Annotated in this window: 51 protein-coding genes (2 of these 51 running past the window's edge); 30 read left to right on the top strand and 21 right to left on the bottom strand. The window is 72.1% G+C overall.

Translation table 11 applies throughout. From position 1 onward, the window contains the following. The 3 genes in view from cphA to WMF33_RS40100 are tightly spaced (each overlapping or abutting the next) and all read left to right on the top strand, a layout consistent with a single transcriptional unit that may run on beyond the window. Positions 1-1,050, top strand: partial view of a cyanophycin synthetase gene (cphA, locus tag WMF33_RS40110; RefSeq protein WP_437333546.1) — the 3' portion only. 1,635 nt of this gene lie to the left of the window's left edge; only the last 1,050 of its 2,685 coding nucleotides appear in the window; its start codon lies off the left edge, out of view; its stop codon occupies positions 1,048-1,050. Beyond that, positions 1,050-2,204 carry a beta-aspartyl-peptidase gene (iadA, locus tag WMF33_RS40105; protein ID WP_437333545.1) on the top strand — a complete coding sequence of 385 codons (1,155 nt, stop codon included), beginning with the start codon at positions 1,050-1,052 and terminating at the stop codon, positions 2,202-2,204. Before cphA ends, iadA begins: the two co-directional genes overlap by 1 nt. Further along, positions 2,179-3,036: a cyanophycinase gene (locus WMF33_RS40100; RefSeq protein ID WP_437333544.1), complete on the top strand. Its 858-nt coding sequence runs from the start codon at positions 2,179-2,181 to the stop codon at positions 3,034-3,036. Before iadA ends, WMF33_RS40100 begins: the two co-directional genes overlap by 26 nt. A gap of 82 nt (positions 3,037-3,118) precedes the next feature. Here the strand turns inward: WMF33_RS40100 and WMF33_RS40095 are convergent, their stop codons facing one another. Further along, entirely contained in the window at positions 3,119-5,080 is a 1,962-nt protein-coding gene (locus tag WMF33_RS40095; RefSeq protein ID WP_437333543.1) for a hypothetical protein, read from the bottom strand. Between the two features lie 581 nt (positions 5,081-5,661). Between WMF33_RS40095 and WMF33_RS40090 the strand changes: the two genes are divergently transcribed. Further along, positions 5,662-6,498 (top strand): LamG domain-containing protein, encoded by an 837-nt coding sequence (locus WMF33_RS40090; protein ID WP_437333542.1) that lies wholly within the window; start codon positions 5,662-5,664, stop codon positions 6,496-6,498. A gap of 244 nt (positions 6,499-6,742) precedes the next feature. Here the strand turns inward: WMF33_RS40090 and WMF33_RS40085 are convergent, their stop codons facing one another. Beyond that, positions 6,743-7,144, bottom strand: coding sequence for a hypothetical protein (locus tag WMF33_RS40085; RefSeq protein ID WP_437333541.1), 402 nt, complete (start codon positions 7,142-7,144; stop codon positions 6,743-6,745). Positions 7,145-8,215: 1,071 nt separating this feature from the next. Here WMF33_RS40085 and WMF33_RS40080 point away from each other — a divergent pair. The 3 genes from WMF33_RS40080 (at position 8,216) to WMF33_RS40070 (ending at position 14,285) form a co-directional block, all read left to right on the top strand. Beyond that, positions 8,216-12,217, top strand: a complete 4,002-nt coding sequence (locus WMF33_RS40080) for a protein kinase domain-containing protein (RefSeq protein WP_437333540.1) — start codon at positions 8,216-8,218, stop codon at positions 12,215-12,217. Positions 12,218-12,508: 291 nt separating this feature from the next. Beyond that, positions 12,509-13,309, top strand: a complete 801-nt coding sequence (locus WMF33_RS40075) for a hypothetical protein (RefSeq protein ID WP_437333539.1) — start codon at positions 12,509-12,511, stop codon at positions 13,307-13,309. Between the two features lie 73 nt (positions 13,310-13,382). Beyond that, positions 13,383-14,285, top strand: a complete 903-nt coding sequence (locus WMF33_RS40070) for a LysR family transcriptional regulator (RefSeq protein ID WP_437333538.1) — start codon at positions 13,383-13,385, stop codon at positions 14,283-14,285. Here the strand turns inward: WMF33_RS40070 and WMF33_RS40065 are convergent. The 3 genes from WMF33_RS40065 to WMF33_RS40055 all read right to left on the bottom strand — a co-directional run bounded on the left by WMF33_RS40065 (position 14,266) and on the right by WMF33_RS40055 (position 16,393). Next, positions 14,266-14,583: a putative quinol monooxygenase gene (locus tag WMF33_RS40065; protein WP_437333537.1), complete on the bottom strand. Its 318-nt coding sequence runs from the start codon at positions 14,581-14,583 to the stop codon at positions 14,266-14,268. The two genes, WMF33_RS40070 and WMF33_RS40065, sit on opposite strands and share 20 nt — an antisense overlap. A 101-nt stretch (positions 14,584-14,684) precedes the next feature. Further along, a complete protein-coding gene (locus WMF33_RS40060; protein ID WP_437333536.1) occupies positions 14,685-15,227 on the bottom strand; it encodes an RNA polymerase sigma factor in 543 nt (180 codons plus the stop codon). Between the two features lie 71 nt (positions 15,228-15,298). Continuing rightward, positions 15,299-16,393, bottom strand: coding sequence for an RNA polymerase sigma factor (locus tag WMF33_RS40055; protein WP_437333535.1), 1,095 nt, complete (start codon positions 16,391-16,393; stop codon positions 15,299-15,301). A gap of 222 nt (positions 16,394-16,615) precedes the next feature. On the opposite strand from WMF33_RS40055, the gene WMF33_RS40050 reads away from it, so the two are divergent. From WMF33_RS40050 to WMF33_RS40040, 3 genes are all read left to right on the top strand, one after another. Next, complete coding sequence (locus WMF33_RS40050) at positions 16,616-17,728, top strand: PEGA domain-containing protein (RefSeq protein ID WP_437333534.1); 1,113 nt, start codon at positions 16,616-16,618, stop codon at positions 17,726-17,728. A gap of 17 nt (positions 17,729-17,745) precedes the next feature. Beyond that, entirely contained in the window at positions 17,746-19,392 is a 1,647-nt protein-coding gene (locus tag WMF33_RS40045; RefSeq protein ID WP_437333533.1) for a hypothetical protein, read from the top strand. Positions 19,393-19,486: 94 nt separating this feature from the next. After that, positions 19,487-19,609 (top strand): hypothetical protein, encoded by a 123-nt coding sequence (locus WMF33_RS40040; RefSeq protein ID WP_437333532.1) that lies wholly within the window; start codon positions 19,487-19,489, stop codon positions 19,607-19,609. A gap of 55 nt (positions 19,610-19,664) precedes the next feature. Here the strand turns inward: WMF33_RS40040 and WMF33_RS40035 are convergent, their stop codons facing one another. Then, positions 19,665-20,444, bottom strand: coding sequence for an aminoglycoside adenylyltransferase family protein (locus WMF33_RS40035; protein ID WP_437333531.1), 780 nt, complete (start codon positions 20,442-20,444; stop codon positions 19,665-19,667). Between the two features lie 295 nt (positions 20,445-20,739). Then, on the bottom strand, positions 20,740-21,300 hold the full coding sequence (locus WMF33_RS40030) for a hypothetical protein (protein WP_437333530.1): 561 nt from the start codon (positions 21,298-21,300) through the stop codon (positions 20,740-20,742). A 311-nt stretch (positions 21,301-21,611) separates the two neighbouring features. Here WMF33_RS40030 and WMF33_RS40025 point away from each other — a divergent pair, with 311 nt between their 5' ends. From WMF33_RS40025 to WMF33_RS40015, 3 genes are all read left to right on the top strand, one after another. After that, a complete protein-coding gene (locus tag WMF33_RS40025) occupies positions 21,612-22,148 on the top strand; it encodes a hypothetical protein (RefSeq protein ID WP_437333529.1) in 537 nt (178 codons plus the stop codon). Positions 22,149-22,175: 27 nt separating this feature from the next. Then, positions 22,176-22,619 carry a hypothetical protein gene (locus WMF33_RS40020; protein WP_437333528.1) on the top strand — a complete coding sequence of 148 codons (444 nt, stop codon included), beginning with the start codon at positions 22,176-22,178 and terminating at the stop codon, positions 22,617-22,619. 363 nt (positions 22,620-22,982) lie between these two features. Next, positions 22,983-23,474 (top strand): hypothetical protein, encoded by a 492-nt coding sequence (locus tag WMF33_RS40015; RefSeq protein ID WP_437333527.1) that lies wholly within the window; start codon positions 22,983-22,985, stop codon positions 23,472-23,474. Positions 23,475-23,766: 292 nt separating this feature from the next. On the opposite strand, the gene WMF33_RS40010 is transcribed toward WMF33_RS40015, so the two are convergent. Continuing rightward, the gene (locus WMF33_RS40010) at positions 23,767-23,970 is read right to left on the bottom strand and encodes a hypothetical protein (RefSeq protein ID WP_437333526.1); all 204 of its coding nucleotides are present in this window, start codon (positions 23,968-23,970) and stop codon (positions 23,767-23,769) included. Between the two features lie 461 nt (positions 23,971-24,431). Between WMF33_RS40010 and WMF33_RS40005 the strand changes: the two genes are divergently transcribed. Then, positions 24,432-25,229: a hypothetical protein gene (locus WMF33_RS40005; RefSeq protein ID WP_437333525.1), complete on the top strand. Its 798-nt coding sequence runs from the start codon at positions 24,432-24,434 to the stop codon at positions 25,227-25,229. 247 nt (positions 25,230-25,476) lie between these two features. Further along, on the top strand, positions 25,477-25,929 hold the full coding sequence (locus WMF33_RS40000) for a hypothetical protein (protein ID WP_437333524.1): 453 nt from the start codon (positions 25,477-25,479) through the stop codon (positions 25,927-25,929). 131 nt (positions 25,930-26,060) lie between these two features. On the opposite strand, the gene WMF33_RS39995 is transcribed toward WMF33_RS40000, so the two are convergent. Next, a complete protein-coding gene (locus WMF33_RS39995) occupies positions 26,061-26,183 on the bottom strand; it encodes a hypothetical protein (RefSeq protein WP_437333523.1) in 123 nt (40 codons plus the stop codon). On the opposite strand from WMF33_RS39995, the gene WMF33_RS39990 reads away from it, so the two are divergent. Then, a complete protein-coding gene (locus tag WMF33_RS39990) occupies positions 26,175-26,435 on the top strand; it encodes a hypothetical protein (protein WP_437333522.1) in 261 nt (86 codons plus the stop codon). The genes WMF33_RS39995 and WMF33_RS39990 overlap by 9 nt on opposite strands. Before the next feature lie 222 nt (positions 26,436-26,657). Then, positions 26,658-27,377 (top strand): hypothetical protein, encoded by a 720-nt coding sequence (locus tag WMF33_RS39985; RefSeq protein ID WP_437333521.1) that lies wholly within the window; start codon positions 26,658-26,660, stop codon positions 27,375-27,377. 28 nt (positions 27,378-27,405) lie between these two features. Here WMF33_RS39985 and WMF33_RS39980 read toward each other — a convergent pair whose 3' ends face one another. Continuing rightward, positions 27,406-28,359, bottom strand: a complete 954-nt coding sequence (locus WMF33_RS39980; RefSeq protein WP_437333520.1) for an MBL fold metallo-hydrolase — start codon at positions 28,357-28,359, stop codon at positions 27,406-27,408. Continuing rightward, positions 28,356-29,540 (bottom strand): thiolase family protein, encoded by a 1,185-nt coding sequence (locus WMF33_RS39975; protein WP_437333519.1) that lies wholly within the window; start codon positions 29,538-29,540, stop codon positions 28,356-28,358. The genes WMF33_RS39980 and WMF33_RS39975 overlap by 4 nt, the downstream gene beginning before the upstream one ends. A 576-nt stretch (positions 29,541-30,116) precedes the next feature. Between WMF33_RS39975 and WMF33_RS39970 the strand changes: the two genes are divergently transcribed. Continuing rightward, complete coding sequence (locus tag WMF33_RS39970; protein WP_437333518.1) at positions 30,117-30,689, top strand: peroxiredoxin; 573 nt, start codon at positions 30,117-30,119, stop codon at positions 30,687-30,689. 391 nt (positions 30,690-31,080) lie between these two features. Beyond that, on the top strand, positions 31,081-33,189 hold the full coding sequence (locus WMF33_RS39965) for a glycosyl hydrolase (RefSeq protein ID WP_437333517.1): 2,109 nt from the start codon (positions 31,081-31,083) through the stop codon (positions 33,187-33,189). 39 nt (positions 33,190-33,228) lie between these two features. Here WMF33_RS39965 and WMF33_RS39960 read toward each other — a convergent pair whose 3' ends face one another. The 5 genes from WMF33_RS39960 to WMF33_RS39940 all read right to left on the bottom strand — a co-directional run bounded on the left by WMF33_RS39960 (position 33,229) and on the right by WMF33_RS39940 (position 40,602). Then, positions 33,229-34,974 (bottom strand): class II glutamine amidotransferase, encoded by a 1,746-nt coding sequence (locus WMF33_RS39960; protein ID WP_437333516.1) that lies wholly within the window; start codon positions 34,972-34,974, stop codon positions 33,229-33,231. A 21-nt stretch (positions 34,975-34,995) separates the two neighbouring features. Then, a complete protein-coding gene (locus WMF33_RS39955) occupies positions 34,996-36,030 on the bottom strand; it encodes an alpha-E domain-containing protein (RefSeq protein WP_437333515.1) in 1,035 nt (344 codons plus the stop codon). Then, positions 36,027-37,715, bottom strand: a complete 1,689-nt coding sequence (locus WMF33_RS39950) for a circularly permuted type 2 ATP-grasp protein (protein WP_437333514.1) — start codon at positions 37,713-37,715, stop codon at positions 36,027-36,029. The genes WMF33_RS39955 and WMF33_RS39950 overlap by 4 nt, the downstream gene beginning before the upstream one ends. A gap of 56 nt (positions 37,716-37,771) precedes the next feature. Beyond that, a complete protein-coding gene (locus WMF33_RS39945) occupies positions 37,772-38,239 on the bottom strand; it encodes a response regulator (RefSeq protein ID WP_437333513.1) in 468 nt (155 codons plus the stop codon). A 464-nt stretch (positions 38,240-38,703) separates the two neighbouring features. After that, the gene (locus WMF33_RS39940; RefSeq protein ID WP_437333512.1) at positions 38,704-40,602 is read right to left on the bottom strand and encodes a chloride channel protein; all 1,899 of its coding nucleotides are present in this window, start codon (positions 40,600-40,602) and stop codon (positions 38,704-38,706) included. 224 nt (positions 40,603-40,826) lie between these two features. On the opposite strand from WMF33_RS39940, the gene WMF33_RS39935 reads away from it, so the two are divergent. After that, positions 40,827-41,195, top strand: a complete 369-nt coding sequence (locus WMF33_RS39935) for a hypothetical protein (protein WP_061629806.1) — start codon at positions 40,827-40,829, stop codon at positions 41,193-41,195. 105 nt (positions 41,196-41,300) lie between these two features. Then, the gene (locus tag WMF33_RS39930) at positions 41,301-41,687 is read left to right on the top strand and encodes a hypothetical protein (RefSeq protein WP_437333511.1); all 387 of its coding nucleotides are present in this window, start codon (positions 41,301-41,303) and stop codon (positions 41,685-41,687) included. 185 nt (positions 41,688-41,872) lie between these two features. Here the strand turns inward: WMF33_RS39930 and WMF33_RS39925 are convergent, their stop codons facing one another. After that, on the bottom strand, positions 41,873-42,577 hold the full coding sequence (locus tag WMF33_RS39925) for a hypothetical protein (RefSeq protein WP_437333510.1): 705 nt from the start codon (positions 42,575-42,577) through the stop codon (positions 41,873-41,875). A 539-nt stretch (positions 42,578-43,116) separates the two neighbouring features. On the opposite strand from WMF33_RS39925, the gene glgC reads away from it, so the two are divergent. From glgC to WMF33_RS39880, 9 genes are all read left to right on the top strand, one after another. Next, positions 43,117-44,385, top strand: a complete 1,269-nt coding sequence (gene glgC, locus WMF33_RS39920) for a glucose-1-phosphate adenylyltransferase (protein ID WP_061621780.1) — start codon at positions 43,117-43,119, stop codon at positions 44,383-44,385. A gap of 234 nt (positions 44,386-44,619) precedes the next feature. Further along, positions 44,620-45,315 carry a metallophosphoesterase gene (locus WMF33_RS39915; protein ID WP_437333509.1) on the top strand — a complete coding sequence of 232 codons (696 nt, stop codon included), beginning with the start codon at positions 44,620-44,622 and terminating at the stop codon, positions 45,313-45,315. 291 nt (positions 45,316-45,606) lie between these two features. Then, positions 45,607-46,560: a 50S ribosomal protein L11 methyltransferase gene (locus WMF33_RS39910; protein WP_437333508.1), complete on the top strand. Its 954-nt coding sequence runs from the start codon at positions 45,607-45,609 to the stop codon at positions 46,558-46,560. After that, positions 46,557-47,315, top strand: a complete 759-nt coding sequence (locus WMF33_RS39905) for an RsmE family RNA methyltransferase (RefSeq protein ID WP_020740143.1) — start codon at positions 46,557-46,559, stop codon at positions 47,313-47,315. Before WMF33_RS39910 ends, WMF33_RS39905 begins: the two co-directional genes overlap by 4 nt. Next, a complete protein-coding gene (locus WMF33_RS39900) occupies positions 47,315-48,310 on the top strand; it encodes a hypothetical protein (protein ID WP_437333507.1) in 996 nt (331 codons plus the stop codon). The genes WMF33_RS39905 and WMF33_RS39900 overlap by 1 nt, the downstream gene beginning before the upstream one ends. Positions 48,311-48,425: 115 nt before the next feature. Then, entirely contained in the window at positions 48,426-49,070 is a 645-nt protein-coding gene (locus WMF33_RS39895; RefSeq protein WP_437333506.1) for an RNA polymerase sigma factor, read from the top strand. Next, entirely contained in the window at positions 49,063-50,376 is a 1,314-nt protein-coding gene (locus tag WMF33_RS39890; RefSeq protein ID WP_437333505.1) for a FecR domain-containing protein, read from the top strand. The genes WMF33_RS39895 and WMF33_RS39890 overlap by 8 nt, the downstream gene beginning before the upstream one ends. After that, positions 50,373-51,590 carry a hypothetical protein gene (locus WMF33_RS39885; protein WP_437333504.1) on the top strand — a complete coding sequence of 406 codons (1,218 nt, stop codon included), beginning with the start codon at positions 50,373-50,375 and terminating at the stop codon, positions 51,588-51,590. The genes WMF33_RS39890 and WMF33_RS39885 overlap by 4 nt, the downstream gene beginning before the upstream one ends. 135 nt (positions 51,591-51,725) lie before the next feature. Next, a complete protein-coding gene (locus WMF33_RS39880; protein WP_437333503.1) occupies positions 51,726-52,232 on the top strand; it encodes a hypothetical protein in 507 nt (168 codons plus the stop codon). A 126-nt stretch (positions 52,233-52,358) separates the two neighbouring features. Here WMF33_RS39880 and WMF33_RS39875 read toward each other — a convergent pair whose 3' ends face one another. The 4 genes from WMF33_RS39875 to WMF33_RS39860 all read right to left on the bottom strand — a co-directional run. Next, positions 52,359-53,285: a hypothetical protein gene (locus WMF33_RS39875; RefSeq protein WP_437333502.1), complete on the bottom strand. Its 927-nt coding sequence runs from the start codon at positions 53,283-53,285 to the stop codon at positions 52,359-52,361. Between the two features lie 113 nt (positions 53,286-53,398). After that, positions 53,399-53,932, bottom strand: a complete 534-nt coding sequence (locus WMF33_RS39870; protein WP_437333501.1) for a hypothetical protein — start codon at positions 53,930-53,932, stop codon at positions 53,399-53,401. After that, positions 53,929-54,741, bottom strand: a complete 813-nt coding sequence (locus tag WMF33_RS39865) for a hypothetical protein (RefSeq protein ID WP_437333500.1) — start codon at positions 54,739-54,741, stop codon at positions 53,929-53,931. The genes WMF33_RS39870 and WMF33_RS39865 overlap by 4 nt, the downstream gene beginning before the upstream one ends. Then, positions 54,738-56,659, bottom strand: partial view of a TonB family protein gene (locus WMF33_RS39860; protein ID WP_437333499.1) — the 3' portion only. 694 nt of this gene lie beyond the right edge of the window; only the last 1,922 of its 2,616 coding nucleotides appear in the window; its start codon lies off the right edge, out of view; it ends in the stop codon at positions 54,738-54,740. Before WMF33_RS39860 ends, WMF33_RS39865 begins: the two co-directional genes overlap by 4 nt.

The following is a 56,659-nucleotide window of genomic DNA, read 5'->3' as shown; positions in this document are numbered from 1 at the left end:
GTGCTCGAGACGGCCCGCGGCGGCATCGTCCGGCGGGGGCTCGGCTATGACTGGTCCGACGTCGCGATCATGACCAACCTCTCGCCGGATCACCTGGGCCAGGACGGCATCGAGAGCGTCGATGATCTCCTCTGGATCAAGATGGTCGTCGCCGAGCGGGTGCGCGAGGGCGGGACCCTGGTGCTCAACGCGGAGGACCCGCTGCTCGCCGCCGTCCCGCAGCACCGCCGCATGACGAAGCTGTCGCGCGCCGTCGTGTTCTTCGCGCTCGATCCGTCGAACGCCGTCCTGCGCGCCCACGTCGCCCAGGGCGGGACGGGCTACACGCTGAAGAACGGATCCATCGTGGAGCTCAAGGGCACCCGCGAGCGGCACATCGTCGGAGCGGAGGAGATCCCGGCGACCTTCGCGGGCGCGGCGCTCTTCCAGGTCCAGAACGCGATGGCGGCGATCGCCGCGTGCCGCGCCCAGGGGGTGCCGGTCGACGCCATCCAGAGCGCCCTCCGGACCTTCGACGCGTGCGGCAAGAACCGTGGCCGCATGAACCTCTACCAGCTCGACGACAACTACGTGCTCGTCGACTACGGCCACAACCCCGGCGCCTTCCAGGCGACGTGCGCGCTCGCGGCCCAGTGGGAGGGGCGGCGGCTCACGGCCATCGTGAGCCTGCCCGGCGACCGCTCGAACGCGTTGCTCGAGGCGTGCGCCTGCGAGATCGCCAAGGGCGGCTTCCACCGCATCCTCGCCAAGGACGACGGCGACCGCCGGGGCCGCGCGCCCGGGGAGCTCCCGGCGCTCGTGCAGCGGGTCGTGGCGGAGGTGCGGCCCGAGCAGGCGTGCGAGGTCATCCCGGACGAGCACGAGGCGATCGAGCACGCGCTCGCCACCGCGGAGCCGGGCGAGGTCATCGTGCTCTTCACCGAGGAGGCGCCCGCGATGGAAGAGATGCTCACCCGGATGGGGGCGGTCGCGGTCAACGCGGTGCCCGAGCTCCGGTCCGGGACCCGGCTCCGCGCGCGCCGCCGCGAGGACGCGCTCCTGGCCGTCTGATGCTCGTGCTCATCGAGGGCGGGGAGGTCCTCGCGCCGGAGCCGATCGGCGCCGCGGCGGTGCTCCTCGCCGGCGACCGCATCCTCAAGGTGGGCCCGGTCGACGGCCGCGCGCTGGCCGCGCTGGGGGTCGACGTCGAGGCGATCGACGCGCGCGGCTGCGTGGTCATCCCCGGGCTGCTCGATCCGCACGAGCACCTGCTCGGCGGCAGCGGCGAGCGCGGGTTCGCGTCGCAGACGCCCGAGATCGCGCTGCACGAGGTGGTGACGGCGGGCATCACCACGGTGGTGGGGTGCCTCGGCGTCGACACGACGACAAAGACCATGACGGGCCTCTTGGCGAAGGCCAGGGCGTTCAAGGAAGAGGGGCTGTCGGCGTACCTCTACTCGGGCGGCTACGACGTGCCGCCCGTCACCCTCACGGGGACGGTGCGCCGCGACATGCTCCTCGTCGACGAGGTCATCGGGGCCGGCGAGGTGGCGATCTCGGATCTCCGCAGCACCGAGCCGTCGCTCGCCGAGCTCGCGCGGCTCGCGAGCGACGCGTACGCGGGGGGCATCCTCACCGGCAAGGCGGGGATCACCCACCTCCACGTGGGCGACGGGCCGAGGCGGCTCGAGCCTCTGCGCCGGCTCATCGCCGAGCACGACGTCGAGCCGGGGTGGCTCTACCCGACGCACGTCGAGCGCGACGAGGACCTGATGCGCGAGGCCGTCGCGCTCACGCGGCAGGGGGTCACGGTCGACGTCGACACCGTCGAGGAGGACCTCGGCCGGTGGCTGCGCTTCTTCTGCGAGGAGGGCGGCGACCTCGCCCGACTGACGGTCTCGTCGGACGCCTCGATCCCGAGCCCGCGCACGCTCTTCGAGCAGCTGCGCGAGGTGGTGCGGGAGCACGGCTTTCCTCTGGAGCGCGCGCTGCCGCTCGTCACGTCGAACACGGCGCGGATCCTGAAGCTGCCGAGGAAAGGGGCGCTGCGGGCCGGCCACGACGCGGACGTGGTCGTGCTCGAGCAGGGATCCCTGGAGATCGTCGAGGTCGTCGCGCGGGGGCGTCGGATGGTCAAGGCGGGGCGCCTTTCGGTCACCGAGCGGTTCCTCGAGCGGAGCAATCGAAAGGTCGAGTTGCATGGTCGGAAGCAAAGGGAACGCTGACGGGCCGGACAGGGAGCCTCCGGCGGGCGGGCCGGGCGGCGCGCTGGTGCTCATCGGAGGACACGAAGACAAGGAGGGTGAGCGGGAGATCCTGCGCGACGTGGTGGCGCGCGCCGGCGGGCGACCGATCGTGGTGGCCACGGTCGCGAGCGACGTCGCCGGCGAGCTCTGGGTCGAGTACGAGCGGGTCTTCCGGGCGCTCGGCGCGGCCGAGGTCGCGCACCTCGATATCGCCCAGCGCGGCGACGCAGGCGAGGCGCGCTGGCTGGGGATGCTCGAGGGGGCGGGGTGCGTGTTCTTCACCGGGGGCGATCAGCTCAAGATCACGAGCAAGCTCGGGGGTAGCCGCATCGCCGACGCGATCTGCGCGGTGTACCGGCGCGGCGGCACCATCGCGGGCACCTCGGCCGGCGCCTCGGTCATGAGCGAGACGATGCTCGTGGGCGGGGCGGGCGAGGAGTCCGCGAAGGTGCGCGGCGCCGTGCGCATGGCGCCCGGCCTCGGGCTGGTGCGCGATCTCCTCGTCGACCAGCACTTCGCCCAGCGCGGCAGGCTCGGCCGTCTGCTCGGCGCCGTCGCCCATAACCCCCGCTTGCTCGGGATCGGCATCGACGAGGACACCGCCGCCGCGATCGAGCCGGATCGCCGCCTGCGCGCGCTGGGAACGGGCGCAGTCTACGTCGTCGATGGGCGCAATCTCAGCCACACGAACATCGGCGAGGAGGAGGGCGATCGCGTGCTCAGCCTCTTTGACGTGCGGCTCCACGTGCTGAGCGCGGGGGACTCGTTCGATCTCGAGAGCGGGCGCCCGGCGTCCGGACAGCCTCGATGATGCAAGGCCCGTTGCGCTTCATCGCAAATTCTACGGTGGTGCCCGCGGGCCGACCCGTTTCACCCGATCATGCCGCGCTCGCTCATGGCTCCAGCGCCGGCGGGAGCGGCTCGGGCGGCGCGAGCCCCTCGCTCTTGGCCTGGCACGGGATGCTCACGCCCTGGCAGCCGCACTGATTCTGGCCGCTGTCCGTGATCTTCCCCGACGTGCCGAGCTCCGTCTCCACGTTGAGATCGATGAAGTTGCACTCGAGCGTGGTGCGTTCGAGCGAGACCGAGGCGCCGAAGCTCGCGACGGCCGCGCCGTCGTTCTCCTCGATGCGCACGTCGGTCAACGTCACCTCCGCGTCGTCGACGTCCTTGCTCACCGTGACGCCGTTCCCCTTGAGCCCGTTGGATGAGCTCCGGGTGCCGCGGACGGTCGACGTCTCCAGCGTGGCGGTCGACCCGATGATCGAGAGCCCCGTCTCGACGCTGTCCTCGACGAGCGACGACCGGAGCTCGAGGTGGCTCGGCGTGCCCTGCGCGTCGAGGCCCTGGACCGCGATGCCCCGGCCGAAACGCTCGTCCGAGGCGCGCGGGAGCGTGCGGCGGATCGCGACCCCTTCCAGCGTCACCTCGGCTCCTTCGATGAAGACCCCCGCGGTGCGGCTCCCCTCGATGACGGCGCCGCGCGCCGTGACGCGGCCGTGGAGCTCGTTGCCGGAGGCGACCGCGAGCCCGATACCGTGGTTCCCGTCCATGTCGCGCGGGAGGGTGTCCCGCACGAGCACGCCATCGAGCGAGCCATCGGCGCCGAAGAGCGCGACGCCCACGTCGCGACTTCGCTCGACGACGACGCGCTCCAGGGTCGCCTCGGACCGCAGGCCAGCCGCGATGTCGGCGACGACATAGATGCCCCATCCTGTCCGCAGCTTTCCCGGGTAAGGCCGCGTGTCGCGCACCACGGTGTGCTCGACGGTGGCGGACGAGCCCTGGACGAACATCCCCGCCTCCTCGTTGCCCTCGATGACGCTGCGCCGGATGGCCACCTCGCCCGGCTGGCCCCGGCTGTTCCGGAACGCGACGACGCCCATCCCCGCGGCGTCGGCGTCGATCCCGATGCTGTCGCGGATCACGCTGTCCTCGACGATCGCCTCGGAGGCGATGATGTACACGCCGGTTCCGCGGCTCTGCTCGATGATCGAGCCGCGCACCGTGACCGAGGCCGGCGCGTCACCCTCTCCCCGGCTCGCGCCGATGCCCGACCCCCGGAACTCGTCGGTCTCGAGGGTGCCCCGCACGACCGACGATTCGAGGACGAGCTCGGCCCCCGCGCAGTGGGCGCCGACCGAATGGGCCTCTTCGATGAGCGCGCCGCGGACGGTGAGCTGCGCCGGACCGTGCTCGTTATACACCTTGACGCCCTGGGCGCCCGTGCCGTGCACCCAGACCTCGTCGACCACGACCCCGCTGGATCCGGAGACCACGATGCCCACGGCCGCGCTGCGGACCGCGAGGCCCCGTATCTCGGCCGCGTCGGCGCCCGGATCGACCGTGATGGCCGCGCTCGTGTCCGGCCCCGTCCCGGCGATCTCGACCATCGCCGGGCATCTCCCCCACAGCCGTACCGGCTTGTCGACGATCACGTCCTCTGCGTACGTCCCCGCCGCGATCGCGACGACCCCGCCGGGCGCGGCCGCGAGGACGCCATCGCCGACGGTCCTCCAGGGCCTCGCCGCGCTGCCGTCGGAGTCGGCCCCCGCGTAGGCGGCGTCGACGAACTGGGTCTGCTCGTCCACGGGGAGGTCGCCCCACGCCCCCTCGTCGCACGGCGCGACCTCGCGACAGGCCGTCTCTCCCGGCACCGCCATCGTCCCGGCGGCGCAGGGCGCGGGCGGCAGGACGGGCGCGCACGCGCGGTCGCCCGGCGTGAAGCCGGCGCCGCAGGCCTCGGGCGGAATGCCCGCGGGCTCGCACCCCGAGGCCGTCGCGAGCTCGCCGGGCGCGCACCCCGGCGCGGCCGTCCCGCCGCCGCCGCCATCGGGCGCCTCCGCTGGAGGCACCCCGGAAGCATCCCTGTCGCAGCCCTCCGAAACCCACGTTGCCGCGAGCAGCAGGAGGGGCCGCAGGGCCGCGGCGCGCCGGCGAGTCGGGCGTCCCGATCGCCGGTCGGTATCGAGCGCAGCAATCCCGGTGGTCATGGGGCGCCTTTTCACGAAAGTCCTATCAGGTCGAAGCGTGCTCCTGGCTCCGGTCGCTCGGAGAAGCTCATTAAGCCACAGCGACCACGGAAATCACACTTCATTCTCCTCACCCCTCCGTGCCCTCCGTGCCTCGGTGGTCCCCTCTCTCATCTCCAGGCCGCGGACGCGCGCACGCGCGGCGTCCGCGCGACCGCGCGGGGCGCGCCCCTCTACGGTTCACGGCCCCTCGCCCGTTGCGCGCCGCGTCCGCGTCAAAGCACATGGGCCCTCTCGGAATGACGATGAAAAGTTATGCTCTCGACGCTCCGAGGCACGGCTTTGGGCTCTCGAGTCTCGTGCGACTCTCGGTGACATGGCGCGGCCTTTTGGGATAGGCTGCTGGCCGCAGGAGACGCAGTATGGCTTATTCCTCTCGCTTTTCACCACGTTGTTTGGCCGGCATGGCCGCTCTGCTGCTGTCGGTGCCAGGCTGCGCCCTCGACGCGAGGGGCACACGCCAGCCAGAGCGGGCCGAGCCTGGACCGGAGCAACCCGTCGAGGAGCCCGCCGGCGACATCGGTGAAGCCCCCGCCGAGGGGCTGCCGGTGGACGCGCCCGCCGAAGACCCCGTCGATGTCCCTGCCGAGGAGCCCGCGGAAGAGCCGGTCGAGGAGCCCACGGCGGAGCCGGCCGCGCTGTGCGACGCGGCGGATCCGTCGCTGATCGCGTGCTTCGCGTTCGAGGGGGATCCCGGCGACGGCTCGCAGCATCGCTTCAAGCCGGAGCAGGCGAAGAACCTGAGTTACGAGCCCGGCAAGGGAGGCCAGGCGCTCCGGATGACGCGGGGGAGCAGCCTCCGGTTTCGCCACGACGCCGCGTGGACGGCCCCCGCGATGACCATCGATGTCTGGATCAACCCGGCCTCCCTGCCGAAGCACGGGCGATACGCCGTGATCGACAGCGGCGGGAAGCCCTCGATCTTCCTGACGGCGGGCGGGGAGATCCGCTGCACCATGGGGGTCGAGCGGAACGTGCCTTATGCCGTCGTTCCCGGGGAGTGGACGCACATCGCGTGTCTCTCCGACGGTCAGACGCAGCGCCTCTACGTGAACGGCGTCGAGATCGACCGGAGCTCCTCAGGAGCGGTGCTCGCCTCGGGCGAACAGCCCATCTTCATCGGCTCGGAAGAGCCCTCGGGCAAAGACGAGTTCGACGGCCTGCTCGACAGCCTCCGCGTTTTTGGCCGGACGCTCGCGCCCGAGGAGATCTGCGCGGCCGCCGGCGGCAACGCCTGCTGAGCGGCGCGGGCCGCGCGCTCGGCGGAGCAGCGGCGCGGGGCGCAGCGGCGACGGGGGCAGCGTCGGCCCGCGCCCGTGGACCGAGCCCTGGCCGATTGGCGGCCAGGGCGGGTCGAGCAGCGTTTCGGGTGACGGTGGTTGCGGCGCGCCCTGGCGAGCGGTTGCGGCCAGGGCGGCAGGAGATCGCGCGCCAGGCGCGAGGGGTAGAGGAGGGAGAGGCGAGGGTAAGGAAGAGAGAGACGCCTCAGAAGGCGGCGTCGCGGAGCTTCGCCTTGTACTCCGCCTTGTACAGATCGTGGCAGGCCTTGCAGCTCGCCTTCGCGCCGTCGATGTCGCCCTTCTTGGCCTTCTCCGCGCCTTCCTTCGAGATGGCGACCCACTTGGGCATCCCGGGCGGCGGCTTCGACGCGACGTAGTCCAGCGCCGACGCGATCTTGGCGCCGTCGCCGCTCGTGGTCGCGGACTGCATGACCGTCTTCATCCAGCCCTGCATCGGACAGGCCTTCTGTCCCTTTGCACCGCAACCGAAATCCTTCCCCTCGGCAACAGAAGCGGGGACATCCGCAGCCCCACCCGCGGCCCACGCAGCGCCCGCAAAGCCAATGCCGACGCTCATCAACACGGCACTCATCAGCTTCATGCTCATCGACATCCGACGTCTCCTGTCAGGTAAGGGCAAGCTCAGCCCATACATCGCAGCTCCATGGCTGGATGTCAATGCACACCCAGCCGCCGAGCGAGCCTGCGAACACCAACGGGGCGCAGACGAGGTCAGGGGGCAAAAACTTCAATCACCGATCGAGTTCGCGAGCATCATCGGTGCAGATAACGCCTCCGGGGGAAAACTTTACTCATGGTGTTCGCCCGCCATCGCACTCAGGCTGTCCGCGAGAAGCGATGGTAAAGAATTTTACCAAAGATGCAACCGTGGCGGCGGCGCCCGCGGGGGCCCGGCGGTCGCCCTCGGTGCATACGAGGCGCCTGCCGGGGGGCGCCGAGCGGCGGTACGCCGGCGGTACGCCCGGCGGGGCGCGTCCGAGCGCTCCGGTGAGCCCGTCCGCCAGGGGCGGCCCTCGGCGAGCGGGGCGCGGTCCCAGCGCCCGACGGGGCTGGCCCGCCAACGCGCAGGCACGCAACCAGGTTGACGGCGCTGTGGCCCGTGCATGGAAAATTCGCTGCAACTGGAACCTGCGGCCGCCGCCGGCGCGCGGGTTGCTGCCGCCGAGTCGGAGCACCAGGAGATGGACCCCCGCGGCCGGCCGGCGATCCAGCAGCCACCCCGGCGACCGCTCACCGGCGCTTTTCCTGGAAAAGCGTGCTGCCCGAACGGAATGCCTCTCCCGGGCGCGCGCTCCTCGCGACGAGGGCGTCTCGCGACATCGCGCGACGTCACCCGACGCCGTCGCGTCCGCAGCGCGATCGCGCCGTCCACGGGACGCGACGGGCGGGAAGGTAGGGAGAAAACCCGGATCATCCTCTCGCCTTCCCACCTTGGTCGGCGACCTCTCTGGCCAATGACCGCTTCACCCAGGCTGATCGCGGGAGGAATCATGAGCTGTCTTACGTAGCGAGGCGCGCCGGGTCGCGATGACGCTCCGCGCCGGGCAGACGCGCCGACTCCGCATGTCGGTCGCTCGCCCACCCGCCGTCGCGAAAGCAGGCATGCCCTACAGCGAAGCGAGCCTCGCGCGTGATATCGCTGGATCCACGGCCGCTGATGCGCGTGGGAGAGATCGTCGACGAGCGGTTCGAGATCGAGGGCCTCGCCGGCTCCGGTGGGATGGGTCACGTCTACCGGGCGCGCGACCTGGAGAGCGGCGACACGGTGGCTCTCAAGGTGCTTCGCCGCGCCGGCAAGGGCGAGCAGCGCCGCTTCTCCTGCGAGGTCGAGGCGCTCTCGGCGCTGCGCATCCCCGGTGTGGTCCGGTACATCGCTCACGGCCTAGCGGCGGGCGGCAAGCCGTATCTGGTGATGGAGTGGCTCTCCGGCGAGACGCTCGCCGAGCGCATGGTGCAGAGGGGGCTCACCGCCGCCGAGAGCGTCGATGTCGTCGCCCGGGTCGCCGGCACGCTCGGCGCCCTCCACCGGCACGGCGTCGTGCACCGCGATCTCAAGCCGAGCAACCTGCTCCTCGCCGACGGGCGGCTCGACCGGGTGATGGTGCTCGATTTCGGGATCGCGCGCTTCCGGATCGACCAGCAGCTCACGATGCCGGGCACCGTCCTCGGGACCCCGGAGTACATGGCGCCCGAGCAGGCGCGCGGCGAGCGGAGCGTCGACGCCCGCGCCGACGTGTTCGCGCTCGGCTGCGTGCTCTTCAAGTGCCTCACCGGGCGCGCCGCGTTCCAGGGCGTCGGCGCGCTCGCCGTGCTGGTCAAGGTGCTCCTCGACGAGCCGCCGCACCTCCACGAGCTCCGCCCCGAGCTGCCGGCGCAGCTCGACGCGCTCTGCGCCAGCATGCTCGCGAAGCAGCCGGACCATCGGCCCCGCGACGGCGCGGCCGTCGCCGAGGCGCTCGGCGCGATCGATCTCCGCAGCGCCGGCGCGGCGGCCGGGGGCGAGCCCGCCGCGCCGGTGCGCGTGCTGGAGCTCACGAGCAGCGAGCGGCGCGTCACGTGCCTCGTGCTCGCGCACGAGCGCTCGGAGCCGGACGACGAGACGCGCTCGCACGAGGAGGAGCAGGCGCGGGCGCTCGGGCGCGTCGAGGAGCTGCGCGCGCTCGCGGCGCGCTACCAGGGCCAGATCGAGCTCATCGACGCCCGCTCGCCGCTCGTGGTGCTGACGAGCGCCGAGGCGGCCACCGATCTCGCGGCGCAGGCGGCCCGCTGCGCGCTCGCGCTGCGCGCGCTGCTCGGCGGCGCGCCGGTCTCGCTCGTCACGGGGCGGGCGGAGCTCACGTCGCGCATCCCGATGGGGGAGCTCATCGACCGGGCGGTGCAGCTGCTGCCGGCGCGGGGCGAGCCGGCGCCCTCGGCCGCGGTGCGCATCGACGACGTGACGGCGGGGCTGCTCGGCGGGCGGTTCGAGACGAGCCGCGAGGGGGGCGCGCGCTTCCTGCACGGGGCGCGCGACGACCACAAGGTGGCGACCGCGCCGGCGCTGCTGGGCAAGCCGGTGGCGTGCGTCGGTCGGGATCGGGAGCTCGCGGTGCTGACCGCGGAGCTCGAGCGGAGCATCGAGGAGTCGACCGCGGGCGCGATGCTGGTGGTCGCGGCGGCGGGCATGGGCAAATCGCGGCTGCGGCAGGAGTTCCTCGCCAAGATGTCGGCGCGCGGCGCGCGCGGCGGACACGGCGAGCGCGGGGCCGACGGCGCGAACGGGGCGCACGGCGAGAGCGGAGCCCACGGTCCCGACGGAGCCCACGGCGAGAGCGCGGAGCGGGTCGAGGTGTGGTTCGGGCAGGGCGACCCGATGAGCTCGGGCTCGGCGTTCGGGCTGCTCTCGCGCGCGCTTCGCGGCGTGATGGGCATCGTCGACGGCGAGCCGCTCGAGGAGCGGCGGCGCAAGGTGCGGGCGCGGGTCGAGCGCCACCCGGAGCTCGACGTGGGGCGGGTCAGCGCCTTCCTCGGCGAGCTCGTGGGCGCGCCGTTCCCGGACGACGACATCCAGGTCGGCGCCGCGCGGCGCAACCGGCTGCTGATGGGCGATCAGCTGCGGCTGTCGTGGGAGGAGTTCATCCGGGCCGAGTGCGCGAAGCAGCCGGTGGTGCTCATCCTCGAGGACCTCCAGTGGGGCGACCTGCCCACCCTGACGATGGTGGAGGCGGCGCTCCGGAGCCTGAAGGACCTGCCGTTCCTCGTCCTCGGGCTGGGGCGCCCCGAGGTGCACGAGATCTTCCCCGCGCTCGCGAAGGGGAGGTTCGGCAACCAGCTGATGCTGCCGCCGCTCACGCGGCGGGCGAGCGAGCGGCTCGTGCGCGCGGCGCTCGGCGACGAGGTGAGCGCGGAGCTCGTGGCCACGCTGGTGGACCGGGCCGACGGCAACCCGTTCTACCTCGAAGAGCAGGTCCGGGCGGTGGCGGCCGGCCACGGCGCGGACCTGCCCGAGACGGTGCTGGCGATGGTGCAGGCGCGCATCGAGGCGCTCGACGCGGAGGCGCGGCGCGTGCTGCGGGCGGCGAGCGTCTTCGGCCAGGCGTTCTGGCCGAGCGGGGTGAGCGCGCTGCTCGGCGGCGCCGGGGTCACGCGCTGGCTCTCCGAGCTGGAGAAGCGCGAGGTGATCCACCGGCGCGGCCCCGGCCGGCTGCGGGGCGAGGTCGAGTACCGCTTCCGCCACGCGCTCGTGCGCGAGGCCGCGTACGGCATGCTGACCGAGGCCGACCGGCGGCTCGGCCACGCGCTGGCGGGCGACTGGCTGGAGGGCGCGGGCGAGCCCGACGCCATGGCGCTCGCCGAGCACTTCGAGCGCGGCGCCGTGCCCGCGCGCGCCGCGGCGGCGTACCTGCGCGCGGCGCAGCACGCCCTGGAGGGCAACGATCTCGGCGCGGCGATCGCGCGGGCCGAGCGCGGGCTCGCGTGCGCGCCGGAGCCCGCGGTGGTGGGGGCGCTCCGGCTGGTCCAGGCCGAGGCGCACGTGTGGCGGGGCGATCTCGCGCTCGCCGAGGAGCGGGGCACGGCGGCGGTGGAGCACCTCACCCCCGGCTCGGCGCCGTGGTTCACGGCCGTCGCGCAGGTGGTCGCGGCGGCGAGCAAGCTGGGCGGCTTCGACCGCGTGGAGCGCTGGATGGGCGCGGCGATCGGCGCGCCCGCGCTCCCGGGCGCGGAGAGCGCGAGGAGCACGTGCCTCTGCGCGGGCGCCTCGACGCTGGCCTTCGCCGGGCGGCCCGCGGTGGTCGACGCGCTCATCGCGGAGGTGGAGCGCGCGCTCTCCGACGGCGCGGCGACCGGCGCCGGGACGGGCGCCGAGGTGGTCGCGGGGCTCCACCAGGCGCGCGCCTTCCGCGCCATGAGCGCGGGCGATCCCGGCGCCTGCGCCACCGGCCTGGAGGCCGCGCTCGCGGCGTTCGAGCAGGTCGGCGACCGGCGCAACGCGTGCATGACCCGCGCGAACCTGGGTTACTGCTACGGCGAGCTCGGCGATTTCGGGGGCGCCGAGGCGGCGCTCCGCTCCGTGATGGAAGCCGCGGAGCGGATGGGCCTCCACGAGGCCATGGCGGCGGCGCAGGCCAGCCTCGGGCAGGTCCTCGCCTACCGCGGCAGGCTCGCCGAGGCGCGGGCCGTCGAGGAGGCGGCCCTCGCGTCGAGCCAGCGGCTCGGCGACCCGCGCGCCGAGGTGGTGTCGCGCTCCTACCTGGCGAAGATCGCCCTGCTCGGCGGCGATTTCGCGGGCGCCGAGCGCGAGGCGCGCCACGCCGAGGCGCTGGAGAGCGCGTCGCCGCTGCGCGTCGCGGCCACGGCGATCCGCGCCCGGGCGCTGATCGGGCTGGGGCGCGCGGCCGAGGCGCTCGCGGCCGCCGGCGAGGCCCTGGCGGCGCTCGAGTCGCTCGGCGGGCTCGAGGAGGGCGAGTCGATGATCCGGCTGGTCCACGCCGAGGCGTTCTCCGCGGTCGGCGACGCGGCCCGCGCCGCGGTCGCCATCTCCTCGGCGCGCGACAGGCTGCTCGGCCGGGCCGAGAGCGTCCGCGACCCCGAGTGGCGCAGGCGCTTTCTCTCCCACGTCCCGGACAACGCCCGCACCCTGGAGCTCGCGGCGCAGTGGGTCGGGACGGGTCGGAACTGAGCGCAGCTGAACGGAACTACGCTCAACTACGCTCAACTGCGCTCAAGTACGCTCAACTACGCGCCGCTTTCCCACGGGTGAATCTGCAAGGGACGTCGATTTAAGGGCTGACAGACGACGTGAATCGCCGTACGATGTCCATAGACGTGGAGAGTTCCCGGTCGTCGCTGGGTTGAGCGACGGCCGGAGGGCGTGCTGCGATCGGGGAGCGTGAGCGCTCCCCTTGGCCCGCTACCGAGGTCTCATCACGTGAACATCAAGGCGGTACTTGGATGCGCTGGCATCCTTCTCGTGGCTAATGGCTGCGTCGCGCCCGAGCTGGCGTTTGAAGAGGATGGTGAAGCAGAGGAGCTCGGCTCGAGCGCCGATGCGATCGAGAGCGGCAATGCGCTCAGCTACAATGCGCTGAGCTACAACGCGCTCAGCTACAATGCGCTGAGCTACAACGCGCTCAGCTACAACGCGTTGAGGCCGGAGGCGGCCTCCGCCCTCAAGGATCCCGGCGTGGGCGGCGAGCTCTTCCGGACGCTGGTGAAGTACACGGTCAGCTGCGCGTTCAAGGAGTCCCAGTCGTTCCGCTTCTCGTGGACCGACGCCGCGGGCGCGACCCACAACGAGGTCTACGCCGGGCACCTCGGCCTCGCCGACCGGTGGGACAGGCGCCCGCTCGACGAGGACGGCAAGCAGATGGTCTCCGCGTGCCTCGCGGCCCACACGAACCGTTACGGCGTATCGGTCCTCATCTCGATGCGCTCCCCGCAGAACCCGCTGCGCCGCGAGGTCGAGTCGGACGAGCTCTCCACGTATCCGCACCTCGAAGGCGCCTTCTGGGGGAACCTCTTCGCCGAGACGCCCTACCTGCGCGCCTGTTACAACGAGGCGAACGTCGAGATCGCGCGCGCGGCGCGGCGCGACTGCGCCGCCGGCCACCCGGGCGCGGACGGGGATCTCGAGGGCTGCGGGATGATCGAGATCGTCGGGAGCTGCCAGGACACCTGCGGGAAGGTCCACCGGCCCGGACAGTATTACAAGGACTGCCGTGATCCGGAGTCGGGCAAGACGCGGTATGTGATCACGACCGGGCTGAGGTGACCGCTGCCCTCGCGGCGCGAGGGCGGCCGCGACGGATGGCGCGAGCGGCGTCGCCGGGCGAAGATGCGCGGCCATGGAGACCCATCAGGTCCGGTATTTCCTGGCGGTGATCGAGACGCGCAGCTTCACGCGCGCGGCCGAGCGGTGCTCGGTCTCGCAACCCGCGCTCACGGCCGCCATCAAGAAGCTCGAGGAGGAGCTCGGCGGGCCGCTCCTCCTGCGCGAGCGCGGCGGCGCCAAGCTCACCGCGCTGGGGCAGGGCGTGCTGCCGCGGTTTCTGCGGCTGCGGGACGACATGCAGGCCGTGCAGGTGATCGCGGAGAACCACCGGCGCCTCAAGCAGGTGCCGCTCCGGGTGGGCATCCTCTGCACCATCGGGCCCGCGCGGCTCGCGGGCTCGCTGGCGGCGTTCCGCGCGGAGGCGCCGGGGGTGGAGCTGGAGATCGCGGTGACCACGCAGGGCGAGCTCCTGCGGCGGCTGGAGGAGGCCGAGGTCGACGTCATCGTCTCGAACCTCGGCGACGCTGTCCCGGACTGGTGCGTGGTGGCGCCCCTCTACGAGGAGCGCTACGTCGTGGTCCTCCCGCCCGGCCACCGCCTGGCCGCGCGCGAGGGCCTGCGGCTCGAGGACCTGGACGGCGAGCCCTACCTCGATCGGCTCGCGTGCGAGATGCGCGAGCAGGTCGCGGGCGTGTGCGCCGCGCGGCGCGTGGACCTGTATGCGGCGTACCGGACCGATCGGGAGGACTGGGTCCAGAGCCTGGTGCACGCGGGGCTGGGCTTCGCCTTCATGCCGGAGCACTCGCTGCTCCTGGCGGAGGCGTCGCAGCGCCCGCTCGTGGACCCCGCCCTCCGGCGCACCATCGCGCTTGTGCGCTCGGGCGATCGCACGCCGGCGCCGGTCTTGCAGCTCTTCTGGGACACGCTGCTGGCGCGCGCTGCCCGGCCGCGGCCGGTCAAACCTTCGCGGCGATGATGTCGACGTGCTCGATGACGGGCGCGGCGGCGAGCAGCTCTTCTGCCTTTGCCATGAGCGCGGCCGCGATGCGGCCCGCGAGGTGCTCCTTGCGCCCTACCTCGTCGGCGAAGGTGTCGAAGATGCCGAACGTCGACGGCCCGATGCGCAGCGCGAACCAGTGCACCGTCCGCGGCTCCTCGGCCGCGAGGCCGACGGCGGAGCGGAGGAGCGCCTCGACCTCGCCCTCCTTGCCGGGCTTGGCCTCGATGCGGGCCAGGAGGGAGAGCGTCACGGTCTTCGTGGGGTCAGCGGTCATGGGGATCTCCTCTTCGGCGGCGCATGGCGCGCCGCGCTTCGTTGAGGAGAGATATGATGGGCGCGCGTCCGGCCGACCATTCGATGTTCTGGATGGATCCATCAGCGCCGTGGATGGTGCTCCCGGCGAGCCCGCGGCAGCCTCCGCCACCTCCGGCGTACGCGCCGGAACCACAGCCGGCCGAGCCGCAGACGATTCGAGACCGTGTTCTCGTTATGCCCGATCTCCGCGGCGATCTCCGCGATCGTGTATCCCTGCGCCCTGAGGGCGAGGACGGCTCGAAACCTGGGGTCGACGCGTCTCAGATCGTCCAGCGCTCTCCGGGCCTCGACCTGCTCGAGCGGCGCGGGCGCGTGATCCTGGCAGAGGCGACCCGCGCTCGGCACGAGGACCTCGTACCGCCGGTGCGCGCGCGTCGCGTAATGGGAAGCATGCCGCCAGCTGATGCCGACGATCCATCGCTTCAAGGCCACGGCGTCCGGGACCCCCGGCCGCGGCTGGAACCGCCCGGCGCGCATGCTTCGCCATGCGCCGAGCAGCACCTCCTGGGCGATGTCGGCGCGATCCCTGCTCGGTATGCGCCAGCGCCGCAATACATCGTCGATGGTCGCCGTGTGCCGGGCGATGGAGTCGATGTCCAGCATGACGGCGGCTCGACGCAAGCCTATCGTGACGGATTACGACGTTGCCGCGGGCCTCGCGAACACTCCTGCGCTCAGAGCGACCCGTGGCGCTCGCAGCGCGCCCGCCGGAGGAGCGCGTCGCGCTCCGCGGCGTGCTCACCGCGACCGCGACGCTCGCGGTGCTCGTGCAGGAGACGGCACGCCGAGAGCTGTCCCTCGGTGGTCCCGAGATCGAGCATCGCTCGCGCGCGCTCGAGCCTCGGGTCGATCCGAGTATGCGCCGCGCCGGTGCCTCCCCGGGACGACCTCTCGACCGCGGCGGATACCGCGCGGGCTGTCGTGGAGCTGCCCTGATAGGCGGATACGGCGGCGGTCGTGACGGCCTCTCGCCCGATCGCGCTCTCGGGTCCTCCCGGCCGCACGCCGCGCGCGTCAGCAGGCCCAGCCGAGATCTCGACCGCGGGCTGCGCGCGCCCCGAGGCGGCGAGCAAGGGCGCTTCGGCGAAGCCAGCCGCCGGACCGGGCCAGGCGGCGCCCGCCCCGAGGACGAGCGCGGCTGCCGCCGCCCCATGCAGCTTGAACCGACCCAGCCCGCGCAAGGCGTCGTGAAGGCAGGTACCGGAGAAGAACGGCACCAGGCATGGCACTGTGGCCTGCCCGCGTCGCCGCTGCTCTGCCTGCCAGCGCGCCCTCTCCTGCTCGACTTTGTCCCAGGCGGCGGTGAGCCGTGACTTGACGGTGTTCTCCGAGAGCGCATGCGCCAAGGCGATCTCGGCGAGCGTCCGGCCCAGGAGCTCGTGCTCGACGAAGACCGAGCGGCGCGCGTCGTCGAGCTTGCCGATGAACTGCCAGAGGACAGCAGCTCGCTGGCGGGCGATCACGGACGCTTCCGGGCCCGGCCGCTCGTCTGAAGGCTCTGCGCCCTGGAGCGGTGTGATCACCTCTTCCCGGCGGCGCGCTCGCCGCCGGCTGGTGCGCGCCTCGTTTCTCACGATCTGGTCCGCATACGCCGCGGCGTCCCTCGCCAGGCCGACGCGCGCGCGGTTCTCCAGGATGCGAAGCCACGCCTGCTGGACGACGTCGTCGATGTCCTGAGCCGGCACGCGCATGGCGCGCGCGAGCCGGCGGAAGCGGTCGGAACCGAGCGGACAAGGGGCTGTGACGTCCAGGCTCGTCGAGGTGGTCACGTCCATGCACGTCCAGATGATTCAGGCCCGGAAAGAGGTGACCCAATCGACCGGCGCGACGAAGAAACGGTGCGCGAAGGTGCGCCCACACGGGGATGACGACCGGGTGGCGTCTCGGTGGAATACGTTACGAGCGTGGCGTCGGATTTGTCATGCAAAGCGCAGCGCTCGGCGTGCAAGCGCGGTTGCTGTGCAAGCGGCTTCGTCGGTACAGTCGGCCGCATGATGCGCTTGCGCTCGGTCGTGGGCGGGATTTGCTGTCTCGTCGCGCTGGGCAGCGGCGTCGGGCTCGCGCGCGCGCAGCCGGCGCCCGAGGGCTCGATGGCGGCGGAGAGCGCGGCGACGAAGGCGCACCAGCAGGCCCGGCGTGCCTTCTTCGCGCGGCGGTGGGCCGAGGCGGAGGCGAGCTTCGAGGCCGTCCTGGCGGTGCCCGGCGCGGCCTGGATGCCTGCGGCGCAGCGGGCGGAGGTGCTCGGGGTTCTGGGGCTCTGCGAGCTGGAGCAGGGCAAGCACCGGGAGGCCGCCGAGCACCTCGGGCAGAGCCTCGAGCACGACGCCGCACTGGATCAGGAGCTCCTTCGCAGGTTCACGCGCGCGTTCAACGGGGCCGTCGAGCACGTCGGGAGGGTCTACGTTGCAGCCTCCCCGCCGGACGCCGAGATCCTCGTGGACGGGAAGCCCATCGGCACGGGCGCCACGGCCCACGAGCTGTTCGTCGAGCCGGGGGCGTACACGCTTCGGGCTCGGCTGTCGGGGTACGGGGAGGCCTCGCAGCGGCTCGAGGTCGCTGCGGGGATGACGGTCGGCGCGGCGCTGCAGCTCGCGCGCGCGGCCGATGCGCCCGCGCGCGCACCGGAGCCGGGCGCGACGCGGAGCGCACCGGCCGCGCCGGCGGCGCCGCCGGACGCGCCCCCGGCGGCGCCGGGGCCGTGGGCGTCGTGGCCGGGGACGCTGCGGATCGCGGGGATCGCCGTCACGGCGGTGACCGTGTCGACGGGGGCGGTGTTCATGCTCCGGGCTAACCGTCTCGACGGGGACCTCGACGAGCGCATCGACGGCCTCCACCGCGACCCGGCTTGGACCTCGGGCGCGTGCAGCGCAGCGCCGCAGCCGTCGGCGTGCCCGGAGCTCCGCCGCATGCGGGAGCAGCGGGATCTGTCCGGCGCCGTCGGAACGGCCCTGGTCGCGACGGGGGCCGTGGTCGGCGCGGTGACCGCCGCGTCCTTCTTCGTGGATTTCTCGTGGCTGCGATCGACGCCGGCGCGGAGCGGTTTTCAGGTCGTCCCGGCGATGGCGGCGCAGCAGGTCGGCCTGGTGGCGGTGGGGGTGTGGTGAGGGGCTTGGAGACCGGCATGGATCGCGAGGCGAGCGTGAGGCGGGCCAGGGCGGCGCGGAGGGTCGCGGTGTCGCTCGCGATCGCTGCGCTGGGCGCGTGCGGCGGGAGCGTGGTCTCGGGGTGCATGTACCTGGGGAACCACTGCTGGGAAGAGCAGACCTGCGACGAGCCCGCCCCGCCGGCGCCGCCGCCCGCGGCCTCGCCGTGCGACGGCGATCCCGGGAGGGCGCCGGCGCTCGACGCTTGCGGGGTGTTCGTGCGCGCGCAGGGCGACGACCGCAACCCGGGTACGCGGGAGAGGCCCGTGAAGACCTTGCAGCGCGCCATCGTGCTCGCCGCGGGCGGGCGGCGTGACGGGGAGGCGCCGACCCGGCGCGTGTACGCGTGCGGCGAGACGTTCGAGGAGGCGGTCGTGCTGCCCTCGGGCGTGGACCTCTGGGGGGGCCGCCGCTGCGCCGACGGGGACTGGTCCTTCGGGGGGGCCGACCAGCTGACCACCATCGCCCCGGGGCCGGCGGGGGTTCCGGTCCGGGTCCTCGACGGGGGAGGGGCGAGGTCGACGATGTTCGGGGTCCGGGTCGTGGCCGCCGCGGGGTCGGCGAGCGACGGGAAGTCGTCGATCGGGATGATCTTGAGCCAGGGGGCGAAGGTCCGGGTGGTGGAGAGCCAGGTCCACACGGCCGACGGGAAGGACGGGGAGCCGGGGGAGGACGCCCCGCGCCTCCGGGCGAAGGACGGGGAGTACGGGAATGACGGGGTGAACGCGTGCACGGAAGACGTCGCGACGGGCGCGCCCCCGGTGTTCACCGAGTGCGACGGGGGCATCGAGTCCATCGGCGGACAGGGAGGCGATGGGTACGTCGAGGAAGGTGGCGACGGCCAGTCGGGCGCGCCTTCCTCGGTGGAGAATCCGGTGGCGTCCGGCGAGGGGGGGCTCGGCGCCGGCAGCGGGGAGTGCGAGGCCGGAACGGAGGGCGCGGACGGTGAGCCCGGCCGGCACGGCCCCGGCGCGAGCGGCCTCGGCAGCCTCGGCGTGACCGGGTGGGTGGGCGTTCGAGGCACCGATGGCGCCCCCGGGCGCATCGGCCGGGGCGGCGGTGGCGGCGGCGGGAGTCGATCGAGGGTCGACATGATCCAGTGCCGTGCCGGACAACCTCGGGGCGGCGCTGCCGGCGGCTCCGGAGGCAGCGGCGGCTGTGGTGGAAAGGCGGGCCAGGGAGGGGGCTACGGGGGCTCGAGCATCGGGATCGTGGTGCTGGGGGGCGCCGAGATCACGGTCGAGGCCGGTACGGTGGTGACCGGCCGAGGTGGCAACGGCGGGGCCGGCGGGACAGGCCAGCTGGGTGGCAGGGGCGCGCGGGGCGGCCGTGGTGGGAGTTATCAAGATTATGCGGCCTGGTACGGATGCGACGGGGGTACAGGAGGCAGGGGCGGCGACGGCGGCAACGGCGGGGGCGGCCTGGGTGGACACTCGATCGGCGTTGCCACCGTGGGCATCACCAACGTGAGCTTTGAACGACATCCGGAATTCGTGCTCGGAGGCCCTGGCAACGGCGGCCCCGGGGGCGGTGTCCTTGGGGACGACGGCAAGGGTGGGCGGGGCGAATCGGATCCATTGCATGTGTTCCCAGCGGTGGCCCAGGCCGAGGAGCCACCACGCTGAAGGTCCCCCGTGCGGGGTGTAACATCGAGAGAGACCATGAGGATCATTCGGCGGGGACTCCATTGGCATCGCCCACCTCGACGATACCCAGCTCGTGCTGGAGAACGCCACGTTCGAGCTCGGCCAGCCCGGCGAGGGCGGCATCGGCAACCCCGACGATCCCGCGACCTGGGGCGAGGACGGCATCGTGGTAGAGACCTTGCGCTTCCCCGAGTGAGCCGCCTGGGCACCGGCCGGGCACGGATGCGTCATGACGACCTGTCGCAGCTGCCTCAGCCATCCATCGCCGTGAGCACAGCCGAGGCGTGCTGCAGAAATGCCTCCACCTCCCGCTCGCGCCCGGACCAGTCGTCACGAGCCTCGCCGCGATAGCCTGATCGGGCCAGCGCCAGCACGCCCCGGTGCTCGACGGGAAGCACCTCGAGCATCCGCTCGGCGGCGACGTCCTTGGGCAGGATCTCGCCCGTGGAAAGCGTGACCCACATGCGGGCCACGGTCAGCAGCACATTGCGCTCGTCGCCCCGCGCGCCGGCGACGAGCTTGGGGACCAGCGCAATCATGGCACGCCGCATCTCGGCGGCGGGCACCGGCTCGAAAAGGTCGGGCGCAGCGGGCTCCAGGAGAGGGATGCTGTGCTGCCTGACGAGGGTGAGCAGGATCGCCAGATCGGGGTCTGGGCCAGGCGGCGGGATGTGCCCGGCCAGGAGGTCGCGCCGCAGCCACTCGCCGAACTGGAGCTCGCACATCGGCGGATAGCGCCAGGGAATCAGCTCGCTGAGGACCACCAACGTCACTTCGAGCGGGCGCCCCTGGGCTTCACCGACCGGCGCCGAGATGGCGAGGAGATCATCGACGAGGCGCGAACGCGACTGCCCGCGCAAGGAGCGGCGGGACGCGACGAGCAGGTCCACATCGCTCCTGGGGCGCAATCCGCCGGCCACCGCCGAACCGAACAGGTACACCCCGATCATCGAACTGCCGAGGTGGTGTCCGAGCGCGTCGAGCGCGCGGTCGACTTGGGCCACGCCGTCGGGAGGGGACGAGGTCACCATGTGTGAAGTCTTCCAGGCGTGCCATATCCGCGAGACCGACCCACGTCCAATCTCCACGGGCGAGCTCGAAATGCCAGCGGCAGCGCGCTGGCATCAGCATGAGCGCCCGGCGTGATTCGATCAACGGCTCGCTGGACGCGGTGGATCTGTTCCTGGACGCGGCGGCGCGGTTCGGTAGTGGTCGCGTTTGGCCCCGAGCGCGATCACCTCGTTGTCAAAAGCGACCACTCGGCGGAGTGGTCGCGGGTGCCCGGTGATGTCGCAGGGAAGGGCACGATCGGTGGACGCCGCGGCATCAAAGGTAGCGGACACGATGCTCCCGCACCTCACCGGTGACGGTCGCGACCGGGCTGGACATCGTTACGCTGATCACGACGATCCGAAACTGTTGGTCGCCAGTTTCCACGATGCACAGCCCGCTGGGCAGGTTGTTGATGATTGACACGACTTGGCCGGGAGCATCGAAGCTGCATGCCGCTGGCCTGCGTCCCATAGGAGCGGTGATGTGCACATTGTGGACGTCGCTGATTAGGTGCGAGCCAGTATCGTTGAGGAGTCGGCCAAGCCGGTTGCTGGTCTGCTCGTGGAGGTCCCGAGCCAGCCGAGCCACGACTTCGGCGGGGGTGCTCACGCTGGCGCGAGGGGCGGAGATCGACTCGACCGTTGCCTCACGCAAAACTCGCCGACCGTCTTCAGCAAAGGCCGCGATTGCGCGGACCGCCCATTCGCGCTGGAAGTCCTCAGGCTGCGCCGGGAAGCGCAGTTCCCATCCGGCGCACTCCGGGCGCGCGGCCAGCGCTCGGTGGCAGCCGGCCTGAAATTCATCGAAGGTCATGTACCCGTTGCGATCAGGCATAGGCGGCGGGATCTAGCAGCGAAGCGCGCCGCGGCCAGTCCATTCGCTCGGACGCTTCCTCGGCGAACGCAGCACCGTCGCGGCCTTCGTCCAGCACGCGCGCTCCGGGGGCCCCTCTCACGCAAGCGCACATAGGACAATTCTTGTCCTATGTGCGCTTGGTTTCCCGGGTTGCACATGGGATTCGCGCAGTCTGGTGATTACCTTCTGCGGATCAAACAAAAAAAGGCCTCGTGACGGGTGGAGCCGCCGCGAGGCGGTGAACGCCAAGCGCGTGTGTTACGCTCGCCGTCCGCAGCCCGAGCTTGGACATGCCGCTCCGGAAGGGCAAGGGGCCCGTGCCGAACGTGCTTCCGATGGAGACCCGCGTGCGCATCGCGTCCGCGCTGGTCGAGGGGACGAGGGGGCGCGCCGTCGAGCGCATGACCGGGGTGGCGAAGAGCACGATCCTGCGCTTCGCCGTGGAACTCGGCGAGGACTGCGCGCGCCTGCATAACCGGCTCGTGCAGGTCCTATGCGAGCCCGAGATCGAGCAGTGGTCCTTCATCGCGAAGAAGGACAAACTCGTGACGGCCGAGTACGGCGACGTCTCCACGTTCACCGCGTTCGCGAGGCGACCGAAGCTGGTGATCTCGTACGCCGTGGTGAAGCGCGACCAGGCGACGACCGACGCGTTCCTGGCCGACCTGCGCGCCCGCGTGCTCGTCGTCCCGCAGATCACGAGCGACGGCCTCGCCGTGTACGTGCCTGCCGTCGAGGCGTCGTTCCGAGGCTGCGTGGACTGCGGCCAGGTGGTCAAGGAGTACGGCTACAGCAAGAGTCCCGACCGCAAGTACGAGCCAGCGTGAGACGCGCGCTTCATCCGGAAGACGGCCGTGTTCGGCGCGCCCGATCCGAAGCGGATGAGCACGTCCGGCGTCGAGCGGTACCACCTCACGGCGCGGCACATGAACGGGCGCAAGCGCCGGCTCGCGCTGTCGTTCAGCAAGACGCAGCGGAGCCATCGTGCCGCCGTGGCGTTGTCGGTTTGCGCATACAACCTGACGAGGACCCATGCCTCGCTGCGCGTGTCGCCCGCCATGGCCGCGGGGATCGTCGCGGAGCTCTGGTCGGTCGAGGATCTGATCCGGGCCGCGCTGGCGGAGCCAGCCGGTGCGCCGCCCGTCCCGCAGGCGCTCACCCTGCCGGCGCAGACTGGGCCGGTCCGGCAGTTTCCGGGAGGGAAGGGGTGGCGCCGGCTCGTCTCGGGCGGGTCGTCATCGCCGACGATGCCCGCTACGCCGCAGCCGCCGACCACACCAGCAGCGTCGAAGCTCTAGCGACCACGCGAGCCGACCCCCGCTCCGACTCAACGCCGGATGGTGCAGCTGTCGCTGTTCGAGGACCCGCCGAGCGACTCAGAGTAGCCGAATGGCCTGGCTGTCGGCGACGCACGATGATTCCATGGAACTGGACTCCCCTTGGCCGCCCCCATAAGATCCAGATCCATGCCTTCGGAGACAACGGGCCGTCGAATCACTCATTGCGTCACTGGAATCATCGCTCTCGGGAGCCTCTTGCCAATCTCGTGCGGCAGGGAAGAGCAGCCGGGGCGTACCCAGCAGGCCACGACTGCGTCGGCTCCGACGCAGCAGCCTCCGCCACCGCCACGCGGCCTCTCTGAGAAGGAAGAGGTCCGCGCGGTGGTGCAGTTCATGTGGCCAAGCGCCAGGAAGGTCGATGCGGCAGACTTTCGATGGGCGGGATGCTCCGACCGCACCGTCGGGTTCGACGCATCACGATCTTGTCTCGAAGGGATCTTGAAAGAGGTCGAAGACCTTCGATCAAAGATGCCAGCGAAGCTCAAGGTGCAGTCTTCGTGCGGCATCGAGACCGAAAAGGCACATCGGGACTTCGTTGATGGTCGCATCGCCTACCTTCGCGACCATCTGACGTGGATGGACCAGAACGCGGCCACGCTGAAGAGAGCCATGTCGAACAAGTCTCTCTCGTCTGCATGGAGTGCGATGTCTGGCAAGGTCAAGGACAGCAGGCCCCTGGACGTCGTAAACGAGAAGTACACCAAGGGTCTTCTCGTTATCACCCAACTGTCATGCATGCAGAGCCAGCTCGGCTGCCCTTCGCTGGGCTGCAACAGCGGCATCCTCAACAGGATGGCTGGCCTTCGTGACTGAGAGAGCTCGGGGCCGCACAGGCGGAGGCTACAGCCGGGCGCCGCGCTAGCCGCCCGCTGGCGTGTCGACGACGCCGGCCAGCGCTCAGCCGAAGGGATGCGGCCCGCTTCGGCTGGTCGGCGCAGCGCCGGCTGCGCCCTCGGAGCCGAAGCCGACCCCACTGTCACAGCCCCCGCCCGCGCTGAGGTCGAGGCGAGCAAGCCATGCAACTGGTAGGTCGGCGCAGCGCGTCCGCCGCTGCTGCCGCCCCTGGCGCACGTTCTCGCCGCAACCGGCGTCACGCTGCGCCGACCTACTCGACATGGACGACCTCGCCCCTGTCGATCTTGACGACCGTGCGGCCAGAGCCGAAGCGCCGGCCGCCCGCACGGACTCGCACGTCCGGGATGACCACATCCTGGAACTCCACAAGCTTGAGCAAGGGATGGCTGCCGCCTTCCAGGATGAGCCGTACCCGCTTGCGGCGGAGGCTGTCCGCCGAAGCGGGGGGGACCACGGTTGGCGTTGCGCGGATGATACCCAACGCACCGCCTCGAACAGTGCCGAACGAACGCCACCTGCTCTCGCAGGCCAGCAGCGCGGAGCGCACCCAGACGACTCCGCTAACAACGCGAATTTAATTGAGAATTGCTCAATTTTTCAAACCAGCGTTCCTGAAAATCATAAAATTTTCGACATGTCAAGAGAAATCTTCGGCATTCCTGGCTCGTTCGTCTCGGGTGGCTACAATGTTCTGGTGCACCTAGGACGTTCTATGTCATCTCAAACCGGCGGAATCATTGCCCATTTCATTGGGTGCGATACGTTTGTTCAGTGCTTGGACCGGCGCGGAAATTGTTGGGGTTGGCCGCTCGTATCGCTCGCCGTGCGGCCCTTGCGGTTGAACCCGTCCGATGGATCCGCGTACGCTGGTGGCGTCCTGCCGATGCCGCCCGTGAGACCGAAGAGGCGATAGCCATGGACACAGCGAAGGCGGACATTATCCTACAGTATGCGCTGGCCGCGGCGTCTGAGGCAGACGATTACTTCGATCGGTGGTTGGGCAAGATCCACCTACTGAAGTATGTGTACATCGCGGATTTGGCGTATGCAGGTAAGCACGGCACCACGTTTACCGGGGCTGCGTGGCGCTTCTACCACTACGGTCCGTGGGATGCAGCAGTGTGCAGCCGGATAGAGCCCGTAGTCGCATATTTGGGAGCGCGCGAGTTTGTAAGGCAAAACAGCAAGTACGACTCTGATCTGGCCGGCTGGCGCATAGACCAGGACGAGGCGAAGGACCTATTGCGCTCATTAGATAGGCAGCTTCCGGTCGAGGTGTCTGTAGAGGTTCGTCGAGCGGTGCGCAACTTCGGCAATGACACAGCGTCGCTGTTGCACCACGTGTATACCACGGCGCCGATGTTGAACGCCGCTCCAGGTCAATGGCTTGATTTTGCGATTGCCAAACAGATCAGGGATCCTATCGCCGCTTCAGCTGACGCAAGCGCGCGTGAGCTAACCGCCAAGGAGCTGAAGCGCCGGAAAGAGGATATGCTTAAGCTTAAGGAAAAACTGCGAGTTGCTTCTGCGAATCAAGGGCCGCGAAAGAGGAAGCCTCCGGCAATACAGCCTATATATGACGACGTGTTCTTCCAGGGCGTGCGTCAGATTGAGGAACTAGCCGGTCCGTCGCCTGACGGTCTCAGCGGCGACGCGGTCCTTTCGGACGAAGTTTGGACATCGGAGGCCCGAAAGCGTGGGCAACTACCCTGATGACTACATCCAGTGTCTTCTAGACTCTTGGTGGGTAAAGGACGCCAGTAGGACGCTGTGCGTTGGCAGGCTAGTTCGTGCTTACATCCCGCATGTGGAGCAACAGGCACTAGCCATCCATGTAGAGGGGCGTACCACTCCAACTGATCACAAGTCGGTCGGTATAAGCGTTGAACCTCTAGACGCAACGTCGCCACCGAAGCCTCCAAGCATCCCAGTGGCCGGGTTTAATCACTATAAGAACGAGGTGTACATGATCCAGCGAGCGAAGCTCCGGCCGGCGATTGTCGTGTCTGTTGAGCCGCCCGTTGTTTCCGCACCCGTTGGCGCCCCAGAGTGGCAGGTATCGCAGACCGTCTACGTCGCTCCTGCATATGGCTGCGACCAAGACGGTTCGCGCGCAGGGTGGAATCCTGAATTCTTAAAAAGGATAAAAATGTGTATGTATCCGCAGTACATGCTCGACCGGCTGCCGCTTCCTGGGTCCGAGTTGTCCGTTGTGCGCTTCGACCAAGTTCAGCCAATGGCCAGAAGCCATAAGTCGATCATTCCGACCGACTACAGACTCAGCGACGAGGCCGTGAGCTTAATCCACGACTGGATGATGTGGGTCTACACCGGGGAAGTCCAGGTCGACAGTGTGCTTGATATTTTTCAAACAGAGATGAAAGAAATGTTGAAGAGAGAAAAGGCTAGGTAGCTAGCGTGCTTCCGGTCCGGGCGCCGCCCTGCCGGAAGACGGGCCAGCGCTCCTTGGAGTGGAGCCAGCGGATGTCACCTCTGCCACGATGTCGGATGGTGCCACTCGCCTGATGGTTCGAGCACGACGCCTCAGAGCTTGTCGCGGTTCCACGGACGCACGCCGGAGAGATCGGCCAGCGCGCGAACGCCGCCGGTGACGAGGGAGAGGCCCTCATCGCTCAGGACGCGTTTCTTGTAGTCGGGATGGCTCACCGCCGCCACCTCTTGAGCTTCCACGCCACCCAGAGCGCCGGGCTCGGTGAAAAGGCGCGCGACGCGCTCCTCCTCCGCAACAAGGTGATCGGGCTCCTGAACGCGCGGATATCGACGGTGCGCGCGGCGGTGCGGTTCGTGTTCCGCGACCGGCCGGACATCGTGCGCGAGTCGACGAGCGCCTACGAGCGGCGGCGCCGGGCCGAGGCCAAGCGCCGCGCGAAGAAGGCCGACGCGCCCCTGCCCCTGTGAGCCCGACCTGAGCCGCCGTCACCCGCCGCCTGGTCGCGCGCGCTCGGTGGTGTTAGAGATGTGACGGTATCGTCGATATCGGCGACATTTCCCGCAATTCCTTTCTGGTGCCGCTCTTGCTTGCGCCGTGGACCACGGCGGGCGATCACCCGCGAGCATGGCGCGCTCGCCGGAAACGACGTGGGTCGTCCACCCACGCTGCGTGGAGAGCGAGGAGTACCCATGAAAATATCCGCAATGGTTTCCACCCTCGTCGGGGTGTCCCTGTGCGCCGGGGTGGCGTTCGCCGAGGGCGGCCGCGCTTCGCGCGAGCCGCGGCACCTCCAGGTCCTCAGGGCGCGCGGCGACATCGTCGATCGCGTCCATCACCGCGCGCCGCGAGAACCGGCCGCCGGGCGGCACGGGCGCGCCGAGCGCGCCGAGCCGATCCGCGTCGCCCGCGGGCACGCGCAGGAGCGGATCCGCTGCTCCGACATGGGCGCGGACTGCTCCTCCCGCGCGGCGGCGGCCCACAGGAGCCGCACCGAGGCGCGCGCCGACGCCGGGCGCAGGGCGGCGGCGCAGCCGTCGCAGCTCAGGAGCAAGGCCGAGTCGCGCATCAACTGCAGCGACGCGGGGGAGTGCACCGCCTCGAGCGCCGGGGCACGCCGCGCCTGGGCTGGTCGGTCGGCCGGCGCGCCGGCCGCCCAGGGGAAGGAGCGCGCGGCCGCGCCGCGGGACGCCGCGCAGCGGCAGAGCCCCCGCATGGCCTGCAACGAGGGCGAGGAGTGCGCCATGTCCAGCAAGGAGGCCGCGAAGTTCTGGGCCGCCCAGGCCATCAAGGCGGGCACCAAGTCCCCGAGCCAGATCGCCTCGGAGCGCTCCGAGCGGGCGCGCCGGGCCGCCGAGCGGCAGCGCGAGCGCGACGCGCAGCGCGCGAGGAGCGACGCCGCCGCGAAGTGACCCCTCCGTCAGGCCGCGCGGCCGGGCGTCACGCCCCGCCGCCCGCCGCCCGCCGCCATCGGCCCTCGCGGCGCACGGCCCGGCCTTCGCGTTCCAGCTTGATCAGGTGCGCCTCGAGGCTCAGCCGCGCGATCGGCCAGAGCGCCAGCGCCGTGTCCGCGTAGGCGACCGGCAGGAGCTCCTCGAGCGCCGCGCCACCCTGGCTGGCCGCGCCGCCGCTGCGGCCCTCACCGCCGCTGCGGCCTTCACCGCCGCTGCGGCCCTCACCGCCGCCGCCACCCTCGCCGGCCGCCGCCGCGAGCGCCTCGAGCACCCGCTGCTCGCGCATCCGCCGGTGCGCGATGTAGCGCCGGAACAGCGCCTCGGGCGCGTCGATCGGCTCGCCGTGCGCCGGCAGGGCGACCCGGGCGCCGAGCGCCGCGAGCCGCTCGAGCTGCGCGAGGTACTCCGCCATGTCGCCCTCCCGGGGATCGATGAGGATCGTCCCCACGCCGGCCACCATGTCGCCGCAGACCAGGACCCCCTCGGCCTCGTCGAGGAAGCAGAGGTGATCCGGCGCGTGCCCCGGCGTGTGGAGCACGCGCAGCGCCGTCGGCGCCGGCCCGTCGAGCCGCACCACCTCCCCGTCCGAGAGGCGGCGCGCGACCGGGACCTCGTGCAGGACGTCACGCAGGCGCGAGGCCGCCTCGGCGTGCGCCCAGATCGGCACCCCGAGCTCGGCCGCGAAGAAGCGCGCGCCCCCCACGTGGTCGGCGTGGTGGTGGGTCACCGCGATCGCCACGATCGACCGCCCCTGCGAGGCGAGGCCGCGCGCCCACGCGAGCCACGCGCGGCGCTCGTCCTCGTAGGGCGTGGCCGGCTCGACGAGCAGCACCTCGCGGCCGCCGAGGGCGTAGCTGTTCGTGTGGGTCGCCGGCGGCAGCGTCGGCGTGCGCGCGGCGAACGCCTCCGCGCCCGCCGCGATGGCCCGCGGCCGGATCACCGCTCCACGACGACCGCGAGCGCCTCGCCGCCGCCGATGCACAGCGTGGCGAGCCCGCGCTTCGCGCCCCGGTCCTTCATGGCGTAGAGCAGCGTCGTCAGGATGCGCGCCCCGCTCGCGCCGATCGGGTGGCCGAGCGCGACCGCGCCGCCGCGGACGTTGACCCGCTGGGCGTCGATCCCGGCGAGCTTGTTCACGGCGAGCGCCACCACCGCGAACGCCTCGTTCACCTCGTAGAGGTCGATCTGGTCCGTCGTGAGGCCGAGCTTCTTCGTGGTGTTCGCGATCGCCGCGGCCGGCGCCGTGGTGAACCACTCGGGCGCCTGCGCGGCGCCGCCGTAGCCGACGATCCGCGCGAGCGGCGTGAGCTTGTGCTCCTTCACGGCCCGCTCGCTCGCCAGGACGAGCGCGCTCGCGCCGTCGTTGATCGACGAGGCGTTGGCCGCGGTGATCGTCCCGTCCTTCTGGAAGGCGGGCTTCAGCGAGGCGAACTTCTCGGGCTTGCCGGCCGGCGGGCCCTCGTCGTCCTTCACGACCACCGCGTCGCCCTTCTTCTGCGGGACGGCGACGGGCGCGATCTCCGCGGCGAACAGCCCCTCGCGCTGCGCCGCGAGCGCCCGGCGGAAGCTCTCCTTCGCGTACTCGTCCTGCGCCTCGCGCGAGAAGCCGTGCTCCTTGGCGCACGCCTCGCCCGCCGTGCCCATGTGGAAGTTGCCGTACGGATCCCAGAGGCCGTCGTGGATCATCCCGTCCACGAGCTTGCCGTCGCCCATGCGGTAGCCGGAGCGCGCCTGCGGGAGGTAGTAAGGCACGTTCGACATCGACTCCATGCCGCCGGCGACCACCACGTCCGCGTCGCCGAGCGCCACCGTCTTCGCGCCGAAGATGACCGCCTGGAGCCCCGAGCCGCACACCTTGCTCACCGTGGTGGCCGGGACCTTGCTCGGGATGCCGGCATAGATGGCGGCCTGCCGGGCCGGAGCCTGCCCGACGCCGGCGGACAGGACATTGCCCAGGAAGACCTCCCCCACGGCATCGGGAGAGAGGCTCGCCCGCTCGAGGGCCGCCCGGATGGCGACCTCGCCCAGGCGGGGGGCGGGCAAGGGCGAGAGCGCTCCCTGAAACGCGCCGATCGGCGTCCGGGCCGCTGCGACGATGTACACGGGGACGGGTAGGGTCATGATCTCCTCCGGCGGCGCTGGTGTCGTCTCCTTCGACGACGCGCGATGACGCGGTCCGGCGCGTCGTGCGAATGTGCCTGTTGGTACCTCGGCGGCCCCGCTGCGGCAAGCCGGCCCAGGGCGCTCTTCCGCCGCGCCGCCCGGCGGCGTTCGCGTCGCCACATCTCGCCCTCGGCGCTCCCCGCCGGCCGGGATCTCCCCTCCGCGGGAAACCCGGAAAGCCGCGAAGTCGACGTGGCCGGCCTCATGCGGAGCGCCAGGCATGGTCGAGACGGCGTGCTCGGATGCGTCGGGCCGCGTCGGCACAGCGCGCCTCGAGGCGCTGCTCGACGAGCTCGACGCGCGCGCGGGCGCTCTGGGACGGAATCCACGCTCCGCCCGAGCCGGATCCGGGCTGGCCCTGGCGCCCGCGCCTCGGGGGCCGGGGTCTCGCCGACTCGCCGCCTCGGACCGGCCGCGGGCGCGGTCCCGGGGCAGCTCTGTGGTGCGCCGGCGACGCCGCGTGTATCGTGCCCGCCGCGGCGCCGGAGGGGGTCAGTCCTCCCTGCGCCCGATCAGACAAGGAGCGAGCGAGCGATGGTGAATGTAGGCGACCGTGCCCCGGATTTCTCCCTCGAAAGCGACAGCGGCAAGAAGGTTGGCCTCGCCGATTTCCCGGGCAAGACGGTCGTCCTCTACTTCTATCCGAAGGACGACACCCCGGGCTGCACGCGGGAGGCCCAGGCCTTCTCCGCCGGGCTCGACGCGTTCGCCGAGGCCGGCGCCGTCGTGCTCGGCGTCTCCCGCGACTCCGTCGATCGCCACCGGAAGTTCAGGGACAAATACGATCTCGGGGTGACGCTCCTCAGCGATCCGGACCTCGTCGCGCACAACGCCTACGGCGCCTACGGCGAAAAGACGATGTACGGCAAGAAGGTGACGGGCACGATCCGGAGCACGTTCATCATCGGTCCCGACCGCAAGGTGAAGCACGTCTTCAGCGGCGTGAAGGTCGACGGCCACGCCGACGCCGTGCTCGCGCTCGTGCGCGGCGGCGACGCGCACGAGGCGCCGCCCGCGCGCCGCGACGCCTCGAAGAGCGCAGCCAAGGCGCCCGCGAAGAAGGCCGCCGCCAAGGCGCCCGCAAAGCCCGCTGCCAAGCCCCGGTGACGCGCCGCCCGACGCGGGCGGGGACACGAGGGCGGGGATGTGCGAAGAAATATCAACAAACTTGCTAGTTTACCGCCTTCATGCGAGCTCACCTCCTGGCGGGCGCGATCGCGACCGTCGGACAATGACGTAGCGATTCGCGGCCTGTGGGACGGCGATCGCCGGATTGATGAGGTCGCGACGGCTTCGCGCGCGGCGTCCGCCGCGCTCGCCAGGCTGGACGGGCCCGGCGCTTCGTGAAAGAATCTTGCTCCGTTGCTTGCAGATCGATGAAATTACCACGACACCAGGGCTCATCTCTCGATCCGCTTCACATCAGGTGGAGCGATGAGCGCTGGAGCGAGGGAGCAAGAGAATGATGTTGAAGCATCCGATGCTACGGACTTTCACGTTGCTGAGCTGCCTGTGCGCCATCGCCGCCTGCGGCGACGACGAGACCCCGCCGCCCCCGCCGACCAACAATGACGGCGGGGGAGGCGGCGGAGGGGGCGACGGCGGCGCCGGCGGCGTGATGGTCGAGACGTGGGAGCTCGATCGCGACAAGCCGCTGTCGAAGGTCGAGCCGGAGTTCGAGCAGTCGGCGCACGCGCTCGAGCCGATCGGCGCCCTGTCCCGCCTGAAGGCCCCGCTCCCCACGAACGCCACCTGGATGAACTTCGTGCTCGGCGCCGGCGATCAGCGGATCAACGCCGCGCCGTACGACCTCAAGGCGCTCGGACAGGGGCTGTCGATCGCCCGGCCGGACGTCGCGGTGGCGAGCAAGGCTGTCACGACGGCGGACGTCTCGCACCTCGGCCTCAGCGCGCGCGAGGCCTTCTCCGGCCACGCGGTCACGTCGTCCGACCTGCTCTCGGTCACCGTGGAGTGGAAGGCGCAGGGCGGCACCATGACCGCGCCCATCGTCTACGGGATGCCCTATGTCACGACCACGTACGCCGGGCTCCGCCCCTCCGTGCGCGCCGGCGACGGCGTGGCGATCACCGCGGTGAACGGCGAGTCGACGAGCCCGACCGAGGTCACGGGCGATCGATTCGAGATCTCGCTCAACAACGGTCAGACGTGGGTCCTCTACGCGTTCCCCGAGATCACCCTCGAGTGGGACGCGCTCTCCATGGTGGCGCGCGCGCCGTACGAGGGCTCGCTCCGCCTCGCGCTCGCGCCGGGGCCGAACGCGGCGGCGGAGCTCGACAAGCACGCCGCCGCCATCCCGCTCGGCGGCGACGTCGAGGCGACGGTCACCGAGGACACCGCCTCGGTGCGCTTCGTCTGGAAGACGGAGGGCGAGGGCGATCTCCTGACCATGGCCCTGCCGCACCACCTGGAGCGGCTCGAGAAGGTGAAGGGCGCGGACATCGCGTACCCGACCGTGATCGGCGAGATGAAGGGCATCTCCGGGGCGAGCTGGGAGCTCGTGTACCCGCTCAGCACGATCGGCTGGGACTCGCCGCGCCGCGTCTCGGACGACTGGAGCGAGATCGTCGCGGACGCGCTCGAGGAGGAGCGGTCGTTCACCCCCGCTCAGGACGTCGCCGGCGTGGACCCCTATTTCGGGGGCAAGCAGATCGCGAAGCTGGCGCGCCTCGCGCAGATCGCCGAGTCGGTCGCGAAGGAGGACCTCGCCGAGGAGCTCAGGGCGCGGCTCAAGTCGCAGATCAACCCGTGGCTCAACGGCGAGAACGAGAATCCCTTCGTCTACGACACGACCTGGGGCGGCATCGTGACGACCAAGGGCCTGGAGAGCGAGACCGCCGACTTCGGCCAGGGGTATTACAACGATCACCACTTCCACTACGGCTACTTCCTCTATGCCGCGGCCGTCCTGGCGAAGTCCGACGCGGACTGGCGCGACGAGTACGCCGACAAGGTGCTCTGGCTCGTCCGCGACATCGCGAACCCGAGCGCCAACGACCCGCATTTCACTCCGTTCCGCCACATGGATTGGTTCAGGGGGCACTCGTGGGCTTCGGGGCTGTTCCCGTTCGCGGACGGCCGCAACCAGGAGTCGACGTCCGAGGCCGTCAACGCCTGGTACAGCCTGAAGCTGCTCGGCGAGGCGCTCGATAACGACGACGTGAAGAACATCGGCCGGGTGCTCCTCGCCATGGAGACGGCCTCCGCGCAGACCTACTGGCAGATCACCTCGAACGGCACCGTCTACGACGTGCCCTTCAAGGAGAACGGGGCCGTCGGCGTCCTCTGGTCCACGAAGGCCGACTTCGGGACGTGGTTCGGGGAGAACCCGGAGTACGTCTATGGCATCCAGCTGCTCCCGATCACGCCGATCTCGGAGTCGCTGATCTCGAAGGCGTGGATCAGCTACGCGTGGCCGGCGATGGAGGCTGTCTCGAAGGGCGCGGAGGACCCGTGGAACGCCTTCCTCATCGCGGCGCACGCGACCGTCGACAAGGAGGCGGCCTGGGAGGAGGCGCAGGAGCAGACCGCGCTCGACGACGGCCTCAGCCGGACGGCGCTCCTCTACTGGATCGCCACGCGGCCCTGAGCCGCGCTCTCCCCGAGCGGCCCTGAGCCGCGCTCTCCCTCAATCGATCGGCTCGACCCGCACGTCGACCTCGAGGCGCTCCGCACCACCCCCGACGAAGATGGTGCCCGAGGTCGGCGTCGCGTCCATGTAGTTGCGCCCGACGGCGACGCGGATGTGCTCGGTCTGGGTCAGGATCCCGTTCGTCGGGTCGAAGCCCTTCCACCCGACCTCCGGCAGGTACACCTGCACCCACGCGTGCGACGCCTCGCTCTGCCGCTGGTTCTCGTGCTTCGGCCCCGTGTAGATGTACCCGCACACGTAGCGCGACGGCACGCCGAGCAGCCGCGTCAGGCAGATGAACAGGTTCGTGAAGTCCTGGCACACGCCGCGGCGGTTCGCGTACACGTCGAACGCCGTCGTGAACACGTTCGTCGCCCCCTGCTTGTACTCGTACTCCTCGAAGATCGAGGCGTTCAGGTCGAGCAGCGTGTCGAGCAGGTCGTAGTCGTTCCGCTTGACGAACGTCATCGCGTACTCGATGAGCTCCGTGAGCTCGCTCTCCGCCAGCTCGGGCGGCAGGAGGAACGGCTGCAGGATCTGCCGCTGCCACGGCATCCACACGAGCGGGATCGTCGAGCGGGCGTGCAGCGGGCGGAAGCTCAGCGGATCGGTGTCGAGCAGCTCCACCCGCGACTTCGACTCGATGACGAGATCCTTGAACGGCGTGTCGAGCAGCACCCGCCGCGCGCGGTTGCCGAAGACGTCGTCGTAATCGCGCTGCTGGCCCTCGACCGACAGGTTGATCTCGTTGTGGAGCACCGTCTGCAGCCGGTCGTGCGCCGGCGTCAGCCGGAGGAGGTGCGTGCTGCGCTCGACCGCGGTCGCGTAGTGGTACGCCGTGCGGTGCACCACCTGGAACCGGCGGATCGGCGCGTGCGTCGGGCGTCGGACCGGGCGCGACGAGAGCGGCGGCGTGGACGGCGCCGGCCGGCGGCGATCGGTGCGCGGGGCCACCGTGGCCCGCAGCGCGCCCTGCCGCAGCACCATGAGGTGGCCCGGCGGGACGCGCGTCCAGGTCGCGGGCTGCGCCCCCGCGTGGACCTTGAGCTCCTCCGACGAGACGATGACGCCCTTGCGGCTCTTGACCCCCCGGCGGCTGAGATCGACCTCGAGGTCCTCGTCCCCGAAGGCGAGCCGCTCGTACGGCGGCAGCACCTCCCACAGGAACGCGTCCCCCTCGCGATCGCGATCCGCGTAGACGACGAGGTCGCGGCCGTCGGCCAGCACCGACGTGAGCGGGCCGTGCTCGTTCATCTCGTCGAACCAGTCGCGCAGGACCGCCGGATCGATGTCGCCGAGGCTCCGGAGGCCCTCCGACGCCATCCAGCGGAGCAGCTCGCACAGGATGAGCTCCGTGTCCGTCGACCCCACGGGCTGGAAGAGCGACTTCGGATCGACCTCGATGCGGTCGACGAGGCTGCCGCTGTGCGCGAACAGCCAGTCGCGCCCGCCCCAGCTCCGGCTGAACGGCTGTGTGTTGGCGTCGTTGATGCTGCCCCACGTCGCCGTGCGGATGTGCAGCACGAGCAGCGACGACTCGAGGTGCTCCCACGCCTTCACGAGCTCGCTGCGGATGCTCCCCTGCGGCGGCGCCGGCTCCTTGAGCACCGTGGCGCTCGGCTCGCCGCCCGGGTAGTAGCCGATGCCCCAGCCGTCGGGCAGCTTGCCCCCGGGGCGCAGGCACGTGAGATCGAAGCACGGGGCGAGCTCGCCCTCGAACGACATCGCGAGGAGGTTCGGCATGGATACGTCGGCGGGTCTTGGCTACTGGCTCGTTCCGGAGGGGCTGCTGTCGGGCGGCCCGTAACCGAGCAGCTCGCGACCGATACCGTCGCAGATCGTGGCTGTCTCGTCGACCACATGGGTGAGCGCCGCGTGGACCGCGAGCGGATCGAACGGCTCGCCCGCCCTGTCGGCGACCCACTGGTGCAGGAGGTGCAGCCGCGTGAGGCTCTCGCCCCCGGGCAGCGTCGCGCTCTCCGGCGGCCGGATCTCGCAGAGCCGGGCGAACGCCGCGTGCACGCAGTGCCGGATCGAGCGCGGGAAGCGGGGCTCGAAGAGGAGGAACTGTGCGACCGCCTGCGGGTTCACCTGACCCTGGTGCAGCTTCATGAACGGCTCGAACCCGGAGCAGGCGCGGAGGAGCGAGAGCCAGAGCGCCGTCTCCACCACCCGGTGGCGCCGGGGCGCGCCGCCCTGCCCCGCGCCGCTTCTGGCGGACGTCGGCTGCTCCACGGCGGTCAGGGCGTGGTGGTGGACGTCGAGCGTGCGCGCGGTCTGCCCGACGCGCTCGATCAGCACGCCGAGCCAGATGAAGTCGAGCGGCGTGTCGTGGAGCATCGTGCTCTGGGTGAGCCCGAGGCAGAGCTGGGTGAGCTGCCGCACGCGCCGGTAGAAGGCGTAGCGGCTCGACCTGAACTCCTCCAGCGCCTGGTCGCTGTTCATCCAGAGGTGGAGCTCGTTGACGGTCTCCCACGCCTCGAGGCTGACGACCTCGCGGATCGACCGCGCGTTGTAGCGCGCCGCGGAGCTCGAGATGCGGAGGCTCGTCGGGTTGTCCTCGTCGAGGCTCATGTAGCGCTGCACGAGCTCGCCGTCGGCCGCGGCGTCCTCGCCGTGCACCTCGGCGAAGTGCGCCTTCTGCCCGGCCACGATGATGACCGGCAGCCAGCACTGCTGCGGCGAGAGCTCGGCGTCGAGCGCGAGGTTCTGCGTGACGGCGAGGATCCGGGCCACGCTCTCGGTCCGCTCGAGGTAGCGGCCGAACCAGAAACAGTGATCGGCGACGCGGGAGATCACGGGGCCTCCGTGGGGTCGGACGGGGGCGGTGAGGGTGGGGGCCGGGACGGTGGGGGTCGGGAGGACGGGGGCCGGGAGGACGGCGGCGGCGCGCCGGACGCGCCGTTGCTCGCGGCCTCGGGCGCGGGGCCCACAGCGCCGACCGACGGGGGCCGCTCCGCGCCGTCCCCCGGGCCCTTCAGGACCCAGGTGTCCTTCGAGCCCCCGCCCTGGCTGGAGTTGACGACGTACGAGCCGGCCACGAGGGCGACGCGCGTGAGCCCGCCGGGGAGCACCCACGGGCCGTCGCGGCCCGTCAGCACGTACGGGCGGAGGTCGAGCCGGCGCGGGACCGCGACCCTGGCGGCCGGGTCCCAGGTGGGGCTCGTCGACAGCTCGACCCGGTGCTGCGCGATGTAGCGGCGCGGCGTCGCCTCGATGCGCGCGCGGAACTCCTCGCGCTGCGCGGCGGTCGACTGCGGGCCCATGAGCATGCCGTAGCCGCCGGCCTCGTCGACCGCCTTGACGACCAGCTCGTGGAGGTGCTCGAGCACGTAGCGGCGATCGTCGTCGCGCATGCACAGGTAGGTGGGGACCTGCTCGAGGATCGGCGCCTCGCCGAGGTAGTAGCGGATCATCTCGGGCACGAAGGGGTACACGGCCTTGTCGTCGGCCACGCCGTTGCCGGGCGCGTTCGCGAGCGCGACGTTGCCGGCGGCGTAGGCGCGCATCAGGCCGCGCACGCCGAGCAGGCTGTCGGGGCGGAAGGCCTCGGGGTCGAGGAACGCCTCGTCGATGCGGCGGTAGATGACGTGGACGCGGCGCGGGCCGCGCGTCGTCCGGACGAAGACCTGGTCCTGATCGACGAAGAGGTCGGGCGCCTGGACGAGCTCGAGCCCCATGGTGCGCGCGAGGAAGCTGTGCTCGAAATACGCCGAGTTGTACGGCCCCGGCGTGAGCACGACCGCGCTCGTGCCGCTCGGGCTCACGGGCGACACCGAGCGCAGCGTCTCGGCGAGCCGGGCCGGGTAATGGTCGACCCGCTGGACGCGCCCCTTGTCGAGCAGGTGCGGCAGCACGCGCTTGCTGATGAGCCGGTTCTCCAGGACGTAGGACACGCCGGACGGGGTGCGGAGGTTGTCCTCGAGGACGCGGAAGGTCCCGGCCGGATCGCGGATGATGTCGACGCCCGCGATGTGGATGCGCACCCCGCCCGGGGGCCGCAGGCCGTGGACCTGCTTCAGGTACTGCCCCGAGCCGAGCACGAGGTCCCGGGGGACGCGCTCGTCCTTCAGGATGCGCTGGTCCCCGTAGACGTCGTCGAGGAACAGGCCGAGCGCGCGGACCCGCTGCTCGAGGCCGCGCTCCATGTGGGCCCAGTCGGCCGCGGAGAGCATCCGGGGGATGAGGCAGAGCGGGAAGATCTTCTCCGCGCCGCGCTGGTCCGCGTAGACCGAGAAGGTGACGCCCTGGTTGAGCAGGGCGAGCTCCGCGAGCTGCTGCGCGCGCGCGAACTCGCTCGGCGCGAACGCGCCGAGGAGCGTGGCAGTGCGCAGGAACTCGGGTCGTGGGGCGCCGTCTGGGCCAAACAGCTCGTCGTAGGCGCCGGGGAGGGGAGCGTAGCCGGCGAAGAGGCCGGCACCCGGGGTCTCTAACAACACTGGAGCGAAGCTACCGCCGGAGGGCCCCCGAGGTCCATGGGCCATTTGCGGTTTCGATTGGCGCTCGATTGGATGGAGCGCGCGCTGGTGAGCGGCGGAGGCTACTCGGCGTCGAGGATCTGGCGCTCCCGGCAGTGCGTGAGCTCGTCGACCGCGGCCAGGAAGGCGTCGTAGTCGATCGGCTTGGGGAGCACGCGAGCGACACCGAGGCTCGTCGCGTCATGTTTTGAAGACGCGGATGAAACAATGACTGGTATACGCGCCGTCTTCTCGTTGTGCCGGAGCGCCGTGAGCAGGCCCCAGCCGTCCATCACCGGCATCATGATGTCGACGACGAGCAGGTCCGGCGGCGCGATCTGGTCGAGCAGCGCCAGCGCCTCCTCCCCGTTCGAGGCGCAGCGCACCTCGTAGCCGCCCTCGCTCTCCAGGATCATGCTCACGACCTCCTGGATGCTGGGCTCATCGTCGACGACAACCACGAGCTTGGCGCGGCTGTTCGGCGCGCTCGAGCGTGTTCGTACCTCTGCGTTGCGCCGCACCGTCCGACCTCCGAGCGTATCGACCAGCATGCCCACTCTCCCCTGCGCGCTCTCCGGATCGAATTCCAGGGATGAACCAGAGTATCCCCCACGCCCCTGGTTCCGTCGCTGCGTGGAATCCAAGATTGAAAGCTCAGGAGACTCCCGAAACGGGCGGCGGACCTGCGCGTGGGCATTGCGCCCGAGACCGCGATCGCCGGCGCGGCGCGACCAGGACATCCGCCCGCCCGCGCGCGTGAAGCCCGGGCGTTCGCGGCGAGGCCCGCGGGCGCCGAAAACTTGCCTTTTCCCGGGGGAGCGCGCCCCGGCCGACGCGTTCGGCCGGTATTCGCGACGCGCGCGGATGACGCCCGTGACGCGCGCGGATGACGCCCATGACGCGCGGATGACGCCCGTGACGCGCGCGGATGACGCCCGTGACGCGCGCGGATGACGCCCATGACGCGCGCGGATGACGCCCACGACGCGCGCCGGGCCGTCGACGCGCGCGGCTCCTACTGCGCCGTACCTTCGAGCTGCGCCGTGGCGTCGTGGTAGGCGCGCGTGACGTCGGACTCGTCCAGGATGCCGACGATCTTGCCGTCGCCGTCGGTGACCAGGAGCTCGCGCACGCGGAGCTCCAGCAGCACCTGGAGCGCGCGGTGCAGGTCCGCGGTCTCGCTGACCGAGGCGGGGCTCGCCATCATGTCGTGCGCGATCGCGAGCCCCGACAGCTCGGGGCTCATCGCGGTGGCGCGGAGGATCTCGGCGTCGATGGTCCCGATGACCTTGCCCTCCTCGGAGAGCACCGGGAAGGTGTCCTGCCACTCGCACGCCGCGATGCGCTCGACGACGACCGACGCGGGCGTCCGCGCCTCGAACGACACGAACGGGCGGCTGCGGATGACGATGTCGGCGACGCGGATGCTGCGGAGCACGTCGACGATGAGCTCGTCGCGGTGCGCCGGAGACTCGCGCTTCGTCGCGACCTGCGCGCGGTACAGGGTGCTGTGCCGCAGCGCCACGAAGGCGATGCCCTCGCACAGCATGAGCGGCACGAGCAGGTCGTAGCTGCCGGCGAGCTCGCAGACCATGACGAGCGAGGCGATCGGCACGTGCGCGATGCCGCCGTAGAACGTGCCCATCCCGACGAGCGCGAACGCGCCGGGGTCGATGCGCGGGTCGCCGAGGAGGAGCTCCGCCGCGCGCCCGAACGCCCCGCCGGTGAGCGCGCCGAGCACGAGCGACGGGCCGAAGTCGCCGGCGCTGCCGCCCGAGCCCACGGTGAGCGAGGTCGCGACGATCTTCGTCGCGAGCAGCACGAGCAGCAGCTGCACCCCCGTCCACCCGCTGGGCATCCACGAGGCCCCGGTGATCGCGACCTGGGCCGCCCCGTACCCCGCGCCCAGCAGGCCGAACCCTTGCCCCGGCCGGTCGAAGCGCGGCCCGAGGAGCATCAGCAGCGGGGTCACGAGCGCGCCGAGCGCGAGGCCGCCGAGCGCGGGCTTCGCCCAGATCGGCAGCCGGATCTGGTGCATCGTGTGCTCCACGGTGTGCAGCGTCCGGAGGAACACCGTGGCCACGAGCGAGACCACGAGCGCGAGCGCGGCGTAGATCGGGAGGTGGGCCGGGATGAACGGGTAGCGGGGCGCGTGCGCGAAGAGGGTCGACTCGCCGAAGAAGTAGATGAAGACCGAGTACGAGACGACGCTGGCGAGGATGGACGGCACGAGCGCGTCGGCCTCGAAGTCGTCGCGGTGCAGCACCTCGACGGCGAGGAGCGCGGCCCCGAGCGGCGTCCGGAACACGGCCGACATGCCCGCGGCCGCGCCCGCGATGAGCAGGATCCGCCGCTCGCGCGCGCCCACCCGGAGGGCGCGCCCGATGATCGAGCCGATCGCGCCGCCGATCTGCATGGTCGGCCCCTCGCGCCCGCCGGAGCCGCCCGAGCCGAGCGTGAAGATCGACGCGAGCGCCTTCACCAGCGGGACGCGGCGGCGCATGTTGCCGCCCAGCCGGTGGAACGCGTTGATGAACGCGTCGCTGCCGCCGCCGCGGGTCTCGGGCGCGAGCCTGGCCGTGAGCAGCCCGCCGACGAGGGCGCCGAGGGCCGGCACGAGGCAGACGAGCCACGGCCGGAACGGCCCGGTGTGCACGCCGGTGAGCACCGCCTCGCCCTTCGCGCGGAGCGGCCTGTAGCCGGTGGGCGCGACGAGGAGCTCGTGCTCGGCGAGCTCGAGGGCGGCGAAGAACAGCGAGCCGGCGATGCCGGCCGCCACGCCGACGAGGATCGCGTGGAGCAGCACCCGACCGACGAGCTGGAACGCGATGAGCCCCTGCGCCCTGGGGATCGGCGTGCGCACCGCCGCCCCGATGCGGCTCGGGCGTGAAGCGTGGTCCTCGGGGGATGACATCATGATCTCGGGGGCCAGCGCCCCCCCGCCGCTGGGCCTGGCAGGGGCGGAAGCTTCCCTGATCTGGCCGCGGGTTGCCGCCTGAAATCGCCGCCGGGAGCGACTTCTCCGGCGTGGGCGCCCTGCCGTCGGCTTCCGGTCGGCGCTCCACCGCTCCATAGCGTGGAAGGAAGGCCGTGCGGGCGCGGTCTCGGGACCGTTCCGGGCGCGGACGAGGTGGAGTCATGACGACCGATCGGATCACCGTCGAGTACGGCACCCTCATCACCGGAGACGAGAGCGTCGCGATGGGCGACGCGGCGGTCCAGACGACGGACGAGAGCGTCCGCACGACGGCCGAGACGGTGGTCACGCCCGTGGTGGCGCTGGACCTGGCGGCCGAGATCCTGACGGGCGCGCTGGGGCCGCTGATCGACGCGGACTACGTGCAGGGCAAGACGCAGTTCCGCGACGTGCTCTGCGACCGGATCGACATCTCGCAGCTCGAGGCGGAGGAGCTGGTCGATGACATGGAGCGGTCCGGGCGGATCCGCTTCATCGGCGCGGAGGAGGGCCGGGGGTGGCACGTGCAGCAAGGCGTCGGCGCGCGCTGAGCGTCGAGGCGCCGCGCGCCGTCGACCACGCGCCGCGCGCCGTGGTGCCCGATGAAACAATTCCCTTGCCGGCATAGTCAAGACATGGCCTACGTTGAGGCGCCTATGGAGGACGGTACGAAGCCGCGCAAGGCCGTGGTCCCGAGCGCTCCGCCCATTCCGCTCGTGATCGTGGCCGGCTGTCCTGCCGAGTTCGTCGCGGTGTGCCGGGAGGTGGGGTCGCGGCTCGGGGTCGCGGTGCGCGAGTGCGATCTGCGCTCGCTCCGGCCGACGATCGCGGCCTCGCAGCCCTATGCGGTCATCGTGACGGAGGATCTGTACCGGTTCGAGCCGGCGTCGTTCGATGCGGTCATCCGCCAGGCGCCGGCCTCGCTGGTGCGCATCGATTCCCGGGAGGCGCACGACGATTCGATGCGGCGGCTCCTCGTCGACGCCATCTTCGAGTCCGCGGCGAGCGAGCCGGGCAGCGGGATCCGGTCGATCCTCACCTGAGGCCTCACCTGAGGCAGGCCGCGGCGCCGGCCGGTCGCTCCGGGTTCGACGAGGGAGAAAGACGCCGAAACGGAGAGGGCGCCAATCGAGGAGAGACAGAGGAGATCGCTCTTCTCTCTATCCCCTCGTGGCGCCCTTGCCGGTCCAGAGGCCCTCGCGCGATCCGCCGCCGCGCGGCGCGGCCGTCAGGGCCTGCGCTTCATGCCGGGGAGGGTGCCCTTCTCGGTCGGCGGCTCGAGGTACTCGATCTGCTCGGCCGACATGATGCCGTACTTCGGGTTGGCCGCGGCGCCGCCGGTCGACTTCGTGAACGTCACGCCGTAGGTGCCGGTGACCTTCACCTTCGCGCCGACGGCCGGGATCGGGTTCGGCAGATCCTGGCCCCAGAACTCGTCGGTGAGCTTCGCCTCGTTCTCCTTGCCGCGCGGCGCCCGGTCGATCGCCTCGATCAGGCTGTAGATCTGCGCGAAGTTCGAGGCCCAGCCCATCACCTCGATCACGTCCTTCGTCTCGCCCTTCTCGTCGGCGATCGCGAAGCTCGGGACCGGCGCCTTACAGTCCGGCGGGTCGGCCTTGCCCGTCTTGTGGACGGCGCAGGCCGGGGCCTCCGCGAGGTTCGTCTTGACGATGTAGCCGACGATCGAGAGCTTCTTGCCGTTCACGTCCTCGAAGTGGACGCGGCTCCGGAGGTCGTGCGTGACGCCCCACACCGTGTAGGCGTCGCCCTGCTTCTTGTTCTTCGCGGGGAGCGTCGGCACCGCGGGCAGGCTCGGCTTCTGGCCGCTGAACGCGGGCTTGGCTTGGTAGGGCTGCTCGTCCGTTCCGCACCCTGAAGTGCCCGCGACGAGGAGGATAGCGGCGGCGAGGGTTCGACCGAATCGGGCGTTCATGGCATCTCCAAGGTCAACGTGACGGGGGCATCCGGCAGGAAAGATCCAGCGCTGGAGTAGCCTCCGGACGGCGGTGCGCCGCGTGCGGATCAGGCGCCTCTCGCGTGCGCGCGCGGCGGCGGAAACGGCTAACACGGCCGCGAGCGGATCGTAAAGAGAAACGGAAACGTCCCCCTCTCTTCATCGGGCGGCGACGCGGCGGCGCGCCGCGGCGGACGTCGACGCTCCCCCGCCGGAGCGGCCGCTCGCGGGCCGCAGCGGGAGCGCGCGGTGCGGGCTGCCCGCGCGCGGGAGGGCCGACGCGCGCGGGAGGGCCGACGCGCGCGGGAGGGCCGCCGCGCGCGGTGCGGGCTGCCCGCGCGCGGGAGGGCCGCCGCGCGCGGCGTGGGCAGCCCGCTGGCTCGCTCGTTACGCACGTCGGGGCGCTCGTTACGCGGGGCTTCGCGGCGTTCTCCCGGTCCCCGGGTGTCCGTGAAACCGCGGAGGGCGCGTTTCCGCTCTTCGCGCTGGCAACATCGATCGAGTACCCTCTCCGTCCCATGCGCGAGACGACCCTGCGCGCCGCTTTCGAAGCGTCGAAGGTTTTGGTGATGATCCTCGCTGGCGGCGAAGGCCGCCGGCTCGGCCCCCTGACGCACGACCGGGCGAAGCCGGCCGTGCCGTTCGGCGGCCGCTACCGGATCATCGACATCGTCCTCTCGAACTTCGTCAACTCCGGCCTGCACCGAATCAAGATCCTCACGCAGTACAAGAGCGCGTCGCTAGACGAGCACATCGCCCGAGCTTGGCGCCTGTCGCCGATGCTCGACAGCTTCATCGAGACCGTCCCGGCGCAGCAGCGCACGGGCAAGAGCTGGTTCAAGGGATCGGCCGACGCTGTCTACCAGACCCAGCACGTCATCACCGACGAGTCGCCCGAGCACCTCTGCATCTTCGGCGGCGACCACGTCTACAAGATGGACGTGCGCCAGATGCTGCACGATCACCTCGCGCGCGGCGCCGACGTGACCGTGGCCGCCATCCCGGTGTCCAAGGAAGAGGCCCGCGCCTTCGGCGTCATCGAGTGCGACGAGGCGGGGCGGATCATCGCCTTCCACGAGAAGGTGCAGGATCCGCCGAGCATGCCCGGCAGGCCGGGCATGTGCCTCGCGTCGATGGGCAACTACATCTTCAAGACCCCGGCGCTGCTCGACGTCCTCGAGCAGGACGCCGCGACCGAGGACAGCGCGCACGACTTCGGCCGCGACATCATCCCGCGGATGGTGAAGAGCGGCAGCCGCGTCTATGTCTACGATTTCCACGAGAACCGCGTCCCCGGCGAGGACGAGGGCGCGGGGTACTGGCGCGACATCGGGACGATCGACGCCTACTGGGCGGCCCAGATGGATCTCGTGAGCATCCAGCCGGCGTTCAACTTTTACAACCCGCGCTGGCCGATCCGGACGGGCATCAGCCACGATCCGCCCGCCAAGTTCGTCTTCCGCGACGAGGCGAACGCGCGCGTCGGCATCGCGACGGACAGCCTCGTCTCGCTCGGGTGCATCATCTCCGGCGGCCGGATCCACCGGAGCGTGCTCTCGAACCGGGTCCGCGTGAACTCCTTCAGCCACATCGAGGAGTGCGTGCTGTTCGAGGACGTCAAGATCGGGCGCCACGTGAAGCTGCGCCGCTGCATCATCGACAAGGACGTCGAGATCCCCGCCGGCGCCGAGATCGGCTTCAACCTCGAGGAGGACCGCAAGAAGTGGTTCGTCAGCGAGGGCGGGATCGTCGTCATCCCGAAGCGCGCGAAGATCGACTCCCCGTAACGCTCCTGACCGGCCCGCCGCGCCCGCGGCGGGCGCCGGCCGCCGGCCAGCCCGCTCGCTCGGCCGCGGCGGCGGAGGCCGGCGATGCCGTCGTAACTTCCTGAAATTCAAGGAAAAATACCGATCGTGACCCCCGGCGGCGGCGGGCGCTGCCGCCGGGCGGGGCCGCCGAGCTCGGGGGGCCGGGGCCTGGAGGCCCCCTGAGCCGGGCGTCCCTGCTACGTTGGGTGTGCGATGCCGCGCACGATCATCATCGGTGACGTCCACGGCTGCCGGGATGAGCTGGCGCGGCTGATCGAGCACGTCGGCTTCGCGTCGGGCGATCGGGTGGTCATGGTCGGCGATCTGATCGTGCGCGGCCCGGATCCGTGCGGAACGCTCGATCTGCTCCGGGAGCTCGGCGCGATCTCGGTGCGGGGCAACCACGAGGATCGGCTGCTCCGCTGGCGCGCCGGGCGCAGCGATCCGCGCGGCGAGCCGCTGGGGGAGCTCTCGAAGGAGACCGCGCAGCAGCTGCGCAAGCGCGACTGGGCGTGGCTCGAGACGCTGCCGTACTGGCTGGATCTGCCGGAGCACGGGCTGCGCGTCGTCCACGCGGGGCTGATCCCCGGGCTGCCGATCGAGCGGCAGGATCCGCACACGTTGATGTACGTGCGCTGCCTCGGCCGCTACGGCGAGCCGGTCGAGCGCCGCGGGGGCAAGACGCTGTGGGGCCAGACCTACCAGGGCCCGCCGCACGTGGTGTTCGGCCACAACGCGCGCAGCGAGCCGCAGATGCACGCGTGGGCGACCGGGATCGACACCGGCGCCGTCTACGGGGGGCGCCTCACCGCGATGGTGCTCCACGACGGCGAGCGCGTGCCGCCTCCCGCGTTGCGCGGCGAGGTGCTCGTCTCGGTCCCGGCGCGCCGCCGCTACGTCGGGCGGTAGAGCGACGGTCTCCCGCTGCGGATACGGGCCCACCTCGGCGTCTTCGGTGCTCAGCGCACGGGAGTGCGCTTCCGCGCCGAAGACGCCGATCTGGGCCCGTCTCCTGTGCGGGAGACCGCCGCTCTGGATGCGCGGGCTGGATGCGTGGGGTGCGGCGCGCGCGGCGCGGAAATGCTCCGCGTGCTCCAGAAGTTTCGTGCGATCGGCGGGGCGGAGGTGGGCGATTTTCGTTAGGCTCCCGGCGCGCCGCCGCCGCTCTTCAGGCGGGCGGCCCGTCACGGAGCAAGCCAGGTGGAGCCTCGATACCCGTTCGTTGCAGTCGATGTCCCCGAGCCGGAGGCCGACGAGATCGCCGCCGCGCTCTTCGAGCTGGGCGCCTCGGGCGTGGAGCAGCGCGACGAGCAGACGCTCGTGCGCGGCGCGCGCTCGGGCCAGGTGACGCTCGTCGCGAGCTTCGAGGATCACGGCGAGGCGGAGGCGGCGATCGCGGCGCTCGGGGAGCTCTCGCCGCCGCTCGCCGCGCGGCTGGAGGAGGTGGTGGGCGACGCCTGGCGCGACGCGTGGAAGGAGCACTTCGCGCCGTTCGCGCTGACGCCCACGATCACGGTGGTGCCGCCGTGGGTAGAGCGCGCGCCGGAGCGCGAGGGCGAGCGGGTGCTGCTGCTCGAGCCGGGGAGGGCGTTCGGCACGGGCCTGCACGCGACGACCGCGCTCGTGGCGGAGCTGCTCGACGAGCACGCGGCCGAGCTCCGCGGCCGCGAGATCCTCGACGTGGGCACGGGCAGCGGGATCCTCGCGCTCGTCGCGCTGCTGCTCGGAGCGGAGCGGGCGGTCGCGATCGACAACGACGACGACGTGATCGAGGTGGTCCTCGAGAACGCGGCGCGCAACGGCCTCGAGGGGCGCGTCGAGGCGAGCGCCGGCGTGGTCGAGCAGGTGACGCGGCAGTTCCCGTGGGTGGTCGCGAACATCGAGGCGCGGGTGCTCCGGCCGCTGGCGCCCGAGCTCGCGCGCGTGCTCGCGCCGGGCGGCTGGCTGATCCTGTCGGGCATCCTCGAGAGCGAGCGGGACGATCTCGTGGCGCGGTACACGTCGCTGCCGCGCCCGCTCGCGCACGTCGCGACCCGGCCGGATCCCGCGTCGGGGCGGGGCGAGCGCGCGGCGGGGCGGGGCGACGCGGGCGGCGAGGGCTGGGTGGCGCTCCTGTTCCGCGCGCCGGGCGGCGCGGCGCCCGCGGCGGGATGAGCGGCCAGGGGCTGCTCCGGGTGCCGCTCGGGTCGATCGCGGCGGGCGTGATCGCGCTGCCGCCGGAGGCGGCGAGCTACGTCGTGCGGGTGCACCGCCTGCGCGAGGGGGATCGGTTCGTCGTGTTCGATCCGGAGCTCGGGGTCGAGGCGGACGCCACGCTCGAGTCGATCGGCCGGAAGAGCGCGGAGGCGCGCATCGACGCGCCCCGGCCGGCGGCGCTGCGGCCGGGCCGGCGGGTGACGTGGATCCAGGCGGTCGGCAAGGGCGACAAGATGGACGCGGTGGTGCGCGACGCGACCGAGCTCGGGGCGACGCGGATCATCCCGGCGATCTCGGCGCGCAGCGTGGCGCGCCCGGGCGAGGACAAGAGCCAAAGGTGGCGCCGGATCGCGGTCGAGGCGGCGCGCCAGTGCGGCCGCGGGGACGCGCCGCGCGTCGACGCGCCGATGAGCCTCGCGGCGGCGCTCGAGGCGGCGGGGGCGGCGCGGCCCGGCGAGGGCGGCGCGCTGGGGATGGTGCTCGATCCCTACGCGGAGACGCCGCTCGGCGCGCGGCTCGGCGCGCTCTCGCCGGGGGTGGAGGCGGCGTTCGCGGTCGGTCCGGAGGGCGGGTTCACGCCGGAGGAGCTCGGCGTGTGCGCGGCGCTCGGGTTCGAGCGCGTGCGCCTCGGCGCGCTGACGCTGCGCACCGAGACGGTGTGCGCGGCGGCGCTCGGGGCGCTGATCGCGGTGAGCGACGCGCGCGGGGGGTGATGGGCCGGCGCTCCGCGAGCGGCGCGCTGGCCGGCGTCGGCCTGCGCGTCATGGGGACATGTCCTGGCGCCGCCGCGCGGTGGAGCGCGCGGCTCGCCATCGCGCTCGCGGTCGTCCCCAGCGCGTGCAACGGCGCGGCGGACGCGCCGAGGAGCGGGCGCGCGCCGGCGCAGGACGGCGTCGCGCTCGCCTCCGCGGAGCGAGGCCCGGCGCCGCCGCCGCGCGTGACGGCCGCCGCGCCGGCGATCCCGACGGCCGCCGCGCCCGCGAGCGCGCCGCCCGAGCAGGCGCCGTGGCCTCGAGCGCGACCGCCGCGGGTCGAGACGGACTGGTGCATCGACGGCGTCGACGCGCTCGACGAGGAGACCTGCTACGTGCTGCCCGACGCGCCGACGCGCGCGCTGCTCATCTACCTCCACGGGATCGTCCCGCCGGGGAAGGAGAGCCAGCAGAAGACCAACTTCGAGACGGTCGTGTCGCGCGCCGCCCGGCGCGCGGGCGTCGCGGCCTTGATGCCGCGCGGCAAGGTCGGCCTCGCGCCGAAGGGGTACGCGCGCTGGTGGGGCTGGCCGACGGGCGGGCCGGCGTACGAGAAGCACGCCGCCGCGTTCGTGGCGACGTTCGCGGAGAAGCGGCGCAAGCTCGAGGAGGTCGCCGGCGTCGCGTTCTCGCGGGTGTACGTCGCCGGCTCGTCGTCGGGCGCGTTCTTCGCCGCGGCGCTCGCGCTGCGCGGCGGCATCGACGCCGACGGCTTCGGCGCGATGTCCGGCGGCGGCGGCCAGGCGACGGCCGAGCTCGCGACGCGCGCGCCAAGGCCGTTCTACATCGGCTTCGGCGCTCACGATTCGGTGGGCCGCTCGGCCCGCGCCCTCGCCGACGTCCTGCGCGGCGCGGGCTGGCCCGTGCGGGTCGCCGAGCACCCGGTCGGGCACGGCGCCAAGGAGGTCTACCTGGACGAGGCGTTCGCCTTCTGGCGCGAGCACGACGCGCGGTAGGCGCCGGAGCGTGAGGGAGATGGTTCGCGCCCCCCGCGCGGCAGCGGCGGGCGATCGCCCCTCGTCGCTTTTGTGAGCCACCCGGGCCGCCCTGCGACCACCTATTTCAGCTCCCGTGCTCCTGTCCAGCCCAGCCCTCGCCCCCCGGCTCACGCTCGTCCGCGCGAGCCCCCTGGCCGACCTGGATGACGCCGGCCTCGCCCGCGCGGCCGCCGAGGGGCAGCCGGGCGCCGCGGGCGCCGTGTGGGACCGCTACGGGGCGCTGGTGCACGGCCTGCTCCGCCGCGTGCTCGGCCCGGGCGGGGACGTCGAGGACCACGCCCAGGAGACGTTCCTGCAGTTCTTTCGCGAGGTGAAGAACCTGCGCGATCCCGCGGCCTTGCGCCCGTTCCTCCTCGGCATCGCCGTGCGCGTGGCGCGGTCGGCGCTGCGGCGCCGGCGGTTCCGGCGCTGGCTCTCGCTCACCGACAGCGGCGTGCTGCCCGACGAGCCCGCCGCGGGCGTCGACGAGGGCGCGCGCGAGGCGGTCGCGCGGCTCTACGCGATGCTCGACACGCTGGACGACCGGGCGCGGCTGCTCTTCGTGCTGCGCCACATCGAGGGGCTGGAGCTCGCCGAGACCGCGCAGGCGAGCGGGATGTCGCTGGCCACGGCCAAGCGCCACCTGGCCAAGGTGACCGCGCGCGTCCACGCGATGGCCGAGCGAGATCCGCTCCTCGCCGCCTACGTCGCGCCCGCGGAGGAGGCGAGCGATGGCTGAGCCGAAGCCCGAGGTTCCGCCGGAGGTCGCCCTTCAGCGGCTCACGGCGCTGGCGCGGGAGGCAGGGGCGGTCGCGCGGACGGACGCCGCGCTCGCGCGCGGGCGCGCGCGGCTCATCGAGGAGGTCGAGCGGCCCGTGCTGCCGCTCGCGCCGCGGCGGGGCTGGCTCATCCCCGCCGCGCTCGCGCCGCTGCTCGCGATCCTCGGGCTCGTCTGGCTCCGCCCGGCGGCGCGCCTCAGCTACCGGATCGACGACGCCGCGCCCGCGGACAGCTATGTGCTGGCGGAGGCGAGCGGGGCGACGGCGCGCTTCAGCGAGGGGACGACGATCCGCTTCGCCCCGGGGGCGCGCGGGCGCATCGCCGCCGTGACGGAGCGCGGCGCGCAGATCCACCTCGAGAGCGGCGCCGCGCACTTCCAGGTCGTGCACCTGCCGGAGGCCGAGTGGGTCGCGGAGGCAGGGCCGTTCACCGTCACCGTGACGGGCACGGAGTTCGAGCTGCGCTGGCAGCACGAGCGGCTCGAGCTGACGATGGAGAGCGGCTCGGTCGCGGTCCGCGGTCCGCTCGTGTGGGGCGGCGTCACGCTCCACGGCGGCCAGCGCCTGGTCGCCGACACCGGCCGCCGCGAGCTCACGATCGTAGGTCCGAGGGCCGACATCGATGCGTCTGCGCCCGAGGACGGCGCTCCGGCCGACGCTCCAGCCGAGCCCGACGCGGCGGCCAGGGTCGATGCGCCCGCCGTGGCCGAGGCGCCGGAGCCCGCTGCGCCGGCGAGGGTCGATGCGCCGGCGAGGGTCGACGCGCCGGCGAGGGTCGATGCGCCGGCGGCGGCCGCGACGGTCCCGCAGAGCTACCGCGAGCGCGTGGCCCGGGGCGATTTCGCCGGGGCCATCGCGGACGCGGAGGCCCGGGGCATCGACGCGACCATCGACGCGAGCCCGCTGCCCGAGATCGCCGCGCTGGCCGACGCCGCGCGCTACACGGGGCGGAACGACCTGGCCCGGCGCGCGCTGCTCGCCGAGCGCTCGCGCTTCGCCGGCTCGCCCGAGGCGCGCTCGGCCGCGTTCCTCCTCGGCCGCATGGTCGAGGCGAGCTCGCCCGCGGAGGCGATCTCCTGGTATGAGCGGTACCTGTCCGAGTCGCCCGGTGGACCGCTCGCGGCCGAGGCGCTCGGGCGGAAGATGCTCGTGACGCGCACCTCTCGTGGCAAAGACGCGGCCCGGCCGGTCGCCGAGGAATACCTCGCGCGGCACCCGCACGGGGCGTTCGCGGGCGCCGCGGCGGAGATCCTCGGCTCTCCATGAGGGTGTGGGGGCTCGCGTTCGCCCTGTGCGCGGCGCTCCTCATGCCCTGCGAGGCGAGCGCCGAGGAGGGCTTCCATCTGGTCGTGGTGCGCCCGCCGCGCGCCGGAAAGGTCGTCGAGGAGGCCACCGTCCGCCTGACCGGTGAGCTGCGGGCGGTGGGCTTCTCGGTCCGCTCCGCCGAGGGCACGTCGGGCACCGACGGGCGCGCGCAGGTCGAGGCGGCGGCGGGGACGCTCGCGGCCATCGCGATCCTCGAGTCCGATCGCGGCGCGGCGGCCGACATCTGGGTCGCCGACCACGTGATGAAGAAGACCGTCGTCCGGCGCGTGGAGCTCGGCGACCCGGAAGTGACCAACGCCGTGAGCGATCTCGCCGTGCGTTCGGCCGAGCTGCTTCGCGCGAGCCTGGTCGAGGTGATCGGCGCGCGCAGGCGGGAGCTGCCGCCCGAGATCGCGCGGTGGATCGCGCAGGCGTCGCCGCCGGCCGAGCGCGCGATCGCCGAGCCGGCGAAGGAGGCCGCCGGGCCGGCGACGGGGACCGAGACCGCCGGGATGGCGAAGGAGACCGCCGGGGCGGCGCAGGCGGATGCCCGGACGGCGCGGGAGGCCGCCGGGTCGGCGAACGAGCCGGCCGGGGGCGGCTCTGCCTTGCCCGAGCGGCGCGCTCCTCACGAGGCCAACGTGGCGCCCCGCGGGGCCGAGCGACGCCGGGACAGCCTCGAAGCAGGCTCCGCGCACCTCATCGGCGAGCTCGGGGGCGTCTCCTCGGTGTATCTCCGGGTCGAGCACGCCTTGGCGGCGCGCCTCTCGCTGCGAGCGACCTTCGTCCCAGGGATCCTCGAACATCGCCTCGACGCGCCGGAGGGCAGCGTGACGCTGCGGCAGACGCTGGCGACGTTGGGGCTCGCCTACGCCTTCGACGCGGACGCGGCGCGGCTCTATCCCGTGATCGCGCTCGGGGTGGGGGCTTATCACGCCTCGATCGATGGCCAGGCGAGCCTCCCGGCGGAGGGGAGGCACGAGGACTTCGTCACGGCGGGGGTCGCACTGGGCGGCGGCCTCGGGGTCCGCATCACGCCCGAGCTCACCGCGCTGGCGCAGCTCGACGTCGTCCTGCTCGCGACGGAGCCGGTCCTGGCGGTCGCAGGCACGGAGGTGGGGCGCACCGGCCGCCCCGCGCTGCTCTCCTGCGTCGGGCTCAAGCTGAGTTATTGAGGCATCGAGTCTCCTCTCACGAGACTCGATTTTCGTGAGCCACGGCGGCGGCGTCACTTCCACTTACCGATGGACGCCTCAAGCAACCTCCACGACGGGGATCGGACCATGCGCAACTCTGCATTTGATTTCCTCATGCGGCTCGCCGCGGCCGCGCTGTTCATCACGTCCGCGTGCGACGTCAAGGTGATCGATGTCGTCAATGTCACCGGCGGTGCGGGGACAGGGCCCTGCGTCGACAGCAGCTCATCGAGCGACGATTCATGCTCACCCGGCGCAAGCGGCGCCGTTGGATCCAGCGTGGTGAGCGTCGGCGTCGGCGTCGGCGGGTTCGGCGGCGTCGGCGGCGGGGTGGGGGGGTTCGGCGTCGGTGCGGTTGGCGGGTTCGACAGCGTCGGCGCGGTTGGCGGGTTCGGAGGCGTCGGCGGGTTCGACGGCGTGGGCGCCGTCGGCGGGTTCGGCGGGTTCGGCGGCGGGGCGGGCGGGTTCGGAGGCGTCGGCGGGTTCGGCGGCGGGGCGGGCGGGTTCGACGGTGTCGGTGGCGTCGGTGGGTTCGGCGGCGGGGCGGGCGGGTTCGGCGGCGTCGGCGGCTGGTCGCCCGTGCCGAACTGCGACAGCGATGTTTACTGCTTGAGCGAATAGAACGGCTGCCGTGGCGAGGCCCCCTGCGACGGCCACTTTCTTGGCGTTCCTTCGATGACCCGCTGACACGAGGCCCAGGCGCGCCGCGCCGGTCGTGACCGGCGCGGCCGGGGCACCGTCAGCCGATCACGGGAGCAGCGCGCGCCTCGGGCACTCGCCATCACCCTGGAAGTCGCCGAGCGTGCGCGCTTGCGCGACCACGTAATCGTACGCGGTCTCGATCTCCCCGAGGGCGCCGGCGAGGTTGTACTCCTGGCCGAAGACGTCGGCGACCTTCACCTCCTTGAGCTCCTCGATCGTCGTCTCGCCGTCGCCGTCGAGGTCGCAGTCGGCGATGTACTGCGCGTAGCGCTTCGTGAGCTCCACGCCCGCGGTGATGTTGTCGAAGAACCAGTGATCTCCGTGGATGGTCGGCTTCACCGCGATCGTCCCGCCCGTCGGAACGCTGAACCCGGGCAGCTCGTCCTCGGTCGCGCAGTCGTCGAACGACGTGCCGGCCGAGAGACCCCAGCTGAAGCGCACCTCCTTCGCGGGGACGCACTCCCCGGAAGGCGGGCACGACTCGCCGTCCTCCTTCTCGATGGAGCCCTCGAAGAACACCGAGTAGCCGTTCTCGACCATGAAAGCGACGTCGGCCTCGGTGGTGGGCGCGAGCGTCTTCGCGCCCTCCCGCGCGTTCGGGAGGTCGAACCCGAAGCGGTCCCAGCGCACGGCGCTCACGCCCTCGAACTCCGCGATCACGTACCGCGTGGCCGGAGCGTTCTTGAGGTCGAGCACGAACACCGAGGGATCGCTCAGCGTCTCCTGCGCGTCCGAGCGCGCCGCGCGCACGTTGCCGATGGTCACGAGGAATCGATCGTAGGTGACCTTCCAGCCGTCCGCGATGTTCTCCTCCCCCGTGCCGGGCTCGAGGCCCTCGGGGATGGTGTCCTCCGGCTCCACGAAGATCTGTACGGTGCCGGTCCCGGACCCCGCGCCGTCGTCGCCGCAACCCGCGATCAGCGTGAGCGCGGCCGCCGCGGCCACGATGCTTGCCTGTCCCGTTCTCTGCATGATCAAAGCTCCTCGAATCGTTGGAAATCCGGACGAGCGCGCACGAGCGCGCCCGGCGAGCGCAATCCCGCGCTCTCGCGCGCCGCGCTCGCATCACCCTGTCGCCTCGCCGATCAGGCCGCGGGCGGAGAGCTCTTCGGCGCCAGGATCAGCAGGGGGATCGGGCGGACCTCCGGCGAGGGCCGGAGCGCGTCGAGGCAGAGCACCTCCAGCAGGGTGGCCTCCGCCACCCGGTGAACCGGCGCGCCGAGCTGGCCGCGCAGCGCGAACGCGTCGCAGTGATCGTCGTCGAGGTGGCGCAGCGCGCCTTGCTCGGCGGCCTCATCGCCGGGGCCGGGCGCCGGCCCTTCTGCCTGCTGCGGCGCTGCGGTCTCGGCGCGCGGCGCGGCGCGGGCGGCGCCGGAAGCGCGGGCGGCGCCCACGGCGTGGCCGGTGTGGACCAGCGCGCCCACGTGGACCAGCTCGCCGTGCTCGCAGCGGGCGTGCCGGACGAAGAGCGCGTGCGTCAGGCTGCAGAGCTGCGCGAGCAGCGCGAGCAGCACCAGGCCGCGCGCGCTGGAGCCCGCGCGAGGGCGCGCCCGTCGCGGGAGCGGCCGCCGCGGCCGCGGCGCGCGCGCCCTCGCGCCGGCGCCGCGGCGATGCCTCACGGCGACCTCGACCAGACGAGCTCGGGCGGGCTCTGCGCCGTCATGGCGATCACCAGCGCGTTGTGCGCGCGCGATCCCGGCGCGATCACCGCCCGGAGCGTTCCGCCGTCGCCGGCGCCCTCGCCGCCAGCGCCCTCGCCGCCAGCGCCCTCGCCGCCGGCGCCGTTACCGGCAGCCTCCTCGGCCAGCGCGTCGAAGTCGACCCGGGCGACCCACGCGCCCACGTCGAAGCGGACCGCGAGGCGCACCGCCTCGGCGCCGACCGTCGCCGCGGCCGCGACGCTCGGGACCGCGCGCTGCCCCTGGAACTGCGGCACCGCGTCGACGTCGGCCACGAACTCGAGCACGTCCGCGCCCCGCGTCGCGCGCCCGCGCAGGTGCGCCGAGTGGCCGCCGGGCGCCTCGGGCGACCGCACCGGCGCGGCCTCGGTCAGGAACCAGTGGATCCCATAGTCGAACGACGCGCTCCGGATCTCCCCCTCGAAGCCGCGGACCCGACCGAGCCGCTGCGGCCCGGGATCGAGCAGGTCGACGCGCACGATCGAGAGCAGCTCGGCGATGGCGGTGCCGCAGAGCGTCGCCGAGCCCGACTCGGCCGCGCAGAACTGCACCGGTCCGAACGCGACCGACGCCTCGTCGAGCACCACCGTCCAGGCGCCCGCGGCGATCTCGCCGGGCGGCGCGGGCTCGGCGACCGCGAGATACGAGACCTCCGGCTGGCCGGTGCCCGCGCAGCCGAGCGCCGGCGCCGCGGAGAGCGCGAGGGCGAGCATGCAGCGGGCGGCCAGGCGGTCGTTGCGGGCGTTCATAGCGAGAGCGTCACGTTGCCGAGGAGGGTGAGCGGCGGCCCCGCGCTGATGTGGCGCGCCGGCAGCGCCGACGGCAGCGGCGTGGTCTGCCAGTTCGAGACGAACGAGTACTCCGTGTCCGCGTGCTCGGCGTCGAGGAGGTTCTGCGCCTCCAGGCCGACCTCGATCCAGGGGCCCTCCTGCGCCGGGTCGCCGCCCGCGCGCAGGCTACGGCGGAGCGAGAGCGACGCGTCCATCACGAGGAGCGGCGCGGCGGCCTGCGCGTACGGCAGCGGCCGCGGCGAGAGGTACGTCGCGCCGTAGCCGAGCCGCCCCACGATCGGCCGGCCGGCGATCGTGACGAGCGGCCGCTTCACCGAGAGGTCGGCGCGCACCACCACGGGCGGCACGAACGGCAGCTGCTGCCCCTCGACGTACGGCGGCGTCGGGTTCTCGGGCGTCGGCGGCGGCGGCGCGTCCAGCGTGGCGTGGGCGAAGGTCGCGCTCACGCCCGCGGTCAGCGCCGGGCTCGGCGCCGCCTGCAGGTAGACGACGAGCCCGCGGCGGGTCGTCGGGCCGATGCGCGCGAGGCCGCCCTCCGCCGCGTCGAACGCGAGATCGTAGGAGAGGCGCGTCTCGTAGGCGGCCGCGGTCGCGCTCAGGCCGCTGACGGGGCGCAGGGTCGCGCCGACCTCGTAGCTCCTCACGGTCGCGAACGGCGCGTTCTCGCCCTCCTCGAGCTGCCGCGCCTGCGGGGAGCGGTAGCCGTGGCCGTACGCGGCGGAGAGCCGCAGCTTGGGCAGCGGGTCGACCTCCAGCGTGGCCCGCGGGCCGAGCGCGACGCCCGCCGCCGTGCGCCGGAACCCCTCGATGTGCGTCTCCTTCTGGAACGCCGGGATGAAGTTGCCGAGGCGGTCGTCCACGTCGAAGACGAGCACGTCCGCGCGCGCGCCGCCGCGCAGGCGCGCCCACCGCGACAGCTCGAGCAGCGCGTCGGCGTGGACGCCGATCCCGGTCAACCGGATCGACGCGTCGACGCGCCGGTCCCACGTCTCGTTCTGCGGCGGCTGGAGGAGGTTCTGCGCCTGGTCGATGCCGTCGGTCTGCGCCTCGGCCCCGACGGCGATCTGGCCGGTGAGCCACGAGGCGAGCGGGATCCGCGGCGTGCGGTAGGCGAGGCCCCCGCCGAGCGCGGCGTCCTCGTTCGACTGCTCGATGAGATCGCCGCGGCCGGCCCACGCGGGCCGCACGCGCGAGCGCTGCGTGTAGCCGGTGAAGTTCATCCGGCTCCGGTACCCGGACGTCATCGCCCAGAGCCAGGCGCTCTTCTGCGAGCCGTCGTCGTCCGCCCGCTCGGCGAGGAGCCCGACCTGGAGCCGCGTCGACGCGGCCGACTGCGAGCGAGCCGACGGGTCGCGGTACGTGTCGTAGAAGCCGACGCGCCCCGCCGCGATGTCGTCCCGCCGGAGCACGCCCGCGAGGTTCGCGCGGCTGCCGTGGGCCGCCACGTGGAGCAGCAGCGAGAACTCGTCCGGCAGGACCATCCGGTACTGGCCCACGGCGGCGCCCGAGAGCGCCCCGCGCGTGCCGTCGCCGAAGCCGTCCGTGGCGCGCACCGCCGCGGCCCCGAACGTGTCCTCCGACTGCGCCTCCGGCGCCCAGATCGCGAGCAGCCGCCGCGCGCCGAACGAGCCGAGCGTGCCCTTGAGCAGGAGCCCGCGCTCCTCGACGCCGAGGTCGAAGTACGCGCTGCCCGCGACCGCGAAGTCGCCCTGCTGCGGGTCGTAGACGCCCTCGACGACGCGCAGCGACCGCACCACCTCCGGGATGACCACGTTGAGGTCCGCGTACCCCTGCCCGTGGACGTGCGAGCGCTGGTTCAGCGGGATCGGCCCGACCCGGAGCTCGATGTCCTGGCCGTGCTCGGCGTCGAAGCCGC

The organism is Sorangium sp. So ce394, from assembly GCF_051474665.1.
Classification (GTDB): Bacteria; Myxococcota_A; Polyangia; order Polyangiales; family Polyangiaceae; genus Sorangium; species Sorangium cellulosum_D.
The sequence above is the reverse complement of the archived record's forward strand: the minus strand, read 5'-3'. Positions and strand labels throughout refer to the sequence as shown.

Excerpts from the sequence above, each read along its gene's own strand:
- iadA (WP_437333545.1), top strand. The coding sequence starts at position 1,050 with ATGCTCGTGCTCATCGAGGGCGGGGAGGTCCTCGCGCCGGAGCCGATC.
- WMF33_RS40100 (WP_437333544.1), top strand. The coding sequence starts at position 2,179 with ATGGTCGGAAGCAAAGGGAACGCTGACGGGCCGGACAGGGAGCCTCCG.
- WMF33_RS40090 (WP_437333542.1), top strand. The coding sequence starts at position 5,662 with ATGGCCGCTCTGCTGCTGTCGGTGCCAGGCTGCGCCCTCGACGCGAGG.
- WMF33_RS40085 (WP_437333541.1), bottom strand. The coding sequence starts at position 7,144 with ATGAGCATGAAGCTGATGAGTGCCGTGTTGATGAGCGTCGGCATTGGC.
- WMF33_RS40080 (WP_437333540.1), top strand. The coding sequence starts at position 8,216 with ATGCGCGTGGGAGAGATCGTCGACGAGCGGTTCGAGATCGAGGGCCTC.
- WMF33_RS40070 (WP_437333538.1), top strand. The coding sequence starts at position 13,383 with ATGGAGACCCATCAGGTCCGGTATTTCCTGGCGGTGATCGAGACGCGC.
- WMF33_RS40065 (WP_437333537.1), bottom strand. The coding sequence starts at position 14,583 with ATGACCGCTGACCCCACGAAGACCGTGACGCTCTCCCTCCTGGCCCGC.
- WMF33_RS40060 (WP_437333536.1), bottom strand. The coding sequence starts at position 15,227 with ATGCTGGACATCGACTCCATCGCCCGGCACACGGCGACCATCGACGAT.
- WMF33_RS40050 (WP_437333534.1), top strand. The coding sequence starts at position 16,616 with ATGATGCGCTTGCGCTCGGTCGTGGGCGGGATTTGCTGTCTCGTCGCG.
- WMF33_RS40045 (WP_437333533.1), top strand. The coding sequence starts at position 17,746 with ATGGATCGCGAGGCGAGCGTGAGGCGGGCCAGGGCGGCGCGGAGGGTC.
- WMF33_RS40035 (WP_437333531.1), bottom strand. The coding sequence starts at position 20,444 with ATGGTGACCTCGTCCCCTCCCGACGGCGTGGCCCAAGTCGACCGCGCG.
- WMF33_RS40030 (WP_437333530.1), bottom strand. The coding sequence starts at position 21,300 with ATGCCTGATCGCAACGGGTACATGACCTTCGATGAATTTCAGGCCGGC.
- WMF33_RS40025 (WP_437333529.1), top strand. The coding sequence starts at position 21,612 with ATGCCGCTCCGGAAGGGCAAGGGGCCCGTGCCGAACGTGCTTCCGATG.
- WMF33_RS40005 (WP_437333525.1), top strand. The coding sequence starts at position 24,432 with ATGGACACAGCGAAGGCGGACATTATCCTACAGTATGCGCTGGCCGCG.
- WMF33_RS39990 (WP_437333522.1), top strand. The coding sequence starts at position 26,175 with ATGGCTCACCGCCGCCACCTCTTGAGCTTCCACGCCACCCAGAGCGCC.
- WMF33_RS39985 (WP_437333521.1), top strand. The coding sequence starts at position 26,658 with ATGAAAATATCCGCAATGGTTTCCACCCTCGTCGGGGTGTCCCTGTGC.
- WMF33_RS39975 (WP_437333519.1), bottom strand. The coding sequence starts at position 29,540 with ATGACCCTACCCGTCCCCGTGTACATCGTCGCAGCGGCCCGGACGCCG.
- WMF33_RS39970 (WP_437333518.1), top strand. The coding sequence starts at position 30,117 with ATGGTGAATGTAGGCGACCGTGCCCCGGATTTCTCCCTCGAAAGCGAC.
- WMF33_RS39960 (WP_437333516.1), bottom strand. The coding sequence starts at position 34,974 with ATGCCGAACCTCCTCGCGATGTCGTTCGAGGGCGAGCTCGCCCCGTGC.
- WMF33_RS39950 (WP_437333514.1), bottom strand. The coding sequence starts at position 37,715 with ATGGCCCATGGACCTCGGGGGCCCTCCGGCGGTAGCTTCGCTCCAGTG.
- WMF33_RS39945 (WP_437333513.1), bottom strand. The coding sequence starts at position 38,239 with ATGCTGGTCGATACGCTCGGAGGTCGGACGGTGCGGCGCAACGCAGAG.
- WMF33_RS39940 (WP_437333512.1), bottom strand. The coding sequence starts at position 40,602 with ATGTCATCCCCCGAGGACCACGCTTCACGCCCGAGCCGCATCGGGGCG.
- WMF33_RS39935 (WP_061629806.1), top strand. The coding sequence starts at position 40,827 with ATGACGACCGATCGGATCACCGTCGAGTACGGCACCCTCATCACCGGA.
- WMF33_RS39930 (WP_437333511.1), top strand. The coding sequence starts at position 41,301 with ATGGAGGACGGTACGAAGCCGCGCAAGGCCGTGGTCCCGAGCGCTCCG.
- WMF33_RS39925 (WP_437333510.1), bottom strand. The coding sequence starts at position 42,577 with ATGAACGCCCGATTCGGTCGAACCCTCGCCGCCGCTATCCTCCTCGTC.
- glgC (WP_061621780.1), top strand. The coding sequence starts at position 43,117 with ATGCGCGAGACGACCCTGCGCGCCGCTTTCGAAGCGTCGAAGGTTTTG.
- WMF33_RS39915 (WP_437333509.1), top strand. The coding sequence starts at position 44,620 with ATGCCGCGCACGATCATCATCGGTGACGTCCACGGCTGCCGGGATGAG.
- WMF33_RS39905 (WP_020740143.1), top strand. The coding sequence starts at position 46,557 with ATGAGCGGCCAGGGGCTGCTCCGGGTGCCGCTCGGGTCGATCGCGGCG.
- WMF33_RS39900 (WP_437333507.1), top strand. The coding sequence starts at position 47,315 with ATGGGCCGGCGCTCCGCGAGCGGCGCGCTGGCCGGCGTCGGCCTGCGC.
- WMF33_RS39890 (WP_437333505.1), top strand. The coding sequence starts at position 49,063 with ATGGCTGAGCCGAAGCCCGAGGTTCCGCCGGAGGTCGCCCTTCAGCGG.
- WMF33_RS39885 (WP_437333504.1), top strand. The coding sequence starts at position 50,373 with ATGAGGGTGTGGGGGCTCGCGTTCGCCCTGTGCGCGGCGCTCCTCATG.
- WMF33_RS39880 (WP_437333503.1), top strand. The coding sequence starts at position 51,726 with ATGCGGCTCGCCGCGGCCGCGCTGTTCATCACGTCCGCGTGCGACGTC.
- WMF33_RS39875 (WP_437333502.1), bottom strand. The coding sequence starts at position 53,285 with ATGCAGAGAACGGGACAGGCAAGCATCGTGGCCGCGGCGGCCGCGCTC.
- WMF33_RS39865 (WP_437333500.1), bottom strand. The coding sequence starts at position 54,741 with ATGAACGCCCGCAACGACCGCCTGGCCGCCCGCTGCATGCTCGCCCTC.